Source organism: Pseudomonas sp. GM18, from assembly GCF_000282195.1.
Lineage (GTDB): Bacteria > Pseudomonadota > Gammaproteobacteria > Pseudomonadales > Pseudomonadaceae > Aquipseudomonas.
Map to the genome: position 1 here is coordinate 57,672 of NZ_AKJT01000001.1, position 57,671 is coordinate 115,342.

Sequence of the window (57,671 nt, forward strand, 5' to 3'; positions counted from 1 at the left end):
GCACGGGGTGCGGTTTCTATCCTTGAACCAGATCTGCGACCGCCCAGGTAGGCAGTGGCACGATGATGGCGATTTCGAGTGTGTAATTTATAGTAATTCTCATATAGATTTAAAGCGCTGTTTCTATTTGCCTGCTAAATAGTGCTGTCCTATACCTGTAATTTTGTCTGTCACTCAAAACTCCAACGCTTAAATTCCCCGCCTCTTCCCTCGTTTACAGGACAGCTCCCCGTGTCTGTCGGCCCTCCGACAGCGTTCAGCTGCCGCCAGGTTTTTGCGCGCCCGCTGAATGACGGGCCGAATCCTATTGGCCGGAACCCTGCATGAAACGTCCCCGTCACACCCGACGCGCCCTGCTTGTAGCCCTTTGTCTGATCCCCGTTATCGCCGTCGCGGCCTGGCAGGTTTTGCCTGCGGGTCGTGACCGCTTCGCCACGGTCCAGGTCGCGCGCGGCGACATTGAAAGCAGCGTCACGGCATTGGGAACCCTGCAACCGCGGCGTTATGTCGATGTCGGCGCCCAGGCCTCCGGGCAGATCCAGAAGATCCATGTGGAGGTCGGTGACGTGGTCAAGGAAGGCCAGTTGCTGGTGGAAATAGACCCTTCCACCCAACAGGCCAAACTCGACGCCGGGCGTTTTTCCATCGACAACCTCAAGGCGCAGCTGCAGGAGCAACGGGCACAACACGACCTGGCCCGGCAGAAATATCAACGCCAGCAGAACCTCGCCGCCGGCGGCGCGACACGCGACGAAGATGTGCAAACGGCCCAGGCCGAACTGCGCACCACTCAAGCGCGCATCGACATGTTCGAGGCGCAGATCCGCCAGGCCCAGGCCAGCCTGCGCAGCGATCAGGCCGAACTCGGCTATACGCGCATTTACGCACCGATGAGCGGAACGGTCGTGGCCCTTGATGCCCGGGAAGGCCAGACCCTCAACGCCCAGCAACAAACGCCGCTGATCCTGCGCATCGCCAAACTGTCGCCGATGACGGTCTGGGCCGAGGTCTCGGAGGCTGACATCGGCCACGTCAAACCCGGCATGACCGCCTGGTTCACCACGCTCAGCGGCGGCAACCGGCGCTGGAGCAGCACGGTGCGGCAGATTTTACCGATACCGCCCAAACCGCTGGATCAGACCAGCCGGGGCGGTGGCAGCCCGGCCAGTTCCAGTAAAAGCGGGACTGCCCGCGTGGTGCTGTACACGGTGCTGCTGGATGTCGACAACGCCGACAACGCGCTGATGGCGGAAATGACCACCCAAGTGTTCTTCGTTTCCAATCAGGCAAACAACGTCCTTACCGCGCCAGTCGCGGCGTTGCAGGGCGGCCCGCAGACCGACAGTCAAACGGCTCGGGTGGTCGCCCAGAACGGCGGCATCGAGCAACGGACTGTGCGCACCGGCATCAGCGATCGCCTGAAGGTGCAAATCCTCGACGGACTGGCCGAAGGTGATCACCTGTTGATCGGCCCCGCCGACGGCAGCGGAGGTTGAATGCAAACGCCTCTGATCGACCTGCAGGACATTCGTAAATCCTACGGTGGCGGCGACGCGCCGCAAGTCCACGTCTTGCGCGGCATCGACCTGTCGATCCACGCCGGGGAGTTCGTGGCGATCGTCGGCGCTTCCGGTTCCGGCAAATCGACGCTGATGAACATCCTCGGCTGCCTCGACCGGCCAACGTCCGGCGAGTATCTGTTCGCCGGCGAAAACGTCGCTGCACTCGACAGCGATGAACTGGCCTGGCTGCGCCGCGAGGCGTTCGGTTTCGTGTTTCAGGGTTACCACCTGATTCCGTCCGGCTCGGCCCAGGAAAACGTCGAGATGCCGGCGATCTACGCCGGCACCCCAGCGGCCGAACGCCACGCCCGCGCCGCCGCCCTGCTCGACCGTCTGGGCTTGGCCGAACGCACCGGCAACCGTCCGCACCAGCTCTCCGGCGGCCAGCAGCAACGGGTGTCCATCGCCCGCGCATTAATGAATGGCGGCCACATCATCCTCGCCGACGAACCCACCGGCGCCCTCGACAGCCACAGCGGCGCCGAGGTCATGGCGCTGCTCGACGAACTGGCGAGCCAGGGCCATGTGGTGATCCTCATCACCCACGACCGCGACGTGGCGGCCCGGGCCAAACGCGTGATCGAAATCCGTGACGGTCTGATCATCAGCGACAGCGCCCGCGACAACCCTGCCGTGCAGGCCTCGGCCAATCCCGGTGCGCTGCAAGCGGTGGATTTGCGCAAACGGCTGAGCGAAGGCAGCGAGGCCACCGGTGCCTGGAAAGGTGAACTGGTGGATGCCGTGCACGCGGCCTGGCGGGTGATGTGGATCAACCGCTTCCGCACCGCCCTGACGCTGTTGGGGATCATCATCGGCGTCGCCTCGGTGGTGGTGATGCTGGCGGTCGGCGAAGGCAGCAAGCGTCAGGTCATGGCGCAGATGGGCGCGTTCGGCTCGAACATCATTTACCTCAGCGGCTCCGCCCCCAACCCGCGCACGCCGCCGGGCATCGTGACCCTGGATGACGTCGCGGCGCTGGCCAGCCTGCCGCAGGTCATGCGGATCATGCCGGTCAACGGCGCCGAAGCCGGGGTGCGCTTCGGCAACCTCGACCATCTGAGCTACGTCGGCGGTAATGACACGAACTTTCCGGCGATCTTCAACTGGCCGGTGGTCGAAGGCAGCTACTTCACCGAGGCCGATGAACGCAACGCGGCGGCGGTCGCGGTGATCGGCCATAAGGTGCGCAGCAAACTGCTCAAGGATGTCGCCAACCCCATCGGCCAATACATCCTGATCGAAAACGTGCCCTTTCAGGTGGTCGGTGTGCTCGCTGAAAAAGGCGCCAGTTCCGGCGACTCCGACAGCGACAACCGGATTGCCGTGCCCTACTCGGCCGCCAGTGTCCGGTTGTTCGGCACCCACAACCCCGAATACGTGGCCATTGCCGCGGCCGATGCGCGCAAGGTCAAAGAGACCGAAAAAGCCATCGAGCAGTTGATGCTGCGCCTGCACGGCGGCAAACACGATTTCGAACTGACCAACAATGCCGCAATGATTCAAGCCGAGGCGCGCACGCAAAATACGCTGTCGCTGATGCTCGGCTCGATTGCGGCGATCTCGTTGCTGGTGGGCGGCATCGGCGTGATGAACATCATGCTCATGACCGTGCGCGAACGGACCCGCGAGATCGGAATCCGCATGGCCACCGGCGCCCGTCAGCGCGACATTTTGCGCCAGTTCCTCACCGAAGCGGTGATGCTCTCGGTGGTCGGCGGGATCGCCGGCATTGCCCTGGCGCTGATCGTCGGCGGCGTATTGGTGCTCAGCAAAGTCGCGGTGGCCTTTTCCCTGGCGGCCGTCATCGGCGCCTTCGCCTGCGCACTGATCACCGGCGTTGTCTTCGGCTTCATGCCGGCCCGCAAAGCTGCCCGGCTCGACCCGGTCACGGCCCTTACCAGTGAATGATCGACCTATGAAACCGCAACTGAGCCTGTTGACCCTTTGCCTGTTACTCGGCGCGTGCAGCCACCCCCCTCCGCGCCCGGACAGCGGCATTCAACCACCGCCGGCCTGGCAATCGCCACACCGTGAAAGTGCCTCTCAGACGAGTCGGCAATGGTGGACGCAGTTTGGCAGCCCGCAGCTTGATCACTTGATCGAACAGTCGCGCGTCGGCAGTTATGACCTGGCCGCCGCCATCGCCCGGGTGCGCCAGGCCCGGGCCGACACGGTGATTGCCGGCGGCTCGCAGCTGCCGGAGGTCAAGGCCGGCATGAACGCCAACCGCCAGAAACTGCTGCGTGGCAACGGCTACAGCCAACTCGATGCCAACAGCAGCAACAAGGCCGTGGACTACTTTGACGCCAACCTCAGCGCCAGTTACGAAATCGATTTCTGGGGCGGCAAACGCGCCTCCCGAGACAGCGCGCAGTTCGCGCTGCGCGCCAGCGAGTTCGATCAGGCCACGGTTGAATTGACCTTGCTCAGCGGGGTGGCCAACAGCTACGCGCAAGCCTTGTCGCTGGATGAACAAAGTCGCATTGCCGAGCTGAACCTGGCCAACGCACAGAACGTTTTGAAACTGGTGCAGACCCGTTTCGACTCAGGTTCGGCCACCGCACTGGAACTGGCGCAACAGAAAAGCCTGGTGGCAGCGCAACAACGACAACTGCCGCTGATTCGCCAGCAAGCCGAGGACGCACGGATCAGCCTCGCCGCCCTGCTTGGCCGACCGGTTCAGCAACTGCCGAGCAGCCAGGAGTCCTTCGAGCAACTGCAGTGGCCCGCCATCGGTGCCGGGTTGCCCAGCGAACTGCTCAGCCGCCGCCCGGACATCGCCCGCGCCGAAGCGCAACTGGCCGCCGCCCAGGCCAACGTCACGGTCGCACGCGCCGCCATGTTGCCCGCCGTGACCCTCAGCGCCAACATCGGCTCGGGCGCCAACACGGCCAGCGATATTCTGCGCAGCCCTTTCTACAACCTCACCGCCGGGCTGGTCGCGCCGATCTTCAATAACGGCCGCCTCGGTGCCGAGCGCGACAAGGCCACGGCCCGCCAACAAGAACTGCTGGAAGCCTACCGAGGCGCAATCATCAATGCTTTTGCCGACGTCGAAAAAGCCCTCAACAGCATTCGCGGCCTGGATGAGCAGCGGCAGTGGCAACGCGAAGAACTGAACCAGGCCCAGACCGCGTTCAACATTGCGCAAAGCCGCTATCAGGCCGGGGCCGAAGATTTGCTGACGGTACTGGAAACGCAGCGCACGTTGTATGCGGCGCAGGATTCGAATGTGCAGCTGCGGTTGTCGCGATTGCAGGCGAGCATTGCGTTGTACAAAGCGTTGGGTGGGGGGTGGCAGGTGCTTTGATCGAGGTTATCTGTACACCCTATGTGGCGAGGGAGCTTGCTCCCTCGCCACAAGTGCCTGGCTTACGACCTCAGCGGCTTGACCTTCAGATTCCGCGCATACCACGGCCGTTGCGGCACCCGCCGGAACAAATCCGCGAGTTTCTTTTCATCAGTGCCGAAGGTGATGCGCAGCGCCAGTTTCATGGTTTCCGGGTCCATTTCCACCGACTTGCCGACCTGTAATCCCGGCGTGGTGCTACAACCGTGGGTGCTCGGGCCGAGCCATGGATCATCAACTTCAACCCAGCGCCCCGGGGCGAACCAGGGCACGCCGTTGACCTCAAGCCGACTGAGTTCACCCGGATGGAAACGTTCGTGGGCGCGGAACCAGTCTTCCAGACGATCGTCGATCCAGCCATGGAAGTGCCAGAACACCGGGTTCACGTGGGATGAAAACGGGTCACCGAGGAAGTCGTTTTCCGGCGCATACCAACGCGCGGCAAAGTCCGCCGGATCCCGGGCAAAAGGCACCGGCTGACCGTTGGACGGATCGCGCGGCACCGAGGCCCAGCGCATGTGCAGCCAGTCGTGCAGGCCCAGCTCGATCTCCGAACCGAACTGCCCCAGGGTCAGCTTCGACAGATAACGCGGGTCGCGGTAACGGGATTCCCACACCTGAAAATTACTGTGATAGGTCTCGGCGGTTTTGATGTCGCTGACCCACTGGGTGTACTCGGTGTCTTCGGCGGCCAGCCAGGTGGGCGGCAGCGCCGTGCCATCGTGATTGTCGAAATAGCGGGCGAAGCCCTGACGGTCGCGCTCAAGCTCCGGCTGCGGCATCGGAAAGCTCGACCAGGACGGCAGGTCCTGCATCGAACGCGCCGTGCCGAGCATGTGCCGGTGCATGAAGAAAAAGTCGACCCCCGAGCCATTACGGTCTTTGCGCGGCCCCCGGGCATCGCGCTCATTGTCCCGCGGGCCCGGCTGCCAGCCGATGCCGCGCAAAGCACCCTGTTGGTCTTTGGAGAGCTTGTGCCATTTGTCCCGCGTGGCGTGCCAGAGCTGGTGGAACAAGCGGTGTTCGGGGGATATCAGCCACGCCAGCAACGGCGGATTCAGCCCCACACGCTCACGGGCTTCGGGAAACAGCCGTTTGCGTGCGACAAAACGATTGTCCAGTTCCGGCAAACCGAGCGGGCGATCCAGACGCAGAATCCGCCCGCTGAGGGTGCCACTGCCGGCATTGCCAAAATCGGCCCAGACCTCATCGAGCGTGACCGCCAGCTCATAAGCCGGCGCGCCGTTGGCCGATTGCCGATCGACCAGGCGCCAGTACAGCTGGCTGGCGTCAGGCGACACCAGATCGCCGATCACCCGGTAACGCGGCTCGGCTGCGCTGCGTAACTGCTGCGCAGTATCGAGGCAGCCACGCAGGCCGCGGCCGCGCTGGGCGATGTCGAGAAACAGCTCCAGCCCGTGCTGCGGTAAACCGTCGAGGCCCGCTTGCGAACCTTCGAAGCGGATATCCCAAATGCCTCGCAGCGAGTTGGCCAACTGCTGACCCGCGGTGTCCGCCAGGTCGACCGTCGCTTCGCCGGGGGTGATCGTCGGGTCCGGCTTCGTCCATTCGCGATGCCCATAATAAGCCGCAGGCACGGCAGCGCCAGTCAGCGCCAGGCCTGCCATGAACCATCGTCGAGAAATCGTCATTGCCCTACCTGTGTCAGCCATGAAGCAGGCTTTATCCAAGCTAGAACGTTTGTTACCCCCGAAAATTTAAAAGCATCGCGGGCAAGCCCGCTCCCGCAAGCTCACCTAAATTTCCCTGCCAGCCACTCGTTCCTCCCAGATAGCAAAGGCCCCTGCGCCTGCACCGGGGCGGCGAACCTGACAGAGATGGCAATGACAAAACCACGTTCGAAAAAGGCTCTTTACATCGGCCTGCCGCTGGCCCTGGCAATCAGCGCCGGCGCCGGCTTCGCGGTCTGGTATTACGGATTCAAGGACAACCCCGGTTACCCGATCAAGGTCATGAAACAGGCCGACGAGTTGCACGAGCGCATGCTCTCCTTCGATAGCCACATCAGCCTGATGCAGAACTTCGGCACCCAGGGCAACGAAGCCGACAAGGATGGCAAGGGCCAGTTCGACCTGGTCAAGGCCAACCGCGGACGCCTGTCCGGCGCGGCCCTGACAATTTTCGGCTGGCCGGAACTGTGGAATGGCGCCAACGCGCCGCACAAGCCCACCGCCGGTTTTGTCGAAGAGGCACGCAACCAGCAGGAGATCCGCTACAAGATTATTTCCGGGATGGTCCGCGACTTTCCCAATCAGGTTGCCATTGCCTACACCCCCGACGATTTCCGTCGTTTGCACGGTGAAGGCAAGTTCGCGATTTTCATCAGCATGCTCAATGCCTACCCGCTGGGCCACGACCTCAACCTGCTGGACCTGTGGACAGCACGCGGCATGCGCATGTTCGGCTTCAGCTACATCGGCAATAACGACTGGGCCGACTCTTCGCGCCCCCTGCCGTTTTTCAACGATTCGCCCGATGCCCTCGACGGCCTCTCCGACCTGGGCAAGCAAGCGGTGCATCGCTTGAATGATCTGGGCGTGATCATCGACGTGTCGCAAATGTCGGCCAAGGCCCTGGAGCAAGTCGCGCAATTGAGCCGCACGCCGATGGTCGCCTCGCACTCGGCGCCACGGGCGATGGTCGATATCCCGCGCAATCTCAGCGACAAGGAAATGCAGCTGATCAAGAACAGTGGCGGCGTGGTGCAGGTGGTCGGTTTCTCCCAATACCTGCGCCCGCTGACCCAGACCACCCAGGACAAACTCAACGAACTGCGCAAGGAGTTCGACCTGCCGCCCCTGCCGAACCTCGCCATGGCGTTGATGCCGGGCGACCCGGTCATCGCTGCCTGGTCGGAGAAAAAATTCGGCCAGTACGCCAGCCGTCTCTACGCGATTCTCGAAAAAGAACCCAAAGCCACCCTCAAGGACCTCGGTGATGCCATCGATTACACAGTGCGCAAAATCGGCATTGACCATGTCGGCATCAGCTCCGATTTCAACGAAGGGGGCGGCGTCAAGGGTTGGAACAACGTCGGTGAAATTCGCAATGTCACGGCGGAACTGATTTCGCGCGGCTACTCCGAAGCAGACATCGCCAAGCTCTGGGGCGGCAACTTCCTGCGGGTCTGGGATCAGGTGCAGAAAGCCGCCAAGCCAGCGCTGATTTCACAACAAGGCACGAGCAAACCATGAGCGATCGTCGCACCTTTCTGAAACAGGCCGGGATCCTCGCCGCCGGCCTGCCCTTGACTGTCGGTCTGGACAACGTCGCCAGCGCCACGCCGCAGCCCTCGCCACCTCGGGACAAATGGGCGCAACTGCGGCAGCTGTTCGACCAGGATCCGGACTACCTGCATTTCTCCAATTTCCTGATCACCTCGCACCCAAAGCCTGTGCGTGAAGCGATCGAGATGCACCGTGCCGCCCTCGATAAAAACCCCGGGCTGGCGATGGACTGGGACCTGGGTGTTATCGAGCAGCGTGAAGAAGAGGTGCGTGTCTGGGCCGGTCGTTACCTGCAAGCCAATGCCAAACAGATCGCCTTGACCGGCAGCACCACCGAAGGCCTAGCGATGATTTACGGCGGCGTTCATGTGCGCCCGGACCAGGAAATCCTCACCACGGCCCACGAGCATTACGCGACCCACACCATTCTCGCTCTGCGCACCCAACGGGACGGCACCCGGGTGCGCAAGATCAGGCTGTTCAAGAATCCGCAGACGGTCTCCAAAGCCGAGATCCTTGCCTCGATCGACCAGAACATCAAACCCGAAACCCGCGTCCTGGGCATGACTTGGGTGCACTCCGGCAGCGGTGTGAAACTGCCGATCGCCGACATCGGCGCGCTGGTGGACAAGCACAATCGCGGCCGCGCCGACCAGGACCGCATTATTTACCTGGTCGACGGCGTGCACGGTTTTGGTGTCGAGGACTTGAGTTTTCCGGCCATGAACTGCGATTTCTTCATCGCCGGCACCCACAAATGGCTGTTCGGCCCCCGTGGCACCGGCATCGTTTGCAGCCGCAGTGAAGAGGTCAAATACGTCACGCCGATCATCCCGACCTTCTCCGAAGCCACGGCGTTCTCCACCACCATGACACCCGGCGGTTATCACTCGTTCGAGCACCGCTGGGCGCTGAACGAAGCCTTCAAGCTGCATTTGCAATGGGGCAAGGCCGATGTTCAGGCGCGTATCCATGCGCTGAACAGCTATATGAAAAAACGCCTGCAAGCGCACCCGCAAATCGAACTGGTCACGCCCCTGAGCCCCGAGCTGTCGTCCGGCTTCAGCTTCTTCCGGGTCAAGGGCCAGAGCAGCGACAAGATCGCCGCCTGGCTGATGCAAAACCGCGTGATCGCCGATGCCGTGGAGCGCGACGTCGGCCCGGTAATCCGCACGGCGCCGGGGCTGCTCAACACCGAAGCTGAAGTCGACCGCTTCATCGCGTTGCTCGGCAAACAGCTCTGATCGCCAGCCCCCTCTGATTCCTTTTAACTTTTTATCGAGAGCAATGATGAACAGTGAGCTGCGTAGTTTTTCCCTGAAGACGCTCCCCGCACTGGCCTTCGCCGCCGTGGTTGCAGGCCTGCTGCCGGGCGTCGCTCAGGCTGCCGCCCCCGCCCCGCCCGGCAAGGTTTTCAAGGATTGCAAGGACTGCCCGGAGATGGTCGTGCTGCCCACCGGGACCTTCACCATGGGCACCCCGGACAATGAAGTGGGTCGCGAGCCAGACGAAGGTCCGTTGCACCCGGTGACCTTCGCCAAACCGCTGGCCATCAGCCGCTTTCAGGTGCTGGCCGGCGAGTGGGACGCGTACCTGCGCGACAGCGGTTATGTCATGCCCGACGGCGACACCCGCCCGGGCCGCGAGTGCAAGGCCGGCGTGCCGCGCTATGAACGCACGGCCAGGCATCCGGCAGTGTGCATGGACTTCCCCGAGGTCAATGCCTACGTGGCCTGGCTCTCGAAGAAGACCGGCAAACACTATCGACTGGTCAGCGAATCGCTGCGTGAGTACGCCGCCCGCGCGGGCAGCAGCGGCCCGTTCCCCTTCCCGTTCGATGAAGGCAAGGAATACAGCATCGCCAAACACGCCAACACCTACGGCGCCGCCGATGGCTACAACTTCACCTCACCGGCGGGCAGTTTCCCGGCCAACGCCTTCGGCGTGTACGACATGCACGGCAACGTCTATGAGTGGACCGCCGATTGCTACAACGAGAACTACATCGGAGCACCGAGCGATGGCAGCGCGTGGTTGACCGGCGAATGCACGGCCCGACGCATTCGAGGCAATGACTGGGGTGAAGCACCGGTGTTCTCGCGTTCGGGCAACCGTAACGCCACCTACCCCGATACCCGTGGCGACTGGCTCGGTTTTCGCGTTGCGCGAGACCTGTGATGCACGCCCACGAACAGCTCAACCCTTGAACCTCAACCCTTGAACTTCTGCCCTTGACGGCACTTGAAGCGGAAACCCCCATGACCTCGAATTCCCGCGGAGCCATCAGTGAAGTCCTCAGCCTGCTCAAGCCTTACCGGGTCGTCGTGGTGCTGTCGATCCTGCTTGGCATGCTGGGTGGACTCAGCATTACCGCGCTGCTTGCGACCATCAACGACGCCCTGAACGCCGAAGGCAGCCCCACCGCCAGTGTGCTGATGACATTTGTCGGCCTGTGCGCGCTGGCCCTGACGGCGTCGATTCTGTCGGACATCGGCACCAATCATGTCGGCCAACGCATCATTGCCGGGCTGCGTAAATCCCTGGGCGAGAAAGTCCTGTTGGCCCCGATCGAACAGATCGAGCGCTATCGCAGCCATCGACTCATTCCGGTCCTGACCCACGATGTCGACACCGTCAGCAGCTTCGCCTTTTCCTTCGCGCCGCTGGCCATTGCCTTCACCGTGACCCTGGGCTGCCTGAGCTACCTGGCGTATCTGTCGTTGCCGATGTTCGCCCTGTTGCTGGTGGCACTGGTGATCGGCACCGTGGTGCAGTATGTGGCCAGGGCCAAGGGCATCAAGGGCTTCGAAGCCGCTCGCGAGGCTGAAGACGAACTGCAAAAGCACTACAACGCGATTGCCGCCGGCGCCAAGGAACTGCGCATTCATCGCCCGCGTCGCCAACGCATGTTCAGCCAGCGCATCGAAGGCACCGCCGACTACATCTGCGATACCCACATCCGTTCGATCAACACGTTCGTGGTGGCCAAGACCTTCGGTTCGATGCTGTTTTTCGTGGTCATCGGCCTGGCACTGGCGCTGCAGTCGTTTTGGCTGGGCACTGACAAAGCGGTCCTCAGCGGTTTCGTACTGGTGTTGCTGTACATGAAAGGCCCGCTGGAATACCTGGTCATCACCCTGCCGGTAGTCAGCCGCGCCAACATCGCCTTCAAACGGATTGCCGACCTTGCCGAACAGTTTTCCTCGCCCGAGCCGCACTTGCTGCTCAGTGACAAAAACACCCCCAAAACGGCGGTCGAACACCTCGAATTGCGAGATGTGCATTTCGCGTTCCCGCCGGTGGACGGCAGCAAACCCTTCACCCTCGGGCCGGTCAACCTCTCCATCGCCCAAGGTGAAATCGTGTTCATCGTCGGCGAGAACGGCGGTGGCAAGACCACACTGATCAAGTTGCTGCTGGGCCTCTACGCGCCACAGGGTGGTGAAATCATCCTCAACGGTGCGCCAGTGCTGGCCAGCAATCGCGACGATTATCGCCAGTTGTTCACCACGATTTTTGCCGATTACTACCTGTTCGACGAACTGGTGCAAGGCGACCAGCAGGTTCCCGAAGACGCCAACCGTTACCTGGAACGCCTGGAAATCGCCCACAAAGTCAGCATCCGCGATGGTGCATTCAGCACCACCGACCTGTCCACCGGCCAGCGCAAACGCCTGGCCCTGTTGAATGCCTGGCTGGAGGAGCGTCCGGTGCTGGTGTTCGACGAGTGGGCGGCTGACCAGGATCCAGTGTTCCGGCGAATTTTCTACACCGAACTGCTGCCGGAACTGAAGTACCTGGGCAAGACCATCATCGTCATTTCCCACGACGACCGTTACTTCGATGTCGCCGACCAACTGGTGCGGATGGAGGGCGGACGGGTCGTCGCGCAGAAGCAGTCGTTGGCAGCGGTCTGATCACGTTCTCTGCCGATGCCTGTCAATCCGCCGGAGCGCCCTCGTTCCGGCAGTTACCCACTGAATGTTTACCCGTGTGGGCGCAATGTCCGGCCAAGCCGTCAGCGCCCAGGCGGCCGCCGACGACGAGAGACCGATGAACGATATGATCGATGATGATTTACTGGCGCTGCTGCTGGCCGATGCCGGTGGTCAACCCCAAGGCATAGCCGCCCGCGCACGGAATGCCCCGGCGCCACTCTCCTTTGCCCAGCAACGGTTGTGGTTTGTCCAGCAACTGTCACCGGACAGTGCCGCTTACAACCTGCCGCGAGTGATGCGCATCACCGGCGCGCTGCAGCCGCAGCGGCTGGAAATTGCGCTGAACCGGGTACTTGACCGCCACGACATCCTGCGCACGGCGTTCCGCGAGATCGACGGTGTGGCCATGCAGGTGGTCGATGATCAGGCGAAGTTGGTGCTCGGCCAGGAAGACCTGTCCGCACTGGCCGACGAGGACCGCGCCCGACAGATAGCGCTGCGCATCGAGGCCCAGGCGGGCACGCCGTTCGACCTGCGCCAGGCGCCGCTGATGCGCGCGACCTTGCTCAAGATCGGCGCCGAAGAACAGCTGTTGCTGATGAACATGCACCACATCGTTTCCGATGCCTGGTCCAATGCGATCCTGATGCAGGACCTGAACCGTGCCTTCGCCCAGGCCAGCGACGCAGACGCCCCCCCGCTGCCACGTCCGGCGATTCAATACGCCGACTACGCCGCCTGGCAACGCGGTGACTATCTGCACAGCGCGACCTGCGCCAACAGCGCCGACTACTGGCAGAACTATCTGGGCACTCCGTTGCCGACCCTGGATATGCCGGTGGATGTCCCCCGCAGCGCGCAACACCGTCATCCGGCCGGCAAGCATGAGTTCGAATTGCCGGGGTCCCTTTCGGCTGCCCTGAACCGCTTCTGCCAGCAACAGGGCCTGACGCCTTTCGTGGTCGCGCTCGGGGCCTGGCAACTGTTGTTGAGCCGCTACAGCGGTCAGCAGGACTTTACCGTCGGCGTGCCGAATGCCACCCGTAATCGCAGCGAAACCCAAGCGCTGGTCGGCTGCTTTGTCAGCAGTCAGGTGTACCGCGTACGCCTCGATCCGTTGCTGTCCGGCAGCGATTTTCTGCAGCGCCTGCGCCGTGAATCCCTGGCGGCTCTGGACCATGCGGATTACCCGCTGGAGTTGAGTTTCGATGCCCTGCAATTGCAGGCCAGCGCGCAGGCCAATCCGCTGTTCCAGGTGCTGTTCAACTGGCGTGCCGACAGCGTAGAGCCTGCACCCATCGATCTGGACGGACTGACGCTAGAGTTCCTTGACGCGGGGTCGAGCCAGGCCAAGTTCGATTTGTCGCTGGATGTCGCGTACTCGCAACACGGCGTGGCAGCGAGCCTGGAATACAGCCGCGATCTCTACACCCCCGAGACCATCGAACGCCTGGCGCGGCATTGGCAGAATCTACTTAAGGCACTGGTCGATGATCCTGATCGCGCGCTCGGCGAACTGCCGTTGCTGGGCGAGGATGAGCGACAGGTGCAGTTGCAGCAGTGGAACCCGCCCGTGTCGGCCCAACCCGAGGAAGGCGTGCATCAATTGTTCGAACGCCAGGCGCTGGCCACACCGCACGCGGTGGCGCTGATCTGCGACGATCTTCAGCTCAGCTACGCCCAGCTCAACGCCGCCGCCAATGGTCTGGCCCACTCGTTGATTGCACAGGGTGTCGGACCGGAAGTGCTGGTGGGCATTGCCGTGGAGCGCTCGGCGCATATGATTGTCAGCCTGCTGGCGGTGCTCAAGGCTGGCGGCGCTTATGTGCCACTGGACCCCGATTATCCGCAGGAACGCCTGACCTGGATGATCGAAGACAGCGGCCTGCGTGTGCTGTTGAGTCAGCGTTCGCTGCTGGATCGACTGCCGGCAATAGCACGCGTTCAGGTACATTGTGTCGACGACATGGCGGTTCAAGGGTCACTGACCACGCAAAACCCGCTCTGCCGCACCACCGGCCAAAACCTCGCCTACGTCATTTTCACCTCCGGCTCTACCGGTCGCCCCAAAGGCGTCGGCATCATCCACTCGGCTTTGACCCGTCACGCCGAGGTGGCGCGGGAGTGTTTCGGCCTGACTGCACAGGACCGGTTACTGCAGTTCGCCACCTGCAACTTCGACGCTTTTGTCGACCAGTTCTACCCAGCCCTGATCTGTGGCGCGTCGGTAGTCATCCGCGGGCCAGACATCTGGGACGCTGACACCTGGTACCGCGAACTGCTCGATAAACAGTTCAGCGTCAGCGAACTGACCACCACCTACTGGAACATGCTGGCCAAGCACTTCGCCGCCGCCGGTCAGCGTGACTATGGTGCGCTAAGACAGGTAATCGTCGGTGGCGAAGCGATGCCACCGCAAGGCGTGGCCGCCTGGGGCGAGGCCGGGCTGGGGCACGTGCAACTGCTGAACATCTATGGGCCGACGGAAACGACCGTGAGTTCCACGGTGTTTGATTGCAGCGACTACGTGACCGGGCGCACTGCCCTGCCCCACAGCATGCCGATCGGTCAACCGCTGGCGGGGCGCGCGATTTACCTGCTCGATGGCGGTGGTCAAGCTGTGCCGGTGGGCGTCGTGGGTGAGCTGACGATCGGCGGCGACCTGCTTGCCCGCGGGTACGCCAATCAACCAGGTCTGACGGCTGAGCGTTTCATGCCCGACCCGTTTGATACTCAGGGCGGTGGCCGCCTCTATCGCACCGGCGACCTGGCACGCTACCGCGCCGACGGCGTGATCGAGTACGTCGGCCGGCTGGACCACCAGGTGAAAATTCGCGGTTTGCGCATCGAACTCGCAGAGATCGAGTCGAGTCTGCTGCAATCGCCACAAGTACGTGAGGCGGTGGTAGTTGCCCGGGAAGGTTCGACGGGCATGCAGTTGGTCGGCTATGTCGTGGCCCAAAATGATGGGTTGAGCGAGCAGCACCAACGCGACCTGCGCGAAACCCTCAAGGCAGAACTCAGGGCCAGCCTGCCAGGCCACATGGTGCCCACTCATCTGCTGGTGCTGGCGGCCATGCCATTGAGCCCGAACGGCAAGCTGGACCGCAAAGCCCTGCCGCTGCCTGATCCGAGCCAGTCGCAGCGCCCTTTCATTGCCCCGGTGACCCCGCTGGAAAAAGCCCTTGCCGAACTCTGGCAGGAAGCGTTGCAGGTCGAACGTGTCAGCCTGGACGACAATTTTTTCGAACTGGGTGGCCACTCGATCCTGGCTATTCAGTTCATCTCGGCGCTGCATGCCCGCCTCGGGATAAAACTGGCGTTGCAACAAATGCTGGCTTACCCCACGATCGAAGTACTGGCCAGGTCCATCGCCCAGGAGCATCAGCAAAACGCGCAATGCGTGGTCGAGCTGAATGCCTCGACTGCCAAGGCCCCCGAGCTTTTCTGCCTGCACCCCAGCGGCGGTATCGTGTTTTGTTATCAGCCACTGGCGAAGAAACTCGGTCGCCATGCCAGAACCTTCGGCGTGATGCACAAGGGCTTTGCTGACAAGGAATCAAGCACACAGAGCTGGGCCGAGATGATCGCAGATTACAGCGCGCAGATTGTCGATCAGCAGCCACACGGGCCTTATCGACTGATGGGTTGGTCGTTGGGCGGCGCCATCGCCATGGACGTCGCCGCCCACCTTGAACAGCAAGGCCGCGAGGTAAGCTTTCTGGGCCTGGTCGACACCACTCTGCCGGAACGTGACCTGCCCGCCGACCTGCCGCGCAAGCCTCTGGAAGAAGACAACCCGAACCACCTCAGCGCGCAAAACGAACTGCTGGCGGCGCTCGAAGTATTCAACCTGATGTTCGCGCATCTGGAACCGGCGGCGGCGAGCTTCATCGCCCGGAACCCGACGGCAGATCTCAAGGCCTTCTATCGCTGGGCCAGCGAACAGGCGTCGACCGGGGAACAGGAAATGATCGCGACCCTGGAAGGCATCAAGCAAGAGATCATGAACGCGCAAGCCTATGCGATTCACGAGCGTCTGGTGGCAGCGTTCGATGCATTCTCGCTGCCGCTGCTCAAGGTCCAGGTCAGTTGCTGGTGGTCGCTGTCGCATAAAACCCTGGAGCAAGTGCTGTATTCGGAACAACTGCTCAGGGCCCACAACGTGACAGGCCAATTGCACACCTCGATCCACTCACCGCTGCCGCACCGCAGCATGATCTACGCCGAGTCGCTACTGGAGTCGTTTACCGAAGTGTTCCTCGGCTGCCAGGGCGAGTCATATAGCTGACCGAGCGACGGCCAAAAAAAACGCAGAAGCCATGGCTTCTGCGTTTTTGTTTGTGCTTCAGGTAATACCGTAGCAGCTGCCGAGCAGCGCGAGGCTGCGTTCGGCTCGGGCCGCGTTCGGACGCAGCAGTCGTAAACCCTGAATGCACGGTGTATCTGACGGACCGCAGTGCCTGATTTCACGACTGCTTCGCAGCCGAACGCAGCCTCGCGCTGCTCGGCAGCTGCTACAAGATTAGCCCGCGCCCCTTGTAAAAGGGCGCGGGCCGGGACTTTGACGCGAGTGCAAAGGACTCAGAACTGCGGTGTGTATTTCACGCTGAACATCACGTTGCGTGGATCACCGTAGTTGTTGTTGCCGTTAATCTGGTTGTAGGCCGCTGCGAAGTAGGTCTTGTCAAACAGGTTGTTGGCATTCATCGCCAGCTCGATTTCCGGGGTGAGCTGATAACCGACACGGGCATTCCACACGGTATAACCCGGAACGTTGACGGAGTGGTCGTAACCCACCGTGTGGGTCTGGGCGGTAAAGCCCAGGCCGGTACTCACACGACTCCAGTCGCCGCTCAACTGATAATTGCCCCACACACGCAGCATGTGTTTAGGCGTCCACCAACTGAAGATTTTGCCCTCGTTGGTAGGGTCGTCGAGGTATTTGGTGGTGTTGTAGGTGTAGCCGGCAAACAGTTGCAGATTGTCGGTCACTTCGCCGCTGATTTCAGCGTCCAGACCCTGGCTGCGCACTTTGCCCGATGCCGTCGAGCAATACCAACCGTCGCAGGTTTGCGCACCCAGCGTATTGAGAACGGCACGGTTTTCCTGATCGTAACGGAACAGGGCCACGGATGTATTGATCCGGCCATCCATCAACTCGCCCTTGAGACCAATCTCGTAGTTACTACCGACAATCGGTTTAAGTACCGTGCCGGCTGTATCGCGTTCGGTCTGCGGTGTAAATACGTCGGTGTAACTGGCGTAGACCGCCCATTCGCGGCTCAGGTCATAGACGATACCGGCGTAGGGTGTGACTTCCCCGGTTTCGTTGGAGGTGCTTTCAGGATTGACGGTAATGCCCGACGAGGTCTCGGTAGACGATTTGTAGCTGTAGTCGTACCAGCTGACCCGCGAGCCGAGCACCAGGGTCAGATCTTCAACAGGCTTGACCCGCCAACTGCCGTACAGGCCTTTCTGCCGGATGTCGTATTGGCTGGGAGTCCCGCGACCACCACGGCTATTGATCAAACCTTCGTAGCTGATCTCCGGACGGTCGTGATCAATGTCGAAGATACTGTCGGAGCTGTTATTGAAGGTTCGGGCGTACTTGTCGTCCGAGGTATATTTGGAATAGTTGCCGCCCACCATGATTTCCTGCTGCATGGACAAGGCTTCGAACTTGCCGGTGAGGTTCATGTCCAGAGCGACTTTGGTGGAGTCCATGTCCGTCACGAAGTCAGCGTATTGCACGCCGCTGCCATCGGCATTGATGCCACTGCCGGAAGATTGCACCCGCTGGTTCTTCGCCTTGTTGGTTTCAGTCATGCGCACGGCGCCGACCTTGAAGGCCCAGTCGTCGTTGAAACGGTGTTCCAGATCGGTGTAGAGCGTGGTGACGTCGATATCCGAATGGTTCCACTTCGCCCCGGTGTACGTGCTGCGCGGCAGGTCGATGGGTTTACCGTCGGAATAACGCGGGAAGCCGCGGACATTCGAGCGCGATTCGCCGTTGGACTGGCTGACCGCGACGCCCACGGTAGTGGCTTCGCTCAGGTCGAAGTCCAGTGCGCCGTACAGCGAGGTGGTCTTGTACCATTCGGAATCAACGAACGTGTGGGTGTCGTCCTGATCGGCCACGAAACGTCCACGGATGGTGCCGTTCTGGTTCAACGGCCCGCCGGCGTCCAGTTGCAGACCGTAGTGATCCCAGGAGCCGGCCTTGCCGGTCAGGGTAACTTTCGGTGCGGCCTGACCGCGCTTGCGCACCAGATTGACCGCGCCACCCGGGCTGCCGGTGCCTTGCAGCAAGCCCGATGCACCGCGCAGCACTTCCATGCGATCGAAGAAAATCAAATCCTGCGTGGCCCAGTTGCCCAGCGCGTAAGTGTTGCGCGGGATCGGCACACCGTCGTACTGCCAGTCATCGATCTGGAAACCGCGCGAAGAGAGGATCAAACCTCTGCCGACGCCTTGGGCACCGACCAGTCCGGTGGTCTTGTTGGCCGCGTCCTTGAGATCGACGATATCCTGATCGTCCATTTGCTTGCGGGTCATCACCGTGACCGACTGCGGAATTTCCTTGAGGGTGTGGGTGCCCTTGCCGATGGTCACGGCATTCGAGGTGTAGGAATTCGAGCCTTCGGTGGTCGCGCTCACCTGTTGCGCGTTGATGGTGGTAGCGCCCAGTTCCAGACCCTCGGTCGAACTGCCGCGTACCAGCATCAGCGTGTTGCCTTCAAAGCTGTAGTGCACGCCGGTGCCCTTGAGCAGTTCGGCAATGGCCGCTTCGGCGCTCAGTTTGCCGCTGACGCGGTGGCTGCGCAGGTCGGCGATGTCGGCGGCGTTGTAGATCACCTGCTGATTGGTCTGCGTGCCAAACGCCTGCAGCGCCAGGGGCAAAGGCTGGGCAGGAATGTTGAGGGTGAAGTCTTCGGCGTGGACCTGCGCGCTGAGCGGCAGCAGGCAAGCCATGCCCAGACCGGCCAACGAGCGACGCGAGCGCAGGGTTCGGGCAATGACCAAGGCCTTGAACAGAGGTTTCAACTCATGAATTGCTGACATCGTGCTCTCTATTTTTAGTTGAAATGGATAGGATCCATGGGCAACCGAGTGCCCTGCCGCTGCCTGGACCTGTGAGCCACCTGGATCGGCTGCCATCTCGGGCAACACGTCGCAAGTCGATGACCGGCCCCTCCCCGGGCTCGATCATTTGTCCGGGCAGCGGTAAAAATGTGTACGGCTGGGAAAAACTGAACCCTGTGGCTACCCTGCCCGGCTCGATTTATCTGCTTACGTAAGTAAGACGCAGCACCGCGCAAAAACCGGAATGAGTTTATTTATCATTTGCGCAAAAAGTTCAAAAAAAAGGCCGACGCGTTGGGCGTCGGCCTTTTTTTCTGCTACTTCAACCGTTTTGTGCAGCCTTGGCGTTTTGCAGTTGCCGGGCTTTTTCGGTGAGCAACGCTTTTTCTTCGGGGCTCATGTTGTCCAGACGCAACCGCGCCTGGGCCATTTTCTCCAACTGACCCGGACTGCTTTCCCGGGAGCGCAACGCCGCCGCCAGGCCCGCCACGGTCGGATGGTCAAACACCACGCCCGGCTGGATTTCGCACTGCAACAACTTGCGAATCCCGGCCACCAGTTTGATCACCAGCAAGGAATGGCCCCCGGCGGCGAAAAAGTCCCGGTCGATGCCCAGACGCTTAACCCCCAGCAACTGCGCCATGCGCGTCACCAGCAATTGCTCAAGCGCATCGCGGGGCTGCATGCCTTCATCGTCAGCCGAAGTGGACGCGAGTTGTTGCAAGGCCTTGCGGTCAACCTTGCCGTTGGCCAGTCGCGGGAAGCTGTCGATCAACTGCAAGTGCTGCGGCAGCATCACACTGGGCAGACGCAGCGCCAGTTCGTCGCGAACGGCATCGAGCAAAGTCGCCGAAGGCGCCTGATGCGGCACGATGAAAGCGAGCATCCCGTCTTGCGCGGACTGACCTGGCAACACCAGTGCTTGCGCGACCTGCGGCAAACGCAGTAACTCGGCTTCGATCTCTGCCAGTTCGATGCGGAAACCCCGCACCTTGATTTGCTGATCGCGCCGACCGTGCAACGCAATCGCCAGATCCGGGCGATAACGGGCCAGGTCGCCGGTGCGGTACAGGCGCTCCTGCGGATTGAACGGGCTCTGGATGAACACGTGCGAATCGGCCTCGACATTCACGTAGCCGCGGCACAACTGCGCACCGCCGAGGTACAACTCGCCCAGCACACCGACCGGCGCCAGTTGCAGGTTATCGTCGAGTACAAACACCTGATTGTTGTCCAACACCCGGGACAGAACGCCGGTGTCAGGCACAGCCGCATCCAGATGCAGCGGATGAACCAGCACGCCGACCGTGGCCTCGGTCGGGCCGTAGTGATTGAACACCCGGCAATCACTGCGCAAACCGGCGATCCGTTGCACCAATGCCTGGGCAATCGGCTCACCACCCAGCACCAGCGTGCGCGGCAGTTGCGCGCGTTCGCTGTCGAGCAGCGCGGCCAGGTGCGACGGAACGATCTTCAGGCAATCGATGGCCTGCCGTTGCAGGAAATCGGCAAACAAATTGCCGTCCTGCATTTGCTCATCGCTGGCCACATGCAGCGCGGCACCGTTGAACAAGGCGCCGAACAGCGCCGTGTTGCCCAGGTCCGCCGCCACCGTGGAGGTGAAGCCGAACTGCTGGCACTGCTCCAGCCCCAGGGCCTGGCTGACGTGAGCGGTGTAATTGAGCAATTGCTGGTGCTCGATGACCACGCCTTTCGGCACACCGGTGGAGCCGGAGGTGAACAGCACGTACGCCGCCTGATCGCCCTGTGTGTCGAGGGTGATGGCCGATGTGCTCGCCGGGGCCGATTGCAGCACACGGTCCACGGTCGCCAGAGGCAACGGATGATCGTGCCATTGCGCGATGTGCCCGGCGTCGACCAGCAGCAACGCAGCGCCGGCCTGTTCCAGCATCAAGGCTTGACGGGCTTGCGGCCATTGCGGGTCCAGCGGCAGGTACGCCGCGCCGATGCGCCACGCCGCGAGCATGGCGATCACCAGCTCCGCCGAGCGTGGCAAGGCCAGCGCGACGATAGCCCCCGGCGCCATGCCCTGGGCTTTTAATGCCTGGGCCAACACCTCGACCTTCGCTTGCAACTGCCCGTAACTCAGGCGTTGATCGCCGTCTGTCAGGGCGATGGCTTGCGGCGTGGTCCGGGCCCAGTCGGCAATGCGTTGCGGCAAGAACCGGCTATCGACCCGTGCTCGCGCTGGCGGGTTGATCGCCAGCAAGCGCTGTTGTTCGGCGGCTCCCAACACGTTCAGTCGACCGAGTTCGGCGTGAAGATTGGCGACGATGTTTTCGAGCAATACACGCAACTGCGCCAGCAACCCTTCCATCGCCTGAACCGAGTAACGGGACGGGTTGTAATGCAGGTGGAACGCGTGGGCGTTGCCCGCCTCGTCCGTTTCCAGTTCAAGCATTAATTCAAACAGTGCTTCGCGCACTGCCGAACGCGGAGTCCATTGCAGATCAGCGGACGTCGCGGCTTGCGTGGCCCGGCAAACGGCAAAACCATACGCCGGGCGAGCCGCCGTCGGCGCCAGTTCAGGCGACCAGTATTCCTGCCACGTACGGTGCTCATCCAGACGCGCCGCCAACTCCGCCACCCAAGTGCTGAACGCTGCATTCGCCGTCAGTGACAGGTTCAGCGGCAGGGTTTTCTCGAACACGCCCACGGCATCGCTGAAGTATTGGTAATCTTCGCGACTGTCATGCCGCACACCGACCAGCACCTGTTCATGCCCGCTGAGCCGCCCCAGCAACAGCCACCAGGCTGCTTGCAGCACCACACTCGGCGATTGCTCCAACGACCCGGCCACCTGCTGCAAACCGCTGCGCAGTGCCGGATCGAGAGTGAGCGTCAGCGATGCAGTGGCCGACGACAATCCAGGATTGCCGTTGCGATAGGCCAGCCACGGAGTACTCAGATCAGGATCGGCGCCTTGCAGGTGTTCCTGCCAATAAATACGTGCGCCGGCCGCGTCTTCGTCGAGCACCACTTCACTGCGCCATTCCAGGTACTGGGTGAATTCACCGGTCTCTTGGTCGTCCGCCGCCGTTGGTTGCCCATAGGCCCGCACCAATTGCTGATACAGCAACCGCACGCCGCTTTCATCGAGGCTGTGCCGGGCCAGGCCCAACACCAATTTCCATTGATCATCGGCCAGGCGATAGAGCACCGCTTGCGCGCCCTCGGATTCACCGACGACAAAAGCACGTTCCGCCCATTCGGTGAGCTGAGCCTGAATACCGGCCGGGGTATCGACCCGCGCCTGCACGCTCAGCGGGAAGTGCTCCGCCCCGCCGACGAACTGCCGAACACCATGGAAACCCGGGGCCTTGCCCAGCCGCGCGACCAGCATTGGCTGTTGCGCCAGCACGCTATCCAGTGCGCTTTGCATCCGCTGCGGATCGAGGGCGCCGCTGATCTCGACCTCCAGGAAATGCAGCGCATCACCACAGGCCGGGGCCTTGGGCAACTGCTCCAGCAACCGTTGCTGTTCAGGCGTCAAGGCGTAACCCAGGTTCTGCTGGTCCATCGATACCTCGTTCATGCTCCGGTTTCCTCGGTGTTCATTACGCGTTCAAGGGCGCTGCGATCGAACATGTCGCCCATGGCCACGACGATTTTGCGCGGGCCTTCGAACGGATCCCGGGCGTGAGCCACGAGCATGTTGTCCAGCAGGATCGCATCGCCTTTTTGCCAGTCGAAACGCACCGCGCATTCCTCGTACAACTCACCGATGCGCTGCATCACCTCGTCTTCGATCGGTGAACCATCGCCGTAATAGACATGCCGCGGCATGCGTTCCAGACCGAACATCGACAACAGGTCTTCACGCACGTCCGGCTCCAGCCAATAGATGTGATGCAGTTGCACCTGGTTGAAGAACGATTTGGCGCCGGTCACCGGGTGACGAATGATGGCCGGGCCTGGGGTGCGGGTTTGCAATTCGTTGTTGTCGAGCCAGTGCCATTCGATACCACCGGCCCGGCAACGAGCCTCGACTTCGGCACGGTCTTCGGTCTTGAAGAAATGCTGCCAGGACACGTCGAGGTTGTCGGTGAAGGTGCGCACGTAAAGCAGGCCTTTTTCCTCGAACTTGTCGCGCAGGTCCGCCGGCAGTTTTTCGTACATCAACCGGCAATCCACCACCGGAGTCGCACCGCCAATTGGCGCGGCTTGCTCGCAATAGAACATCTGCTTGCGCGGCCAGCGGTCCTGATGGGAGCTCTCGTTGTGGAACAGGATCATCTTGCGTTCCGGGTACGGCGTGGAGCGGTAGGTGTTCTTGCCGCCCTCTTTTTTCGGCAGATCGCCGTACTGGCCGTAAAGCCCCGGCTGGATCGCTTCGGCAAACGCCTCGAAGCCTTGAATGCCATCCAGTTCGAAACCACGGAACAGAATCCCGGCATGCCTGGCGAGTTTTTCTTCGATCAGCGGCCGGTTGTTGTTGATCCACTCGATCAAGTCCAGATGCGGCTCGTTCGGTTCCAGCAGCAGCGGGAACGGCTGTGGCGCGGCGATCAGCGATTCGCGTATCGGCGCCGGTCGGGCCTTGGCCGCCGGGGCGGCGCCGCGCTTGAGGAACTTGCCGAGTTTGTCGGCCTTGGGTCCGGGGACGGCAGGCTTGGCGGCCACCGCTAAATTGTCGACTGGCATGCTGATAGCTCCCAATTGAATGTCCTGATCAGCGACGATCTGTTCCAACAGGGCTATCCAGGCCTTCACCAGGTGCTGAATGCGCTCGTGTCCGAACAAGGTTGTGGCGAATTGCCAAGTACCCAGCAATTGCCCTTCTTCATCGTCAACGAACAACGCCATGTCGAATTTAGAATGGGTCTCCAGCGCCGGCAGCGCTTCCACGCTCAAACCGCCCATGGCCTGGGTGCGGCCCGGCAGGTTGTTCATCACGAACAACACCTGCACCAACGGGTTCATGCCCTTGTGTCGCGGCACGCCCGAAGCGTCGACGATCATGTCGAACGGCAGGTCCTGATGCTCCAGGGCGCTGAGCAGGGATTCCTGGGTCTGCGCGAGGAAGTTCGAGAACACCGCTCCGGCGTCGAACCGCGAACGCAACGGCAGGATATTGACGAAAAAGCCGATCAACCGCTCAAGCTCCGGCTGCTCGCGCCCGGCGACGTCAGCACCGACCAGCACATCGGCGCCACCGCTGACCTGGTGCAGCAGCACCTGGAACGATGCCAGCAGCGTGCTGTACAACGTGACGCCCGCGTCCATCGACAGCTTGCGCAGTGCGCTGGACAGCTCGGTGGTGAGCTGGAACCGCACCGCGTCGCCCTCATAGGACGGCGTCAGGCCGCGCGGGTTGTCCAGTGGCAACGTCAATTGCCCGCTGTAACCGGCGAGCCGGTCTTTCCAGTACGCGGCCTGTTGCCCCAGGGTCCCTTGCTCCTCGAGCGCCTGCTGCCAGAGCGCGAAGTCGGAATATTGCACCTCCAGCGCCGGCAGTGGCGTCAGGTCGCCGTCCTCGGCACGGTGGTAAATCTGCACCAGTTCGTTGATCAGAACCCCCATCGACCAACCGTCGGAAATGATGTGGTGCATGGCGTACAGCAACACATGCTCGGTCGGCCCCAGGTGCAGGATCCGCCCGCGCAACAGCGGCGCCTGTTCCATATCGATGGGTGTGCGTGCGTTATCCAGCGTCGCTTGCGCCACCTGCTCTTCCTGAGCACTGCGCGATAGCCCGGACAAGTCGATCACCGGGAAATCCAGCTCGACATGTTCGGCAATCAGCGCAATCGGATCGCCCTCATCGTCCTGGATATAAGCAGTGCGCAATACTTCGTGGCGGCGCACCACTTCGGCGAAGCTGCCCAACAAGCGCTCGACCGACAGCTCGCCGCGCAGGCGCAGGGCCATCGGCATGCCATAGGCGGAGGAGCCGCCGGACAGTTGCTCGGCGATCCACAAGCGGCGCTGCACCAACGACAGCGGCGCACGTTGCTTGATGCCGTGGGCCTTGAGTGCCACGGAACCAGCGCCTGCGCCCGTCGTTGGCGCGCCCTGCTGCTGGCGCATCCAGGTCGCCAGATCCTTGAGGCGCGGATGGTTGAACAGGTCACGCAGGTTCAAGGCGCCGGCCGTGAGTTTGCGCAGCCGTGAAACCGCCTGAGTCGCCAGCAGGGAGTGCCCGCCCAACTCGAAGAAGTGATCCTCGCGACCGACCCGGTCAAGTTCCAGCACGTTCTGCCAGACCGTCGCAATCTGCTCTTCGAGTTCGCCGACCGGGGCGACAAAGTCCCGCGACGATGCGCTGGCATCAATGCTCGGCAACGCCTTGCGATCGATCTTGCCATTGGGCGTCAGTGGCAGGGCTTCGAGGAACAGCGCATGCGCCGGCACCATGTAATCCGGCAGGCTTTCCTTGAGTCGTACGTTGAGTTGTTCGCGCAGCACGGCCAGGGCCGGGGCATCGCCAAGCGCCAGCGCCGGGTCATCAAATACCACGTAGGCAACCAACTGCTGACCCAACGCGCCCGGATGCGCCACGACCAGCGCCTGTCGCACGTTCGGCGCCTGCAGCAGACGGGCCTCGATTTCACCTAGCTCGATGCGGAAGCCACGCACCTTCACTTGATGGTCGATCCGCCCGACGTATTGCAACGTGCCGTCGGCCTGATAACGGGTCAGGTCGCCGGTGCGGTACAAGCGTTCACCGTTGCTGGCAAACGGGTTCGGCACGAACTTCTCGGCGGTCATCGCCGGGCGCCCCAGGTAACCGCGGGTGATGCCGGCACCGGCCAGGTACAGCTCGGCCGATCCACCCAGCGGCGCCGGTTGCAGATCGGCCCCCAACAGGTAGCTGGCAGTGCCGTTGAGCGGCCGGCCAATGTTCGCCGTGCCGCCGGCTTCGCGGCGACTCCAGGTGGAATAGGTGGTGTCTTCCGACGGGCCATACAGGTCGTAGACATGCTCGATGTGCGCCTGTTGGTACAACGTCTCCACCAGGCTCTGCTTCAATGGTTCACCGGCCAGGTTGATGATCCGCACGCTCGGCGGAATCTGCCCGGCATCCTGCAAGGCGGCAATGGCCGACGGTACGCTGTTGATCAGGCGCACCTGTTCCCGCGCCGGCAAGTGCGGCAGTTCCAGTGCATTGCGGGCGATGATCAGCGAGCCGCCGTTGGCCAGGGTCACAAACAGCTCCCACACCGACAGGTCAAAGCACACCGACGTCGAGGCCAGAACCCCTTGAATGTCGTCGCGGCTATACACCGACCGCGACCAGTGCATCAGCGCCAACACATTGCGATGAGTGATGGCCACGCCTTTGGGTTTGCCGGTGGAACCGGAGGTGTAGATCACGTAGGCCAGGTTGTCCGGGGTCACCGCCATCAGCGGCGCACTGTTCGGGTAAGCGGCCAGCCACGACTCGGCGGCGTCCATCAGCAGCACTTGGCTGCCCGCCGTCACGTTCAATGTTGCCGCAACAGCCTGTTCGGTCAGCAGCACCAGGGCACGGCTGTCCTCCAGCATGTAGGCCACGCGATCGGCCGGATAATCCGGGTCCAGCGGCACATAGGCGCCACCGGCCTTGAGCACCGCGAGCAACGCCACCAGCAAATGGTCGGAACGCTGCATCGCCACGCCAACGCGGACTTCCGGGCCGACACCGCATTCGATCAGTTTGTGCGCCAGACGATTGGCCCGCGCGTCGATGTCGACGTAAGTCAGCTGCCGATTGCCGAAGGTCACGGCCAACGCTTGCGGCTGGACGGCGACCTGACGCTCGATCATCTGGTGAATGCACAGTTCCTCGACGCCACTGCCTTCGCTGCGGTTCCAGTCACGCAGTACCCGTTGCTGTTCGGCTTGGTCCAGCAACTCCAGCTCGCCGAGACAACGCTCGGCGCTGGCGCTCATCTGGATCAACAGATGCTGCAACTGCGCGGCCAGAGTCGCCACGGTGGCAGCGGCAAAACGGCTGTGCTGATAGCTGAAATGCACCGTCAACCGGCTGTCCAGGCTCACCGCCAGCGTCAACGGGTAGTTGGTTTGTTCATGCCTGGCCACCTCGCCGAAGCGCAGGTCTTGCGGCGCGCCTTTCTCCAGCGCCTGGGAAATCGGGTAGTTCTCGAACACCAGGATGTTGTCGAACAGGGCTTCACCGCCCTGCCCGGCCCAGCGCTGAATGTCGAACAGCGGCGTATGTTCCTGCTCACGCAGCAACAGATTCTGGGCTTGCACTTGCTGCAACCAGTGCGCCAACGGTTGTTCGGCGCGGGGGCTGGCGATGACCGGCAAGGTGTTGATGAACAAGCCGATCTGTTGCTCGACCCCACTCAACTGTGCCGGACGGCCAGACACCGTGGCGCCGAAGCTGACGGTGTCCTGCCCGGTGTAGCGCTGCAACAACAGCAGCCACGCAGCCTGAACCAGCGTGTTGACGGTGACTTTCTGCCCCCGGGCAAAGGTGTTGAGGTCATCGGTGACAGCGGCGTCCAGGGTCAGGAAATGCTCGCCCTGCGAATCGAGGCCAGCCTGGTGGCCACGGTAAACCAGCGCATCGGCCAGGCGGGTCGGCGCTTCGAAGTCCGCCAGTTGCCCCTTCCAGAAGTGCTCGGCGACTTGCGCATCCTGTTGCGCCAACCACTGGATGTAATCCCGATAACGCCCCGCCGCGATCACCGGCGCCTGGCCGCTGTAGCGTTGCAGCACTTCGCCCAGCAGCTGCGAGTTGCTCCAGCCATCCATCAAAATGTGGTGGCTGGTGTAAATCAGCTGAAAGCGCTCGGCGGCGACTTGTACCACCACCAGGCGCAGCAGGGGCGCCTGATGCAGGTCGAAGCCCTGTTGCCGTTGCGCATCAGCCAGCGCCTCGAGCGCCTGCGGCAGGTCATTCTGCCCACGCCAATCATGGACAGTGAACGGCACCGGCAAGCGCTTGTGGATCACTTGCTGTGGCCGCTGCAATTCACCGTCCCAGACAAAACTGCTGCGCAGCACATCGTGCGCATCCATTGCCGCTTGCCAGGCCTCGCGGAAACGCTCGACCTGCAACCCTTCGACGTCCACGCACAGCTGATTGATGTAATCGCCGGCCTGTTGCTCGTAGAGGGTATGGAACAGCATGCCTTGCTGCATCGGCGACAGCGGGTAAATGTCTTCGACCTGGCGTGGCGTCACGGGCAACGCATCGAGCTGGCGTTGCGTCAACCCGGCCAGCGGGAAGTCCGACGGTGTCAGGCCCTGATGCCGAGCCTCACAGCAGTGCTCGATCAAAAGCCCCAGTTCCCGCGCATAAGCCTGCGCCAATCGGGCGATGGTCGATTGATCGAACATCTGCCCGCTGAACGTCCAGCCGATACTCAATTCGCCGCCATACACCCGGCCATTGAGGGTCAGCCAGTTGTCCAGAGGCGCCAGCGGACTTTGCTCCGCCCCCGCCGATTCGCTGGCCGGGGTGAACAGTGCGCCCGCCTCGTCGCCAAACCCGGCATCGAACTGGCCCAGGTAGTTGAAGGTAATGCGCGGCACGGGCAAGGCTTGCAACGCCTGGCGGGTGCTGTCGTTGCCCAGATAGCGTAGCGCGCCAAAGCCCAGGCCTTTATCGGGGATCGCCCGCAGTTGTTCTTTGATCGTTTTGATCGAGTCCTGCGGCGTGCTCGCCGGCGTCAGCCGGACCGGGAACAGGCTGGTGAACCAGCCCACGCTACGGCTCAGGTCGAGTTCTTCGAACAGCGCTTCGCGGCCATGGCCTTCGAGCTGGATCAGGGTCGATGCGTCGCCCGTCCAGTCCGCAATCACCCGCGCCAGCGCCGTCAGCAGCAGGTCGTTGACCTGTGTGCGATAGGCCGCCGGTGCCTCCTGCAACAGCTGGCGGGTCTGCTGTTTGTCCAGGCGGGTCTGCACATGCAAGGCGTGGCGATTGTGCAACTCGCCCTGCGGTCGATCGCAAGGCAAGTCATCGCGCGCATCCTGCAATTGCTCTTGCCAGAACGTCAGCTGAGCCTGCATTGCCGAGCTATCGGCGTGTTGCTGCAAGCGTCGCGCCCAGGCCTGGGTGGCGCTGGTTTTGGCCGGCAATTTGAGCGTTTGGCCAGCCTGCAACTGCTCGTAGGCCAGTTGCAGGTCTTCGAGCAGAATGCGCCAGGACACGCCATCGACCACCAGGTGATGGATCACCAGCAACAGTCGCTGGCTGCCATCGGCCATGTTCGCCAGCACCGCGCGCAGCCGATCACCGCTCGCCAGCTCGAGGCTGCGCTGGGCCTTCTCGCCCAATTGTTCGAGTGCTTCGGCATCCGCGACTTCAGCGGTCCACAGCAGCGGCGACTGTTGCCAGAGCGCCTGTTGCTCGGCCAGGGAGCGATGCTGCGCGGTCCAGCGGTCGCCCTGACGGGTGAAGGCCAGGCGCAACGCGTCGTGATGGCTGACCAGTGCCTGCAACGCACGCTCCAGGTGTTGGGCGTGCAGCGGTTTGGCGGACTTGAGCAGCACCGACTGGTTCCAGTGGTGCGGCTCGGCCATGTCGCGTTCAAAGAACAACTGCTGGAATGGCAGCAACGGTGTGTCGCCCGTGACCGGGCCCTGGTCGATGCGCAAGCCGCTGTCGCCGACCTTCGCCACCGCCGCGAGGCTTTGTACGTTCTGGTGCAGGAACAGGTCTTTGGGGCTGAAATGAATCCCCGCCTGACGCGCCCGGCTGACCACCTGGATCGAGATGATCGAATCGCCGCCCAGCTCGAAGAAGTTGTCGCAGATCCCCACTTGCGGTCGACCCAGCACGCTTTGCCAGATCTCCACCAACGCCTGTTCGATAGTGCTGGTCGGGGCGCTGTAAGCCTTGCTGCTGGCCGTGGTGTCGGCCTTGGGCAACGCCTTGCGTTCCAGTTTGCCGTTGGGGCTGACCGGCATTTTTTCCAGCCACTGCCAATGCTGCGGGACCATGTAGTCCGGCAAGGTCTGGCTCAGGTGTTGCTTGAGGCTGCGCTGCAAGGCGTTGCGAGTTTCATCGTCAGCGTGCAGCAGCACGTCGCGGGTCGGCACCACATACGCCACCAACAGCGTGCCGTCCTGGGCGATCACCACGGTTTCGCGGACTTCGTCGTGCTCGGCCAGGCGCGCTTCGATCTCGCCCAATTCGATGCGCAGGCCACGGATTTTCACCTGATGGTCCATGCGCCCGGCGTATTCGATCACTCCGTCGGCGCGATAACGCGCCAGGTCGCCGGTGCGGTACAGACGCTGGCCGTCACCGAACGGGCTGGTCGCGAAGCGCTCCGCCGTGAGCGACGGGCGACGGTGATAACCCCGGGCCAGGCCTTCACCGCCCAGGTACAACTCGCCGATCACCCCCACCGGTACCGGCGACAACTCGTGATCGAGAATGTAAGTGCCCAGGTTGGCGATCGGCTGACCGATCGGCACGCTGTCGCGCCCTTCCTCGATGCACGTCCAGTGCGTGACGTCGATGGCCGCTTCGGTCGGGCCATAGAGGTTGTACAGCCCGGTATTCGGCAGCTTGGCAAACACTTGCTGCTGCGCATCCACTTGCAGGGCTTCGCCACTGCAGACGATCCGGGTCAGGCTGCTGCACTGACCCACCGAAGGGTCTTGCAGGAACGCCTGCAACATCGACGGTACAAAGTGCAGCGTGGTGATGCGTTGCGCAGTGATCAACTCGATCAACTGCGCCGGATCACGATGAATGCCCGGCGCGGCCACCACCAGGGTCGAGCCGGTTAGCAGCGGCCAGAAGAACTCCCAGACCGACACGTCAAAACTGAACGGCGTTTTTTGCAGCACGCTGTCCGTGGCGTCGAGCCGATAGGCCTGTTGCATCCAGCACAGGCGATTGACCAGCGCCGAATGACGGTTACCCGCGCCTTTCGGTTTGCCAGTGGAGCCCGAGGTGTAGATCACATAGGCAAGGTTTTCCCCGTCGAGGTCAATGCCCGGATTGGCATCGCTGCGGCCTTCCAGCCAGTCGCCGTCCTGATCCAGCACCAGGCTGCGAATGCCGGCCGGGATCGGCAATTGCTCAAGCAAATGGCTCTGGGTCAGCAACAATTGGATGCCGCTGTCTTCAAACATGTAGGCCAAACGTTCCTGCGGGTATTCCGGGTCCAGCGGCAAATAAGCACCGCCGGCCTTGAGAATCGCCAACAGGCCCACGACCATTTCCACCGACCGCTCGACCGCGATGCCCACCAGCACATCCGGGCCGACGCCCTGCTCGATCAGCACGTGAGCCAGTTGGTTGGCGCGGCCATTGAGCTCGGCGTAGCTCAAGCGTTGCTCGGCAAACACCAGCGCACACGCCTGCGGGGTTTTACCGACCTGCTCTTCGATCAGCGCCTGCACGCTGCGATGCAACGGGTAGTCGACGGCGGTGGCGTTCCAGTCGACGACCGTCAGTTGCCGCTCGCGGTCATCGAGCAATGCCAATTGCCCGACCGGACGGTGGATGTCCTCGACCAGGCCCTGCAACAGATTCAGCCAGTGCCGGCCCATGCGCTCGATGGTCGATGGCTCGAACAAATCGGTGGCATAGGTCAGCGAGGCGTGCAGGCCTTGCGGGTTATCACTGGTGTCCAGGGTCAGGTCGAACTGCGCGGTGCGGTGCTCCCAACTGAGGCTTGCAAGCTCGATACCCGGCAAGGATTCGGCCAGCGTCGAGGCCGCTTCGCTGCGATGGTTGAACATCGCCTGGAACAGCGGGCTGTGGCTCAGGTTACGTTGCGGTTGCAGCGCATCGACCAGTTGCTCGAACGGCAGATCCTGATGCATCTGCGCCGCCATGGCCGTCTGCTTCACCTGTTGCAGCAATTGAGCCCCGGTCAGCTGGCCGTCGAACTCGGCGCGCAGCACCTGGGTGTTGACGAAGAAACCGATCAGACGTTCGGTTTCCAAGCGGTTGCGGTTGGCAATCGGTACACCGACGCGGATATCCGCCTGGCCGCTGTAGCGGTGCAGCAAGGTCTGGAACGAGCCGAGCAACAGCATGAACAGCGTGACGTTTTCGCGCCGGGCCAAGGCCTTCAGGGCATTGCTCAGGGATTCGTCGAGGGTGATCGGCAGACGCGCGCCACGGAAACTTTGTTGCGCCGGGCGCGGATGATCCAGTGGCAGCTCCAGCAGCGGCTGTTCGCTGCCCAGTTTTTCGCGCCAGTAGGCCAATTGCCGATCCCGTTCGCCGGCGGCCATCCATTGACGCTGCCACACCGCGTAGTCGGCGTACTGCACCGGCAATGGCGGCAGCTCGGCCGGCCGGCCCTGGCTGATCGCCGCATACAAACCCATCAGGTCATCGATCATCACCTGCAACGACCAGGCGTCGGAGACGATGTGGTGCAGGGTCAGAATCAGCACGTGATCCTGCTCGCCCACCTGCAACAGGACGAAACGCACCAACGAGCCGTCGAGTACATCGAACGAGCGTTGCGTTTCCTGTTCGACGAAGGCCTTGATGCTCGCTTCATCGCTGGCAGCCAGACGTTGCTCGACAAAGCTCACGCGACCTTGCGGGCGGATCACCTGCCAGGTCCGGCCATCTTCCTCGACGAACGCCGTGCGCAGGCTTTCGTGGCGCTCCACCAGCGCCTCGAAGCTGCGTTGCAGGGCATTTTTGTCCAGCTCGCCGCGCATCCGCAGCGCGGTCGGGATGTTGTAGGCGGCGCTGTCGGGGTCCATTTTCCACAGGAACCATTGCCGCTCCTGGGCAAAGGACAGCGCCAGCGGTTGGTCACGGTCGACCCGAGTCATTAGCGGCGACTGCTCGCCCGGTTCGGCGCCCAGCGCCTGGACGAAATCCTCCAGGGTGCTGTGCTCGAACAGGCTGCGCAACGGCACCTGAATGTCCAGCACCCGCCGCACCCGGGACACCACTTGGGTCACCAGCAGAGAGTGCCCGCCCAGCTCGAAGAAGTTGTCGGTCAGGCCCACGCGATCCAGCTTCAGCACGTCCTGCCAGATGGCGGCGACTTGCTGTTGCCGTTCGCTCTGCGGCGCGACATAACACGCCTGCAACTGGCTCGCGTCCACCGCCGGCAATGCCTTGCGATTGAGTTTGCCGTTAGGCGTCAGCGGCAGGCTGGCGAGAAACAGCAGGTGCGCCGGGACCATGAATTCCGGCAGGCATTCCTTGAGTCGCGCCTTGAGTTCATCACGCAGACGCAGTTGATCGTCGGCGGCATCGAGGTCCAGTTGCGGCGCGACCACATAGGCCACCAGTTGCTGGCTGCTCAGGGCTTCCTGCGCCAGTACCGCGACTTCGCGGACCGCTGGCTGCTCCAGCAGACGCGCTTCGATTTCACCCAGTTCGATACGGAAGCCGCGGATCTTCACTTGATGGTCGATGCGCCCCATGTATTCGAGCACGCCGTCGTGACGATGGCGCGCCAGGTCGCCAGTGCGGTACAGCCGCGCGCCGTTACCGAACGGGTCGGGCAGGAAGCGCTCGGCGGTCATCGCCGCACGGTGGTGATACCCCCGGGCCAGGCCGTCGCCACCGATCAGCAGTTCGCCAATCGAGCCTGCCGGGTTCGGCGCCAGATCGTCGCCCAAAATGTACAGCGTAGTGTTGGCAATCGGTTTGCCGAGGTACGGCTGGCGCTGCTCGCGGGTCAGCTGCCAGGCCGCCGACCAGATGGTGGTTTCGGTCGGGCCATAAAGGTTCCAGACCTGCCCCGCCAGGCCAAGCATGCGCTGGGCCAGGTCATCGGCCAGCGCTTCACCACCGCAGAGGAATTTACAGCCTTGCAGGATGGGAGCCTGTTCGTGGTCGAGCAACATGCGCCAGGTCGACGGCGTGGCTTGCACCACGGTGACTTCCTGTTGCCGGATCATCTCCAGCAGTGCTTGCGGATCCTGGGCGGTTTGCTTGTCCACCAGCACCACACGAGCACCGCTGAGCAGCGGGCCGTAGATTTCCAGGCCGAAAATATCGAACGAGAACGTGGTCAACGACAGCATGCGGTCCCGGGCCTCGATGCCCGGCTCCTTGACCATGCTCACCACAAAATTCACCAGCGCCTGATGGCGCACCATCACCCCTTTGGGCTTGCCGGTGGAGCCGGAGGTGTAAATCGCATACGCCAGGTTTTCTCTGCTGATCGATACCTGCGGATCGGCTTCGCTGTAACCGCGAGCGTGCTCGCCTTGCGGATCGAGCAACAGGGTTTGCACGCCGGTCGGAATCGGCAAGTGCCCGATCAAATGCGCCTGGGTCAGCAGCAGTTGCAGACCGCTGTCCTCGATCATGTGCGCCAGACGGTCTTCAGGGTATTGCGGGTCCAGCGGCACGTAGGCACCGCCCGCCTTGAGAATCGCCAGCAGCCCGATCAGCATTTCCAGGCTGCGGTCGATGGCGATACCGACCAATTGATCCGGGCCGACGCCCAGTTCGATCAGCCGATGGGCCAACTGGTTGGTCTGGCGATTGAGTTGCGCATAGCTCAACGATTGCCCGTCGAACACCAACGCCGTGGCCTCTGGCGTGCGCCGGGCCTGGGCTTCGATCAATTGATGGATGCAGCGGTCGGTCGGGTATTCGGCGGCGCTGCGGTTCCAGTCGACCAGCATCTGCTGTTGTTCGGTTTCGTCGAGCAGGGCCAGTTCGCCCACCCGCTGCTGTGGATCGGCAACCAGGCTGCCGAGCAGGTTTTGCCAGTGCCGTGCCAACCGCTCGATGGTCGCGCCGTCAAACAGGTCGGTGGCGTAGGTCAGTTGTGCACCGAGGCCTTCGGGGCCATCGAACGTCTCCAGGGTCAGGTCGAATTGCGCGGTGCGCGATGACTGATGCAAGTGGCGAATCGTCAGCGCTGACTCGCCCGTGCCCTGGCGGCTTTGGCTGGCGCCGGTGCTCTGGTGGTTGTACATCACCTGGAACAGCGGGCTGTAACTCAGGCTGCGTTCCGGTTGCAAGGCTTCGACCAGTTGTTCGAAAGGCAGGTCCTGATGCGCCTGGGCGGCCATCGCGGTCTGTTTGACCTGGGCCAGCAGCGTGCTGAACGTGGCCTGAGCATCGAACTCGGTCTTGAGCACCTGGGTGTTGACGAAGAAGCCGATCAGCCGCTCGGTCTCGACCCGGTTGCGGTTAGCGGTGGGCACGCCGACGCGGATGTCGGCCTGGCCACTGTAACGATGCAACAAGGTCTGGAACGACGCCAGCAACAGCATGAACAGGGTGACGTTTTCGCTTTTGGCCAACGCCCTCAGGCGCTCGCCCAGTGCCGGCGGCAACGCCAATTCATGACGGGCGCCACGCAGGCTCTGCACCGCAGGGCGCGGGTAATCGGTGGGCAATTCCAGCACTGGATGCTCGTTGCCCAAGTGCGCCTGCCAATACTCCAACTGCCGCTCGCGCTCCCCGGCTTCCATCCAGTGCCGTTGCCAGATGCCATAGTCGGCGTACTGGATCGACAATGCCGGCAAAGCGAGTTCGTGGCCCTGGCGGTAAGCGCCATACAGTTGCAGCAATTCGTCGACCATGACCCGCATCGACGCGCCATCCGAGGCAATGTGGTGCTGGGTCAGGGTCAGCACGTGCTCCTGCGCGCCAAGGCGCAGCAGGCTGACGCGCAACAGCGGCCCGTTGACCAGGTCGAACGGCTGCCCGGTCTGTTCGGCGACGAACGCTTGAATCTGCGCCTCTGGCGGCAGGGCATCGGGGCTTTCATCCAGTTCATGCACGGCGACGGTCAGGTTCATGTACGGATGAATCACCTGCACCGCTTGCTCATCCTGCTGCCGGAACGTCGTGCGCAGGCTTTGATGACGGGCAATCAGCGCATTGAAACCGCGTTCGAGCGCCGGCACGTCGAGCTCGCCCTGCAATTGCATGGCACTGGGAATGTTGTAGGCGGCGCTGTCGGGGTCCATCTGCCAGAGAAACCACTGGCGTTCCTGAGCGAAGGACAGCGGCACCGGATCGAACTGCGACTGTGTCTCGGGAATCGGCAGGTTCGCCGGCGAAACACCTTCCTCAAGCATCTTCTGCAGATAGACCCTGCGCTTGTCGAGCGGCAAAGTAATGAAACGCCGGGCGATCTTCAAAGCGACATTGGTATCCATCAAGCTTCCTCCATTTCGTCAAGCAGGGCGTCCAGCTTGCTCAGTTTCAACGTATCGACCTGCTCACCTGCGGTTGCCAGACTGCTGACGAAATCCGTGAGTACGGGGTGTTGAAAAATCAGTTGTGGGGTCAGTTTCAGGCCCAGTTCCAGTTGCAGGCGTGAAACCACATTGACGGCCAGCAACGAGTGGCCGCCCAGTTCGAAAAAGTTATCCAGCAGGCCGACACGCTCGACTTGCAGTACGTGCTGCCAGATCGCCGCGACCTGCTGCTCGCGCTCGCTCTGCGGGGCGACATAACGCACCTGCAAATGACCGCCCTCCACCGTCGGCAACGCCTTGCGGTCGAGTTTGCCGTTGGGCGTCAATGGCAGATTGGCGAGGAACAACAGGTGCGCCGGGACCATGAATTCCGGCAGGGACTCCCTGAGCCGTGCCTTGAGTTCATCGCGCAGGGACTGCTGATCGTCGGCGGCATCGAGGTCCAGTTTTGGTGCGACCACATAGGCCACCAGTTGCTGAGTGCCCAGGGCTTCCTGCGCCAGCACCGCCACTTCGCGGACCGCTGGCTGCTCCAGCAGGCGCGCTTCGATTTCACCCAGTTCGATGCGGAAGCCGCGGATCTTCACTTGATGGTCGATTCGCCCTCGGTACTCGAGCACGCCATCGGCCTGATAGCGGGTCAAATCACCGGTGCGGTACAGGCGCTCGCCATTGCTGGCGAACGGGTTCGGCACGTACTTCTCGGCAGTCATGCCCGGCCGCCCCAGGTAACCCCGGGTAATACCGGCACCGGCCAGATACAGCTCGGCGGACACGCCCAGCGGCACCGGCTGCAAGTCGGCATCCAGTAGATAACTGGCGGTGTGCTTGAGTGGCCGGCCAATGTTCGCCGTGCCACCCGCCTCGCGACGGGTCCAGGTGGAATAAGTGGTGTCTTCCGACGGGCCGTAAAGGTCGTAGACATGCTCAACGGTCGGTTGCCCATAAAGCGAGTCGACCAGCGACTGCTTCAGCGGCTCACCGGCGAGGTTGATGATGCGTACGCTCGGCGGAATCTGCCCGGCACTGTGCAGCGCATTGATCGCCGACGGCACGGTGTTGATCAGGCGCACCTGATCCCGCGCCGGCAATTGCGGCAACTCCAGGGCGTTGCGGGCGATGATCAGCGAGCCGCCGTTGGCCAGGGTGACAAACAGCTCCCATACCGACAGGTCGAAACACACCGAAGTCGAAGCCAGCACACCCTGAATGTCGTCGCGGCTGTAGACCGATTGCGACCAGTCGATCAACGCCAACACGTTGCGATGGGCGATGGCCACGCCTTTGGGCTTGCCGGTGGAACCGGAGGTGTAGATCACATAAGCGAGGTTATCCGGCGTGACCCGAGTGACCGGGGCGCTGCGCGGATAGTCCGCCAGTTGCGCCTCGATCCGCTCCATCAGCAGCACTTGGGTGTGCGCCGCCACGTTCAATGTTGCCGCAACAGCCTGCTCGGTCAGCAGCACCAAAGCGCGGCTGTCTTCGAGCATGTAGGCCACGCGGTCGGCCGGGTAATCCGGGTCCAGCGGCACATAGGCGCCGCCAGCCTTGAGCACCGCGAGCAGCGCTACCAGCAGGCTGTCGGAACGCTGCATCGCCACGCCGACCCGAACTTCCGGGCCCACGCCCAGTTCGATCAGCTTGTGGGCGAGTTGGTTGGCGCGGCTGTCGAGCTCGGCGTAAGTCAGTTGTCTGGCCGCGAAGGTCACCGCCGGCGCATCCGGTTGGGCGGCGACCTGGCGGTCGATCAACTGGTGAATGCACAGCTCCTGGGCGAAACCTTCATCGCTACGGTTCCAGTCCAGCAACACTTGCTGCTGCTCGGTTTCATCCAGCAGTACCAACTCGCCGAGGCGGCGTTCACCGGCGTCGATCATTTGGCTCAACAGGTGCTGCAAATGAGCCGCCAGTCGGGTCACTGTCGCCGACGCAAAACTGCCGCGTTGATAGCTGAAGTGCATCGACAGTTGCGTGTCGAGACTCACCAGCAAGGTCAGCGGATAGTTGGTTTGCTCGACACTTGCCACCGGACCAAAGCGCAGCCCTTGCGGGGCGCCCTGCTCCAGGGCCTGGGCAATCGGGTAGTTCTCGAACACCAGAATGTTGTCGAACAGCGCTTCACCGCCCTGCCCGGCCCAGCGTTGAATATCGAACAGCGCGGTGTGTTCGAACTCGCGCAACGCCAGGTTTTGCCCTTGCACCGCTTGCAGCCAATCAGTGAGCGATTGCTCGGCCCGAGGACTGGCGATCACCGGCAAGGTGTTGATGAACAGCCCGATCTGTTGCTCGACACCCGACAAGTCCGCCGGACGACCGGCGACCGTCGCGCCGAAGGCCACGGTGGTTTTCCCGGTGTAGCGTTGCAGCAACAGCAACCAGGCCGCCTGCACCAGCGTGTTGACGGTGACTTTCGCGGCCCGGGCAAACTCGCCCAGACGCAGGGTCAGATCAGTATCCAGCACCTGGAAGTGATCGCCATAACCTTGGCTGTCGATAGACGCTTGCGGCTTCGCGACGGTCTGGGCCAGGCGCGTCGGCTCGTCCAGCGCGTGTAGCGTCGGGGTCCAGAACGCTTCGCTGGCGGCCGAGTCCTGGCGTTGCAGCCAGGCGATGTAATCGCGGTAACGTCCGCTGTGAGCGGCGTTGAACTGGCCGCTGTAACGCTGTAGCACTTCGCCGAGCAACTGCGAGTTGCTCCAGCCGTCCATCAGGATGTGATGGTTGGTGTAGATCAGGTGATGACGGTGGTCGTCGATGCGCGCAATCACCAGCCGCAACAAGGTCGGCGCGCTCAAGTTGAGGGCTTGGCGTTCCGCGTCGGCAAGCGACTGCAAGGCCTGATCGCGCTGCGGATGGGCGCGTAAATCATGCAGGCTGTAAGGCATCTGCGCGTGTTTGCTGACCACCTGCACCGGGTTTTCCAGTTCGCCCTGCCAGACAAAGCGCGTGCGCAGAATGTCATGGGCCTCCACCGCCGCTTGCCAGGCCTGATGGAAACGCTCGGGGTCGAGTCCGTCGACGTCCAGGCGAATCTGGTTGATGTAATCGCCGGTGGTTTCTTCGTACACGGCATGGAACAACATGCCCTGCTGCATCGGCGACAGCGGATACAGGTCTTCGATCGACTGCGGCGCCAGCGGCAAGCCGTCCAGTTGTGCCTGGCTCAAGCGCGCCAGCGGGAAGTCCGACGGAGTAACGCCGTGCTGCCCGGCCTGACAGCAATGGGCGATCAACGCTTGCAGTTCCAGTGCGTAATCGTCGGCCAGCGCTTGAATGGTCGCCTCATTGAAGCGTTCGCGACTGAAGGTCCAGCCCAGGTTCAGTTCGCCGCCATACACCTGGCCATTGAGGGCCAACTGGTTGGCCAATGGCGCACGGGCGTCCAGTTCATCACCGGCCGGGTCACTGCACGGTACGAACAAGGCGCCGTCGGCTTCGGTGAAGCTGCCGTCGAACTGGCCCAGGTAGTTGAAGGTCAGGCACGGCACCGGCAATTGGCTGAGGATTTGACGTGCAACGTCGTCCCCCAGATGGGCCAGGGCACCAAAACCGAGGCCCTTGTTCGGGATCGCGCGCAGCTGTTCCTTGATCTGTTTCAGCGAGCCGCCAAGGTCCGCAACCGGCGTCAATTTTGCCGGGTACAGGCTGGTGAACCAGCCGACGGTGCGGGTCAGGTCAACGCCGTCGAACAGCTCTTCCCGACCATGGCCTTCGAGCTGGATCAACGCGCTGTCGGTCCCGGTCCAGCGCACCATGACGCGGGCCAGAGCGGTCAGCAGCAGGTCGTTGACCTGAGTGCGATACGCCGCCGGAGCGTCTTGCAGCAGTTGCCGGGTCAGTTCCTTGTTCAGTTGCGTGCGCACCGTCAGTGCATGCTTGTTCTGTTGCCCGCCCTCGGGGTTATCCGCCGGCAACGCCACGTCGGCGCCGTGCAACTGCTGTTGCCACCAGCTCAGTTCGCTGCGCAATTCAGCACTGCGGGCGTAGGTTTGCAGGTGCTCGGCCCAGACCTTGGCCGCACTGGTTTTGGCCGGCAATTGCAGGGTCTCGCCGCTCAACAGCTGACGGTAAGCGGTCTGCAGATCGTCAAACAGAATCCGCCACGACACGCCGTCCACCACCAGATGGTGGATTACCAGCAACAGTCGCTGAGTGCCGTCATCAAGGTTCGCCAACACCGCGCGCAGCAGCGGCCCGTGTTGCAGGTTCAGGCTGCGTTGCGCTTCGTTGGCCACAGCTTCCAGTGCCGTGGCGTCGGCGACGTCGACCGCCCAGACCAACGCCTCGGTCTGGCTGCCCGGCGCGCGGTATTGCGCCTGCCAGACCTCAGCCTGTTCGACAAAACTCAAGCGCAAGCCATCGTGGTGCACAACCAGCGCGCCCAACGCCTGCTCAAGCACATTGGCATTCAGTTTTTGCGTCGGCTTGAGCATCACTGCCTGGTTCCAGTGCTGACGCTCGGGGATGGTCTGCTCGAAGAACAGCTGTTGCACCGGCAACAACGCCAGTTCGCCGGTCACCGGCCCTTGATCGATGACCTGAGCCGGCTCACCCAACCGCGCCACCGTGGCCAGTGCCTGGATGGTCTGGTGCTGGAACAGGTCTTTGGGGGTGAAGCGGATCCCGGCCTGACGAGCGCGGCTGACCACTTGAATCGAGATGATCGAATCGCCGCCCAGTTCGAAGAAGTTGTCGCTCAAACCAACCTGATCGAGTTTCAGCACGTCCTGCCAGATCGTCGCCAGTTGCTGCTCCAGAGCACTTTGCGGCGCCACATAAGCTTGCTGCAATTGGCTGACGTCTGGCTTGGGCAGGTTCTTGCGGTCGAGTTTGCCGTTGGGAGTCAGCGGCAGGCGCTCAAGCAGCAGCAAATACGCCGGGACCATGTGCGCCGGCAGCGCGACTTTGAGTTGCTCGCGCAGGCTGTCGGCGAAATCAGCCTGTTCGGCATTGAGCGCATCAGCGACCACATAAGCCACCAGGCGCTTGCCGCTGCCGGCGGTGCCTTCCTGGGCGACCACCACCGCTTCGCGCACACCTTCAAGGGCTTGCAGGCGCGCTTCGATTTCCCCCAGTTCGATGCGGAAACCGCGAATTTTCACCTGATTGTCGATGCGATCCAGGTAATCGAACGTGCCATCGGCCCGCTGACGCACCAGGTCGCCAGTGCGGTACAGCAAGCCACCGACCGCACTGAACGGATCGGCGACAAACCGCTCTGCCGTCAGCCCGGGACGGTTCAGATAACCCCGGGCCAGACCGGTGCCACCCAGGTACAGCTCACCGGCCATGCCTTGGGGCAGCAGGTTCAGGTCGGCGTCCAGCACGTAAGCGCTGCGGTCACCGATGCGACTGCCGATTGGCGCATAGGCCGCGCCGCACGGCACGTCGCGCCCGGCCTTCCAGATCAGCGGCGTGACCACGGTTTCGGTCGGGCCGTAGCCGTTGATGATGTAGTCCGGATCGAGCGCACGCTTGACCCGCTCGAAACTGGCGTTGGGCACGGCATCGCCGCCGAAGCAGTAGATCCGCACCTTCGGTGGGTTACCTTCACGTTCGGCGTGTTCGGCCAGTTGTTGCAGGTAGACCGGCGGGAACGCCACCACCGTCACGCCGTGCTCACGCATGGCGTTGTAGGTCTGTTCCGGCGTCCACAGGCTGTCGTCGCGAATCAGCAGCGAAGCGCCGTGGGTCAGGCTGGTCAGCCAACGCTCATGGGCGCCGTCGAAGGCGAAGGACATGAAGTGGAATTCGCAATCACTGTCACGCATTTCATAGCGCTGGCCGATGGCCTGGCAATGCATCGCCAGCGGGCCATGGGCGACGCTTACGCCTTTGGGGTTACCGGTGGAGCCGGAGGTGTAAATGACGTAAGCGAGGTTCTGCGGATCGAGCTGCACCTTGGGCGCCGTGAGGGCTTGGCTGCGCAGATCGAGACGGTCGAGTTCCAGCACCGGGACCGAATCATCCACCGGCAACTGCGCAGAAACCGACGAATCGGTGAGCAACAACGCCAGCCCCGAATCCTCGATCAGATAGGCCAGGCGTTCGCGCGGGTAGCTGGTATCCAGCGGCACGTAGGCACCGCCGGCCTTGAGCACCGCCAGCAGCGCGACGATCACCCCTTCGCTACGCGGCAAGGCCACGCCAACCCGGCTTTCCGGGCCGACACCCCGCGCGATCAAAGCGTGGGCCAACTGATTGGCGCGTTGGTCGATGTCGCCATAGCTGAAACGCTGGCCGGCGAAGATCACCGCCGTGCGTTCCGGGCGCTGGGCGGCGAGTTCGGCGATGCGCTGGTGCACGGCGACATTCACCGGGTACGGCTGCGGCTGGTTATTGGCCTGTTGCTGCGCCAGCTCGGCAGCGCTGGCCAGGGCGATTTCACCGAGGTTGCGCTCGGCCGACTCGGCGAACTGCTCCAACAGTTGCAGCAGGTGCGCACTGATGCGCTCGATCGCGGGCGTTGCGAAATGCGCCCGGTCGAAGCTGTAATGCAGCGCCAGGGTCTGGCCCAGCGTCACGGCGACGCTCAACGGATAATGGGTTTGCTCAAGGTTGGCGACGTCGCCAAACACCACGCCTTGCTCCGCGCCCTGTTGCAGCGCTTGGGCAATCGGGTAGTTCTCGAACACCAGAATGTTGTCGAACAGCGCTTCGCCGCCCTGCCCGGCCCAGCGTTGAATGTCCGCCAGCGGCGTGTGTTCGAACTCGCGCAGGCTGAGGTTTTGCGCCTGCACCGCTTGCAACCAGTGGCCGACGCTCTGGTCCGGACGCGGTGCGCCGATCACCGGCAAGGTATTGATGAACAAGCCGACAGCTTGCTCGATGCCGGGCAAGTCTGCCGGGCGCCCGGCCACCGTGGCGCCGAAGGCCACGGTTTCGTGGCCGGTGTAGCGTTGCAGCAACAACAGCCACGCGGCTTGCACCAGGGTGTTGAGGGTGACTTTCTGTTGCCGGGCAAAGGCTTCAAGGCCTTGGGTGCGACTGACGTCCAGGGTCTGGAAGTGATCGCCATGCCCGCTCTGGTTTTCGTTGCCGGACACCACCCGCGCCAGTCGGGTCGGCTCTTGCAAGGAGGCCAACGGCTCGCGCCAGAAATCCTGGCTCGATTGCGCGTCCTGACACTGCAACCAACCGATGTAATCGCGATAGCGTCCACCGGAGGACACCGGCGCGCGACCGCTGTAACGCTGCAAGACTTCGCCGAGCAACTGCGAGTTGCTCCAGCCATCCATCAGAATGTGGTGATGGGTGTAAATCAGCTGCCAGCTATCGGCTGCGGTGTGCACCAGCACCAGTCGCAGCAACGGCGCCTGGCTCAGGTCAAATCCTTGTTGGCGTTCGGCATCGGCCAGTTCATTCAGGGCCTGAAGCTGATCGTCACGCTCACGCCAGTCGAGCACGGTGAACGGCAACTGCACCTGTTTGTGGACGATCTGCACCGGTTGCTCCAGTTCGCCCTGCCAGACAAAACCAGTACGCAAGATATCCTGAGCATCGACCGTGGCCTGCCAGGCGGCGCGGAAACGCTCGGGCTCGATGCCTTGCACATCCATCCGCAACTGATTGATGTACTCGCCCGCCGCCTGCTCGTACAGGGTGTGGAACAACAGCCCCTGCTGCATCGGCGACAGCGGATAGAGGTCGTCGAGTTGGCCAACAGCCACCGGCAGTACATCAAGTTGCGCCTGGGTGATGCGCGCCAGCGGGAAGTCCGACGGCGTGGCTTGTGGAGCTTCGAGGGTGCAGCAATGCTCGATCAACCCGTTGAGTTCGACAGCGTATTGATCAACCAGCTGCTGGATGGTCGCGGTGTCGAACATCTCGCGGCTGAAGCCCCAGCTCATCGACAGCTCGCCGCCGTACACCTGGCCTTCGACCGTCAGCCAGTTGGCCAATGGTGCCGACGGATCCTGGGCCACGCCACTGCCTTCGCTGGACGGCACAAACAACGCCGCTTCGTCGAACTGGCGGTCGAACTGCCCCAGGTAGTTGAAGGTGATGCGCGGTTGCGGCAAGGCCGCCAGAGCGGCGCCAACCTGCGGATCGGCCAGGTAGCGCAGCACGCCGTAGCCCAGACCTTTGTCCGGCACCGCGCGCAGTTGCTCCTTGACTGTTTTGATCGATGCGCCGAGATCGCCGGCCGGGCTCAGGTTGACCGGGAACAGACTGGTGAACCAGCCGACGGTGCGGGTCAAATCGATGTCGTCGAACAGGTCTTCGCGACCATGGCCTTCGAGCTGGATCAGCGTGCTGCCCTGCCCGGTCCAGCGGCACACGGCCCGCGCCAGCGCGGTCAGCAACAGATCATTGACCTGAGTGCGATAAGCCGCCGGTGCCTGTTGCAGCAGTTTGCGGGTTTGTTCGGCGTCGAAGGTCAGTTCGACTTTCTGCTCGAAACGGTTTTGCAGTGCGCCGTCAGGGCGGTCGCACGGCAAGTCGTTGTGCGCTGCATCGCGCAGTTGCGCCTGCCAATAATCGACACTGTTGTGGAACGTTGGCAGGTGGCTTTGCAGACGCGCCACCCAGCGCTGGTATGAACTGGTTTTCGCCGCCGTCGTCAGCGTCGAGCCATCGCGTGCCTGGCGATAGAACTGCTGCAGATCTTCCAGCAATACCCGCCACGACACACCGTCCACCGCCAAGTGGTGAATCACCAGCAACAGCCGCTGAGTGCCATCGGCCATCTGCACCGACAACGCTCGCAGCAACGGGCCGTTGCTCAGATCAAGACTGCGCTGGGCTTCGTCGCACAGCGCATTCAGTTCTTCGAGCGATTGCGCCGAGCGTTGCCACAACACCGACTCACCGGACACTGCGCCATAGGCCTGCTGCCAACCGGCGTCGGTCTTTTCATAACGCAGACGCAAACCGTCGTGATGCCTGAGCAACTGTGCCAACGCTTGATCCAGCGCCTCGGCATCCAGCGCTTCGCGCGGGACCAGCAGCAGCGACTGGTTCCAGTGATGACGCTCAGGGATGGTTTGCTCGAAGAACCAGTGCTGCACCGGCGTCAGGGCCACAGCGCCAACAGCCGGACCTTGATCGATCAGGTTCTGTTCACCGCTGCGGGCCACTTGCGCCAGGCTGCGGATGGTCTGGTACTGGAACAGGTCTTTGGGGCTCAACACGATGCCCGCCTGACGCGCGCGGCTGACCACTTGCATCGACACAATGGAGTCGCCGCCCAGCTCGAAGAAGTTGTCTTCCAGGCCGACGTTGTCGATGGCCAGGATGTCCTGCCAGATCGCTGCCAGAGACTTTTCCAGGGCCGTGCGTGGCGCCACGTGTTCACGTTGCTGCCGGGTGCCGTCGACCGCAGGCAAAGCCTTGCGGTCGAGCTTGCCGTTGGGGGTCAACGGCAATTGTTCGAGGAACAGCAGATACGCCGGGGCCATGTAGTCCGGCAAATGTTGGCGCAGCGCGGCTTTCAGGGTTTCGCGCAGGTTCGCTTGAGCATCGGCATTGTCCGCCAACACCGCGGCATCGGTCGGCACGATGTAGGCGACCAGTTGCTGACCGCTGGCGCCGTCTTGGGCCAACACCGCCAGTTCGCGTACCGCGTCCTGCTGCAACAGCCGCGCTTCGATTTCACCCAGCTCGATGCGGAAACCACGAACCTTGACCTGATGATCGATGCGACCGACGTATTGCAGCGCGCCGTCGACCTGATAGCGGGTCAGGTCACCGGTGCGATACAGACGCTCGCCGTTGCTGGCAAACGGGTTCGGCACGTACTTCTCGGCAGTCATGCCCGGCCGCGCCAGGTAACCCCGGGTGATGCCCGCGCCAGCCAGGTACAACTCGGCCGATACGCCCTGCGGTACCGGTTGCAGATCGGCGTCGAGCAAATAGCTGGCGGTGTGTTTGAGCGGTCGACCAATGTTGGCGCTGCCGCCGGACTGGCGGCGAGTCCAGGTGGAATAGGTGGTGTCTTCCGATGGACCGTAGAGGTCGTAGACATGCTCGATGGTCGGCTGCTGATACAGCGCCTCCACCAGGCTCTGCTTCAGCGGCTCACCGGCCAGATTGATGATGCGCACGCTCGGCGGGATCTGCCCGTCGCGCTGCAATGCATTGATCGCCGAGGGCACGGTGTTGATCAGGCGCACCTGATCGCGGGCCGGTAGTTGCGGCAGCTCCAGGGCGTTACGGGCGATGATCACCGAACCACCGTTGGCCAGGGTGACAAACAGTTCCCATACCGACAGGTCGAAACACACCGAAGTCGAAGCCAGCACCCCCTGAATGTCGTCGCGGCTGTACACCGTTTGCGACCAGTCGATCAACGCCAGCACGTTGCGATGGGCGATGGCCACGCCTTTGGGCTTGCCGGTGGAGCCCGAGGTGTAGATCACGTAGGCGAGGTTATCCGGCGTGACGCGAGTGACTGGGGCGCTGCGCGGGTAAGCGGCCAGCCACGACTCGGCGGCGTCCATCAACAGCACTTCAGTGCCCACCGTCACGTTCAATGTTGCCGCAACGGCCTGCTCGGTCAGCAGCACCAAAGCACGGCTGTCTTCGAGCATATAGGCCACGCGGTCGGCCGGGTAATCCGGGTCCAGCGGCACATAGGCGCCGCCGGCCTTGAGCACCGCGAGCAACGCCACCAACAGACTGTCGGAACGCTGCATCGCCACGCCGACCCGCACTTCCGGGCCCACGCCCAACTCGATCAGCTTGTGGGCGAGTTGGTTGGCGCGGCTGTCGAGTTCGGCGTAAGTCAGTTGTCTGGCCGCAAAGGTCACCGCCAGCGCGTCCGGCATGGTCGCGACCTGTCTGGCGATCAGCTCATGGATGCACAGATCATCGGCGAAACCTTCATCAGCGCGGTTCCAGTCATGGACGATGCGCTGGTATTCCTCGGTTTCAAGCAACGGCAAATCGCTGATGCGCTGCTGGCTGTCGCCGACCATACCGTGCAGCAAATGGGTCCAGTGCCGTGCCATGCGGGCGATGGTCGATGCATCGAACAGGTCATTGGCGTAGGTCAGCGCGGCGTGCAGTGTGCCGGCCTTTTCATAGGTGTCCAGGGTCAGGTCGAATTGGGTGGTGCGCCCTTCCCATTCGATCACGCCCAGTTCCAGGCCCGAGGCGGTGGTCACCGTGGAAATGTCCGCCACCTGCGGCTGATGGTTGTACATCACCTGGAACAACGGCGTGTGGCTGAGGCTGCGCTCCAGCTTCAACGCTTCCACCAGCCGCTCGAACGGCAAGTCCTGATGGGCCTGGGCGCCGAGGGCGGTTTCCTTGATATCACTGAACAAATCCGCCACGCGGGTCTGGCCGTCGAGCCGGGTGCGCAGCACTTGGGTGTTGACGAAGAAACCGATCAGGCCTTCGATTTCGCCGCGATTGCGGTTGGCGATCGGCACGCCGACGCGGATGTCGGTCTGCCCGGTGTAACGGTGCAGCAACGCGTTGAACGCGCCGAGCAACAGCATGAACAAGGTGATGTTGTGTTTCTGCGCGGTGGCTCGCAGTAGCTCGGCCAGTGGGCCGTCGATGCCGAACTCATAACGCGTGCCGCGATAGCTGGGCATCGCCGGGCGCGGATGATCGGTGGGCAGTTCCAGCACCGGATGCTCATCGCCCAATTGGGCTTGCCAGTACTCCAGTTGCCGCGCCTGCTCCCCGGCCTCCAGCCAGCGGCGTTGCCACAAGGCGTAGTCGCTGTATTGAATCGGCAACGGCGCGAGCTGCGGTTGCGCGCCGGCATCATGGGCGTCGTAGCAGCGGATGAACTCGTCGATCAACACGTTCATCGACCAGCCATCGGAAACGATGTGGTGCAGGGTCAGTAGCAGCACGTGCTCCTGCTCGGCGAGTTTGAGCAGCTTGACCCGCAGCAGCGGCCCGACGGCCAAATCGAACGGCAGCAACGATTGCTGTTGGGCGGCCTCGGCTACGGCCTGTTCGCGCTCAAGGGTTGGCAACGCGCTGAAGTCGACCTGTTCGACCACCAGCGGCGCACGGGTCGGCGCTTGTTGCAGGGTCTCGTCAGGCTGGCGCTGGAACACCGTGCGCAGGGTTTCATGACGCGCCACCAGGCTGGCGAACGCTTGCTCCAGGGCCGGCAGGTTCAGTTGCCCGGTCAGGCGCACCGCGCCCGGCAAGTTGTAGGCGCCGCTGTGCGGGTCCAGCTGCCAGAGAAACCACATGCGTTGCTGGGCGTAGGACAGCGCTTGCCGGTCCTCGGCCTCGACCCCTTGTGGAATCGGAAAACGGGCGAAGTCCACGCCCTCCTTGTGCAAGGCCGCAAGGAACATCTGGCGCTTTTCCAGGGGCAACCCGATAAACCGGCGAGCAAGTTTCAAGGAGTCTTCAGCATTCATTTCTTAGCATCCGGATCAGTAGGCAGGAAGCACAAAGGCACGTCGTCCCTATGAAACGAATGCAGACCGGAAAAATTAGCGTTTGAGAACAACTATCAGGAAGGGAGGTAATGCGAGGAAACGCAGGCAAGCCCCAATGCCAGTCAGTTAAGCAATTTCAGCCGCGACGCACTCTAGGTAGCAGCTGCCGAGCCCGCGAGGCTGCGTTCGGCTGCGAAGCAGTCGCCAAACCATTCGCCGCGGTGTTTGAACAGAATCCGTGTGTCCCGGATTTACGACTGCTGCGCAGCCGAACGCAGCCTCGCGGGCTCGGCAGCTGCTACGGATAGCATTGCGGCTTAACTGACTGGCATTAAGGCAAGCCCGCTCCCACAGGAAAAGCAGGTCAGGCAGTTGCAACCAAGGCATACCGCCGATGATGAACCTCCAGCTGATCCTTGATCACCCGCAGCACCTTGGCTTCGTGCTCATGAATGAAGAAGTGCCCGCCGGCCAGCATGTCCACCGAAAAGCTGCCGTGGGTTTCCCTGCTCCAGCCGATCAACTGTTCGGTAGTGGCCTTGTCGGCCTTGCCACCCAGCACATGCACCGGGCACTTGAGCAATGGCCGCTGCACCGGCTGAAAACGCCCGCACAGCAGAAAATCCGCACGCAGAATCGGCAGCGTCAGGCTCATCAACTCTGCGTTGGCCAGCACCTCTTCGCTGGTGCCATTGAGCGTTCGCAGCTGCTCGATCAACTGCGCATCGGTTTTCGGCTCGGCAAAGCCTCGGTCGTAGTCGGCCCGCATGGTCGGCGCCGCCGTGCCCGAGGCAAACAGCGCCACCGGCTCCGGGCAACCCAGCGCACGAAAGGCGTGGGCCAGTTCGCACGCGAGCAAAGCGCCAAGGCTATGGCCAAACAGGGCGTAAGGCGCCTTGAGCGTCGAACGCAATTCCTTGGCCAATTGCATCGCCAGCGAGCGCATGTCGGTGTGCAGCGGTTCGCCGAACCGTGCGCCCCGTCCCGGCAGCTCCACCGGCTGCAACTGCAGCCACTGCGGCAACTTGCGCCGCCAGCGGCTGTAGACCATGGCGCTGGCGCCAGAATACGGCAGACACAGCAGGGTCAACTCGGTCACCACGTTTACCTCAAAAAGTCGTCTGTATGGGAAGACGACCCGCAAGCCGCGCAAATTAGTCAGCGCCGGTTAAATTCTCGCTGCAGGTGCTCGTTCCTGTTCAGACTAAAACCAGTCAAACCAAAACCAGCTCAAACCAAAACCAACAAGAGGCATCGCCGTGGACCTGCAGACCATCCTGGGCAAGCTGTTCGCCAATGCCGGTGCCGTCGGCATCGAAGGGGTTTTTCAATTCGTGTTCGGCCCGCATCAGGCGTACTGGTCCGAGGTCAAGGCCAGCAGCCGCACCGAAGCCGGCCGTCATGCCAGCCCCGACGTGACCATCGAAGTCGCGGAAAAGGACTTTCTCGGGATCATGGGCGGCATGGCCAATGTCGAGGAGCTGTTCGCCAGCGGCCGCTTGAAAATCGGCGGCAACATGGGCCTGGCGACGATGCTGCCGCAGATCATCGATCACGCCCGCCATGGTGGCGGCGTGGTGGAAAAGGTCGACATGAACAAGCGCTACCCGACCCCGCCGCGTTTCAGCGAAAAGGTTTCCGCCAGCCTGCCGCCCCAACGCTCGGTGGAGCGCCGGCCACGCAGCGAGCTGTCGGTGCTGGAGTTCGAGACTCGCTACCTGCCCCACGGGATTCCGCTGGTGATCAGCGATGCCCTGCAAGACTGGCCCCTGTTCAAGCTCAGCCGCGAAGAATCACTGGTGCATTTCGCCGAACTGCAAGGCATCACCCGCCACGGCGATTACGTGAAGAAAACCTTCTCCACGGAACGGGATTTCCGCTCCACTTCCATGGCCGAGTTCATCGCCTCGCTGGACACCCCGGCGATGAAAAGCGCCGATGGCGAACCTCCGGCGTACATGGGCAATAACATCCTGCCGGCGCAGTTGATGGAGCAGATCAAGTACCCGCCCTACTTCGATCAAGCGCTGTTCATCCCGCCCCGCATCTGGATCGGCCCCAAGGGCACACTGACACCGCTGCACCGCGACGACACCGACAACCTGTTCGCTCAGGTCTGGGGCCAGAAAACCTTCACCCTCGCCGCGCCCCATCACCGCGAAGCCCTCGGCACCTGGTCGACAGCCCCGCAGGGCGGGCTCGACGGTTGTGATTTCAACCCGGATGCGCCGGATTACCAGCGCTTCCCCGGCGCGCAAGACGTGACGTTTCTGCGGGTGACCCTAGAGGCCGGCGACCTGCTGTTCCTGCCCGAAGGCTGGTTCCATCAGGTGGAGTCGGTTTCGACGTCGTTGTCGGTGAATTTCTGGGTGAATTCGGGAAGAGGCTGGTAATCCCTTATGGGAACAGCGGGCTATTTCAAATGACGGAAACTCTGCACCGCCGCCCCCAACACCACGGCACCCGCAGCAATCGACACCCAGAACCCGCTGCGCGCCCCGAACGCATCCACCAGCCAGCCGGAACTGGCCGCGCCGAGGGCCACACCGATGCTCAAACCGGTGACCAGCCAGGTCAGGCCTTCAGTGAGTTTGGCCGGCGGCACGATGCGTTCCACCAGCGCCATCGCCACAATCAGGGTTGGCGCAAAGAACAACCCGGCGACGAACACCGCCAGCGACAAGCCGAAAATATTCGCCGCCAACAGCAACGGCAACGTGGTCACCGCCGTCGCCACCCCGCCATAGAGAAACAGTAACGGCAACGGCAGTTTCGAGCGCAACGCGCCGAACGCCAACCCGGCCAGGCAGGAACCGATGGCATATACCGACAGCACAACGCTTGCCGCCGCCGGTTGCCCCTGCTGCGCGGCGAAAGCGACGCTGACCACATCCACCACGCCGACGATGGTGCCCATGGCGACCATCAACAGCATCAACAACTGGATCTCGCTTGAACGGATGATCGAACCCTGATGGTGTTCTTCATGAGGATGCACCGGCGGCTCGGTGCTGCGCTGCAATACAAACGCCGTGACCCCGATTGCCAGCATCAACAACGCCGCCAACGGCCCCGCCTCGGGGAACACCACCACGCACAACCCCACCGACAGCGGCGGCCCGACAATAAAGCAGACCTCGTCCAGCACCGATTCCAGCGCATACGCGGTTTGCAACTCAGGACGACCGCGATACAACTCGGTCCAGCGCGCCCGCGCCATCGCCGACATGCTCGGCATGCAACCGGCCAGCGCGGCAAACGCAAACAACGTCCAGTGCGGCGCCTGCAAGCGGGTGCAGAGCAACAGCATCAACAGCGCCCCGCCGCCGACCAGCGCCGACACCGGCAAAATCCGGCCTTGCCCAAAACGGTCCACCAGCCGCGAAACCTGCGGCGCACAAAATGCCGTGGCCAGGGCAAAAGTCGCCGCGATGGAACCCGCCAGGCCGTAACCGCCCTGGAGCTGCGAGAGCATGGTGATCAGGCCTATGCCGGTCATGGAAATCGGCATGCGCGCGATCATCCCGGCCAGCACAAAGGCACGTGCGCCTGGGGCGTGGAATAGCTCGCGGTAGGGGTTTGCCATAACATCATCACGTCTATTTTGGACGTGCACGGTGCCATAAACCTTTGCGGATCAAAAGATCTGTCCGAGACGTCGCCAATAGATCCGGTAGAACCGAGAACATATAGGCGCTGTAACATTTCCGATTCACCCTGATATTTCTGATAGGTTTTTTGAAAAAAAATTGCAACACACAAAACCGCCAACTAGATTCGAACCAAACATAAACACCGTCTGAATTTCTCTAGATTGTCTGGTCAGCCGTAACGCCCAGTAGCGAAGACACATTAGTGGAATCTTGCTATGGAAGAGTTACTGATTCTGGTCGACCAGCACGATCGCAAAAAGGGCTGTGCGCCCAAACTACAGGCCCATCAAAAAGGCCTTCTGCACCGAGCGTTCTCGATCTTCATTTTCGATCATGCCGGCCGTCTCTTGCTGCAACAACGCGCCTTCGGCAAATACCATTCTCAAGGCCTGTGGACCAATACCTGTTGCGGCCACCCTCGACCTGGTGAACGGACGATGGCGGCGGCAAAACGCCGCTTGCAGGAAGAAATGGGCATGACCTGCTCGCTGCGCAAAGTCTCCACCCTGCTCTACCGTGAACACGTTTCAAACCAGCTGATCGAGCACGAGTTCGACCACATATTCGTCGGTATCAGCCATGGCGACCCCGTCGCCAATCCCGAAGAAGCCCACGCGTGGCAATGGCTGCCGCTTTCGCAAATATCCGAACGCATCGCCGCTGCCCCCGAGACCTTCACCATTTGGTTCCGGCGAATACTCCAGACCACCGGACTTGCCGGAATAAACGCCTGGAAAGAGCTCGCAGAAACCTGAGCGATATCCCGCCGACCACAGTGGTGCCGTCGGCAGCGGCTACCCCCTCACCATTTGTATCGACCAGCATTTAGGCACTTCGCTGCTGAGGATCACAATGAGCAAGTCCGCCATCAATCACATCCATCCACTCCAGACCGTGCTTGCCCGTCATGGCCGCGCCGTGCCCTACCGTGTCATCCGGGGGCCTGAGGTGAGTGGCTACGAAGACAAGGTCGTCTACACCTACCAGGACGACCCCGAGGATTGGCGCAAGGCGATCGGCGATCGCCTAATGTTTCAGTTTGGCGTCTATGACGACCCACGCTCGCGGCCGCCGATCTCACCCGACGAGTCGGGACTGCGCTATTTCGACCGGCAGATGGAGCTGGCGGGGTACGATCGCGGCGACTTTGGACCGGTCAAGCGGATCCTTGATGTCGGCTGCGGCTGGGGCTTCGGCCTCAAGTATCTGGCCGACCGCTTTCCCTCCTGCCCAAGGCTGGACGGTATCAATATCAGCCCCAGGCAACTGGAGCACTGCGCCAAATATCATGCTGAGCATGGGCTGAGCGAACGGATCAATCTGTTTCTCTGCAACGCCCAGGATGTCGATCTTTTGCCCGACGCCGACGAACCCTACGATCTGGTCACGGTCCGGGGTGTCATATCGCACTTCCCAAATGATCTCTACGAGCGGTCGATGGCGAAACTCGCTTCCCGGCTCAGGCCAGGCGCAACCGTGATCTTCTCCGACAATCTCTACAACCTGCCGCTCGACCACTATCAGTCGGACACCGCCGACGACGTTGATCGCCTCGCCTGCAAGCATCGCAAGACACCGGGATATTTCCGCCAGGTCATCGAACAGAGCGGCCTCAGTGTGGAGGACATGCGCGTCCTGCCCGAGAACATCGACGTCGCGCGCTGGTTCATGGACGTCAAGAAAAATATCGAGATGCATTTCACGGCGGACACCATTCCGTCGCCGCTCGAAGAGTTGCGCGTGATGGCCGTGAATGTCTCGGTAGCGCTGATCAAGAACCAGTTCTCGACCTACAGCGTCATCGCCCGCAGCGCCACGTAACGAATGCTCCGCGTTGCAGGAGGGAAGACTAAAGCCCCCCCAAAATGTCTGCAGTCAGCGTCAATGGTCAACGACTTGCCAGTAGCTCGCCGCGTAAATCACGAGACCGTTATTACAGGAGTTCAAATGTCTGACATCCCAGCACAAGAGCTGTCCGACTTCACGAAGATGGAAAGGGAGGACCTCCTCCATGAGTCCTCGCGGCCCGGGGTCATCTGCCCTGCCAGCGCCCATCTGAACTATCCGACGCAGTCCACCAACGTGCAGGGAGATTCCATCCACCCGATCGCGTCGACCGAATTCACGCATTCGCCTTCTGAGATCCGCCACTCGACGTTCGCCAACCCCTGAATCCTTCATCGGAGAACTCGATGAACACCACAACAGCCACGCGCGCCGGCTCGGTTGCCATGCTGCCGTTCCAAGTGATCCATGGAGACGTGGTCGACCTACAGCGTCATTGCGCAACACCCCTAATCCTCTTCAAGGAGAGCAGCTATGCAAGTACATAAGAGTGCAATCGCTATCGACGTCATCCACAGCTCCACCGCCGACCACTACCAGAGCAAGATCGAAAGCGTCTACGCCGATCCTCCAGAAGAATGGCGGAAGGTGATCGGCAATGAGTTCTGGTATCAGTACGGCGTGTTCGACGAGAAGATGGACCGGAGCGGTCTTCCGCTCGACGCGTCCGGGCGGCGGCACATGGAGTATCAGTTCGAGCTGGCCGAACAGGCTGGTGCAGACGTCTCTTCGCAATCCATCCGAAGGGCCATCGACATCGGCTGCGGCTGGGGGCCGGTGCTGAGCTTCCTGGCCAATCGCTACCCAGACTGCGAGCGCATCGACGGTGTCAACGTCAGCCGCCCTCAGTTGGAGTATGCCAGCCAGGCGATCCCCCGCGACTTGGCTGCCAGGATTCGGCTGTACCTTTGCAATGCCAAGGACATCGGCGCTCTGCCTGACCCAGAGCTGCTCTACGACCTCGCTATTTTCCGAGGCAGTCTCTTCCACTTCACACCGCAGGTGCTGCAGGAAACCATGCAGTCGCTGGCGCAGCGCATGCGCACCAACGGCACGGTGATCATTTCAGAAAGTCTCTACAAAGTGGACTTGGCGACCTACCAGTCGTTCATCCCCGACAAGGTGGATCGCGCCGCCTCAGGCCATCGCAAGACGCCGGACAGCCTGCACAAAGCTCTGGAGGACAACGGCTTTGAAGTTATCGACAGCCGCGTCACCCCCTCCAACGAGGAGGTGATTCGCTGGTACGCGCTCGTCAAGGACAACGTTGACGCGCACTACCCCGACAGCCGTAATCCCAACTTCTCCCAGCTGCGAGAGATCGCAATCAACTTTTCGGACGCTTTGCAAAAGAACAAGGCGTCTTCATTCAGTTTCATCGCGCGCAAGCGCTAGTGAAAGGAGCGAGCCATGAACCATTCTGCGCAGGCCCTCACGCCCGAGGTGAGCTTCTACATTCCGGAGATGCACTGCAGCGTGCCCCCGAGGATTCACCCGGACTATCCCATCATCGACGAACTCAATGCCGCCTGGGTCCGAGAATTCCTCCCGTTCACCGACGAGGCTGCGCGGCTTCGCTTCCTGCAGCTTCATCTTCCCATGTGGGACTGCCTGATATTCCCTATTGGATCGGCCGATCGCCTCGTCCATACCTCATGCGTGACAAGCCTTATCCTGGCCATCGACGATATGCCCCTGGGCCGGCATGCGATGTTCCATGACGGCGAAGTCGCGTTGCTGGAAGGGCATCCTTTCGCCCATGCCGCACAGAACATCTTTGGCAAACTGCGGCAGCACATGCCAGCACCGGTGTATCGCCGCTACTGCCAAGCGTGGCAGGCTTGGTTCGAAAGCGTGGAGGAAGAAGCCAGGCTGGTCGCCGCTGGCAAGGTGCTGCCGTTCGACGAATTCCTCGAGCTGCGCCATCTGAACACAGGCCTCTTGCCCTCTTTCCCTGTGGCCGAGTTTTTGTACAAACTCGATCTGACCGAGTTACTGGCGGAAGACCGCGAACTGCAATCGGCCATCCGGGTCACCAACGAACACGTCGGTCTGGTCAACGACATCCTCTCCCATCGCAAAGAGCACACCGCCGGCGTAACCCTCAATGCGATGGAAAGCCTGCGCATGGTGCACGGCCACAGCCCACAGGAAGCGGCCGACATCCTGTGCCAGCGTATCCGCGAGGCTGACCGCACGCGTATCGAGCTCTGCGAAGTGCTGCGTCGCCGCTACGCCAATCGCCCGGATGCCGATCGTATCGGCATGTACCTGGATGGCTTGGGTCAGATCTGCGCGGGCAATCTGCGCTGGCTGCTGGAAAACGACCGGTACGTGGACAGCCGGGGTAATGGTTGGGACTGGACCCGCTCACGGCTCATTGTTCTCGATCCCGAGCCTGCACCTGCCCTCGCGGAGAGCTGATATGCCCCATGCAGCTCGGCTATCAAGCGAAGCGCGCCATCGGCGCGGGCATGCGCCCAGACGTCTCGTTCGATGCGTGGCAGCGCGACACAGTCAGTCGCACCGAGAAGACACTGGGGCTGTACGCCGAAGAGCTCGACAGCCACGCCCGACACCTGGGCAACACACCGCAAGCACTGCCCCACCTGGCGCTGATCAGCTCGGCGAGCTTTCTGGATCGGAAGTTGAGTGGGGGGAGAAGAACTTCTGGCAGCCTTGAGGCCGAGGCGCCTGCTTCGCGGGCAAGCCTCGGTCCCACAGACTCACGCTGGACCTGTAGGAGCGAGGCTTGCCCGCGAAAGCGGTGTGTCAGGCGACGTGCATGTTGAACGTGAGATCGCCTTCGCGGGCAAGTCGGATCGCCGCACCGCTCGCTCCTACAATGGATCAGCTGTATGGCGCAGGCTTCGGTACGTCGACGTTATCCAGCACCCGATTCACCGCCAGCTCGGCCAGCATGATGACCTGCTGAATCGCCAGGAGCGTATGCCGTTGCGGGGCGTCGACATACGCAGCAATGTCGCTGGTCATGACGCTGGCCGAGGCCAGTGATTCGCAGACATGGGCCAGCAGACTTTCGTTATCCATATCCGGCGCAACCAGAAACATCTTGCTTGGCTTACGGCCTTCGGTTTTTTTCGGGGTGGGTTTGAGGTAGTGGTCGAGCGCGCGCTCAGCGGCTTCGTTGAGTTTTTTGGAATCGGGTGATTCGTAGGGGGAAACGTTGTCGGTTTCTGGGGGATTGGGACTGTCTTTTATCATGGTGTAACTCCTGACATTCATGAAGCTCACCGCCGTCGTGACCAAACGATGGGTGGTGGGCGGTACGCAGGTTGGTCAACCGGGAAGTCAGGCACCCGGCGCACTCGAAAGTGCCCCGCGCACAGCCCACCGCGAAGCATACCGACAAGCACAAGAAAAAGCGCCGACATGCTCACGTTGGCGCTTGCACGCCTGACATTGCACGGGTGACCAAACCCGGTCGCTGAATTGGCAGCGGACCCGGAAAGACTATCGACTCCCTTTCCTAACCTACAACCGCCAAAACTCGTCGGAAATATCCACTTTTACGACACT

Annotated in this window: 22 protein-coding genes; 14 read left to right on the forward strand and 8 right to left on the reverse strand. The window is 62.2% G+C overall.

Features of this window, described 5'->3' with window-relative positions; all coding sequences use genetic code 11:
• Positions 1-323: 323 nt before the first annotated feature.
• From PMI21_RS27550 to PMI21_RS27540, 3 genes are read left to right on the forward strand one after another with little or no spacing between them, the layout of a single operon-like run.
• Positions 324-1,496 (forward strand): efflux RND transporter periplasmic adaptor subunit, encoded by a 1,173-nt coding sequence (locus PMI21_RS27550; RefSeq protein ID WP_007933095.1) that lies wholly within the window; start codon positions 324-326, stop codon positions 1,494-1,496.
• Positions 1,497-3,470 (forward strand): MacB family efflux pump subunit, encoded by a 1,974-nt coding sequence (locus tag PMI21_RS27545; RefSeq protein WP_007933096.1) that lies wholly within the window; start codon positions 1,497-1,499, stop codon positions 3,468-3,470.
• Positions 3,471-3,477: 7 nt separating this feature from the next.
• Positions 3,478-4,872: an efflux transporter outer membrane subunit gene (locus PMI21_RS27540; RefSeq protein ID WP_007933101.1), complete on the forward strand. Its 1,395-nt coding sequence runs from the start codon at positions 3,478-3,480 to the stop codon at positions 4,870-4,872.
• A gap of 62 nt (positions 4,873-4,934) precedes the next feature.
• Here PMI21_RS27540 and pvdP read toward each other — a convergent pair whose 3' ends face one another.
• Positions 4,935-6,563, reverse strand: coding sequence for a pyoverdine maturation tyrosinase PvdP (gene pvdP, locus PMI21_RS27535; RefSeq protein ID WP_007933103.1), 1,629 nt, complete (start codon positions 6,561-6,563; stop codon positions 4,935-4,937).
• A gap of 192 nt (positions 6,564-6,755) precedes the next feature.
• Here pvdP and pvdM point away from each other — a divergent pair, with 192 nt between their 5' ends.
• The 5 genes from pvdM to PMI21_RS27510 all read left to right on the forward strand — a co-directional run bounded on the left by pvdM (position 6,756) and on the right by PMI21_RS27510 (position 16,388).
• Entirely contained in the window at positions 6,756-8,126 is a 1,371-nt protein-coding gene (pvdM, locus tag PMI21_RS27530) for a pyoverdine-tailoring dipeptidase-like protein PvdM (RefSeq protein ID WP_007933105.1), read from the forward strand.
• Positions 8,123-9,403 (forward strand): pyoverdine-tailoring periplasmic protein PvdN, encoded by a 1,281-nt coding sequence (pvdN, locus tag PMI21_RS27525; RefSeq protein ID WP_007933106.1) that lies wholly within the window; start codon positions 8,123-8,125, stop codon positions 9,401-9,403. Before pvdM ends, pvdN begins: the two co-directional genes overlap by 4 nt.
• A gap of 46 nt (positions 9,404-9,449) precedes the next feature.
• Positions 9,450-10,337, forward strand: coding sequence for a dihydropyoverdine dehydrogenase (pvdO, locus tag PMI21_RS27520; RefSeq protein ID WP_007933107.1), 888 nt, complete (start codon positions 9,450-9,452; stop codon positions 10,335-10,337).
• A gap of 80 nt (positions 10,338-10,417) precedes the next feature.
• Positions 10,418-12,076: a cyclic peptide export ABC transporter gene (locus PMI21_RS27515; RefSeq protein WP_007933109.1), complete on the forward strand. Its 1,659-nt coding sequence runs from the start codon at positions 10,418-10,420 to the stop codon at positions 12,074-12,076.
• A gap of 136 nt (positions 12,077-12,212) precedes the next feature.
• Positions 12,213-16,388 (forward strand): amino acid adenylation domain-containing protein, encoded by a 4,176-nt coding sequence (locus PMI21_RS27510; RefSeq protein ID WP_033063770.1) that lies wholly within the window; start codon positions 12,213-12,215, stop codon positions 16,386-16,388.
• Between the two features lie 293 nt (positions 16,389-16,681).
• Here PMI21_RS27510 and PMI21_RS27505 read toward each other — a convergent pair whose 3' ends face one another.
• The 5 genes from PMI21_RS27505 to PMI21_RS27485 form a co-directional block, all read right to left on the reverse strand.
• Positions 16,682-19,162 carry a TonB-dependent siderophore receptor gene (locus PMI21_RS27505; RefSeq protein ID WP_007933112.1) on the reverse strand — a complete coding sequence of 827 codons (2,481 nt, stop codon included), beginning with the start codon at positions 19,160-19,162 and terminating at the stop codon, positions 16,682-16,684.
• Between the two features lie 343 nt (positions 19,163-19,505).
• On the reverse strand, positions 19,506-22,739 hold the full coding sequence (locus PMI21_RS27500) for a non-ribosomal peptide synthetase (RefSeq protein WP_007933115.1): 3,234 nt from the start codon (positions 22,737-22,739) through the stop codon (positions 19,506-19,508).
• Positions 22,736-36,232: a non-ribosomal peptide synthase/polyketide synthase gene (locus tag PMI21_RS27495; protein WP_007933117.1), complete on the reverse strand. Its 13,497-nt coding sequence runs from the start codon at positions 36,230-36,232 to the stop codon at positions 22,736-22,738. The genes PMI21_RS27500 and PMI21_RS27495 overlap by 4 nt, the downstream gene beginning before the upstream one ends.
• Positions 36,232-48,612: a non-ribosomal peptide synthetase gene (locus tag PMI21_RS27490; RefSeq protein ID WP_007933119.1), complete on the reverse strand. Its 12,381-nt coding sequence runs from the start codon at positions 48,610-48,612 to the stop codon at positions 36,232-36,234. The genes PMI21_RS27495 and PMI21_RS27490 overlap by 1 nt, the downstream gene beginning before the upstream one ends.
• A gap of 385 nt (positions 48,613-48,997) precedes the next feature.
• Complete coding sequence (locus PMI21_RS27485) at positions 48,998-49,735, reverse strand: thioesterase II family protein (RefSeq protein WP_007933121.1); 738 nt, start codon at positions 49,733-49,735, stop codon at positions 48,998-49,000.
• 157 nt (positions 49,736-49,892) lie between these two features.
• On the opposite strand from PMI21_RS27485, the gene PMI21_RS27480 reads away from it, so the two are divergent.
• Positions 49,893-51,026, forward strand: a complete 1,134-nt coding sequence (locus PMI21_RS27480) for a cupin-like domain-containing protein (RefSeq protein WP_007933123.1) — start codon at positions 49,893-49,895, stop codon at positions 51,024-51,026.
• Between the two features lie 20 nt (positions 51,027-51,046).
• Here PMI21_RS27480 and PMI21_RS27475 read toward each other — a convergent pair whose 3' ends face one another.
• A complete protein-coding gene (locus PMI21_RS27475; RefSeq protein ID WP_007933124.1) occupies positions 51,047-52,219 on the reverse strand; it encodes an MFS transporter in 1,173 nt (390 codons plus the stop codon).
• 282 nt (positions 52,220-52,501) lie between these two features.
• Between PMI21_RS27475 and idi the strand changes: the two genes are divergently transcribed.
• The 5 genes from idi to PMI21_RS27450 all read left to right on the forward strand — a co-directional run bounded on the left by idi (position 52,502) and on the right by PMI21_RS27450 (position 56,555).
• Positions 52,502-53,041: an isopentenyl-diphosphate Delta-isomerase gene (gene idi, locus PMI21_RS27470; protein WP_007933126.1), complete on the forward strand. Its 540-nt coding sequence runs from the start codon at positions 52,502-52,504 to the stop codon at positions 53,039-53,041.
• A 97-nt stretch (positions 53,042-53,138) separates the two neighbouring features.
• Positions 53,139-54,107, forward strand: coding sequence for an SAM-dependent methyltransferase (locus PMI21_RS27465; RefSeq protein WP_007933134.1), 969 nt, complete (start codon positions 53,139-53,141; stop codon positions 54,105-54,107).
• Positions 54,108-54,233: 126 nt separating this feature from the next.
• Positions 54,234-54,458, forward strand: coding sequence for a hypothetical protein (locus PMI21_RS29790; protein WP_007933135.1), 225 nt, complete (start codon positions 54,234-54,236; stop codon positions 54,456-54,458).
• A 147-nt stretch (positions 54,459-54,605) separates the two neighbouring features.
• Positions 54,606-55,526, forward strand: a complete 921-nt coding sequence (locus tag PMI21_RS27455) for a class I SAM-dependent methyltransferase (RefSeq protein ID WP_007933137.1) — start codon at positions 54,606-54,608, stop codon at positions 55,524-55,526.
• Between the two features lie 15 nt (positions 55,527-55,541).
• Positions 55,542-56,555: a terpene synthase family protein gene (locus PMI21_RS27450; protein ID WP_007933138.1), complete on the forward strand. Its 1,014-nt coding sequence runs from the start codon at positions 55,542-55,544 to the stop codon at positions 56,553-56,555.
• A gap of 426 nt (positions 56,556-56,981) precedes the next feature.
• Here the strand turns inward: PMI21_RS27450 and PMI21_RS27445 are convergent, their stop codons facing one another.
• Entirely contained in the window at positions 56,982-57,356 is a 375-nt protein-coding gene (locus PMI21_RS27445; protein ID WP_007933139.1) for a DUF6124 family protein, read from the reverse strand.
• Positions 57,357-57,671: the final 315 nt, after the last annotated feature.

Coding starts and splice junctions, on each gene's coding strand:
- PMI21_RS27550 (WP_007933095.1), top strand. CDS start 324: ATGAAACGTCCCCGTCACACCCGACGCGCCCTGCTTGTAGCCCTTTGT.
- PMI21_RS27545 (WP_007933096.1), top strand. CDS start 1,497: ATGCAAACGCCTCTGATCGACCTGCAGGACATTCGTAAATCCTACGGT.
- PMI21_RS27540 (WP_007933101.1), top strand. CDS start 3,478: ATGAAACCGCAACTGAGCCTGTTGACCCTTTGCCTGTTACTCGGCGCG.
- pvdP (WP_007933103.1), bottom strand. CDS start 6,563: ATGACGATTTCTCGACGATGGTTCATGGCAGGCCTGGCGCTGACTGGC.
- pvdM (WP_007933105.1), top strand. CDS start 6,756: ATGACAAAACCACGTTCGAAAAAGGCTCTTTACATCGGCCTGCCGCTG.
- pvdN (WP_007933106.1), top strand. CDS start 8,123: ATGAGCGATCGTCGCACCTTTCTGAAACAGGCCGGGATCCTCGCCGCC.
- pvdO (WP_007933107.1), top strand. CDS start 9,450: ATGAACAGTGAGCTGCGTAGTTTTTCCCTGAAGACGCTCCCCGCACTG.
- PMI21_RS27515 (WP_007933109.1), top strand. CDS start 10,418: ATGACCTCGAATTCCCGCGGAGCCATCAGTGAAGTCCTCAGCCTGCTC.
- PMI21_RS27510 (WP_033063770.1), top strand. CDS start 12,213: ATGAACGATATGATCGATGATGATTTACTGGCGCTGCTGCTGGCCGAT.
- PMI21_RS27505 (WP_007933112.1), bottom strand. CDS start 19,162: ATGTCAGCAATTCATGAGTTGAAACCTCTGTTCAAGGCCTTGGTCATT.
- PMI21_RS27500 (WP_007933115.1), bottom strand. CDS start 22,739: ATGAACGAGGTATCGATGGACCAGCAGAACCTGGGTTACGCCTTGACG.
- PMI21_RS27495 (WP_007933117.1), bottom strand. CDS start 36,232: ATGGATACCAATGTCGCTTTGAAGATCGCCCGGCGTTTCATTACTTTG.
- PMI21_RS27490 (WP_007933119.1), bottom strand. CDS start 48,612: ATGAATGCTGAAGACTCCTTGAAACTTGCTCGCCGGTTTATCGGGTTG.
- PMI21_RS27475 (WP_007933124.1), bottom strand. CDS start 52,219: ATGGCAAACCCCTACCGCGAGCTATTCCACGCCCCAGGCGCACGTGCC.
- idi (WP_007933126.1), top strand. CDS start 52,502: ATGGAAGAGTTACTGATTCTGGTCGACCAGCACGATCGCAAAAAGGGC.
- PMI21_RS27465 (WP_007933134.1), top strand. CDS start 53,139: ATGAGCAAGTCCGCCATCAATCACATCCATCCACTCCAGACCGTGCTT.
- PMI21_RS29790 (WP_007933135.1), top strand. CDS start 54,234: ATGTCTGACATCCCAGCACAAGAGCTGTCCGACTTCACGAAGATGGAA.
- PMI21_RS27455 (WP_007933137.1), top strand. CDS start 54,606: ATGCAAGTACATAAGAGTGCAATCGCTATCGACGTCATCCACAGCTCC.
- PMI21_RS27450 (WP_007933138.1), top strand. CDS start 55,542: ATGAACCATTCTGCGCAGGCCCTCACGCCCGAGGTGAGCTTCTACATT.
- PMI21_RS27445 (WP_007933139.1), bottom strand. CDS start 57,356: ATGATAAAAGACAGTCCCAATCCCCCAGAAACCGACAACGTTTCCCCC.